The organism is Arthrobacter sp. 01T425, assembly GCF_056398725.1.
In genome coordinates this window covers 1-42034 of record NZ_JBFTPY010000027.1, presented here as the reverse complement: position 1 = coordinate 42034, position 42034 = coordinate 1, and the positions used below count along the sequence as shown (strand labels likewise).

The 42034-nt window shown below is 61.7% G+C and carries 32 protein-coding genes and 3 pseudogenes; 21 read left to right on the top strand and 14 right to left on the bottom strand.

What is annotated here, in order from left to right; translation table 11 throughout:
• Nucleotides 1–486 (top strand): annotated as a pseudogene (locus AC1DNG_RS20540) (hypothetical protein); the annotation flags it as partial.
• 716 nt (nt 487–1202) lie between these two features.
• Here AC1DNG_RS20540 and AC1DNG_RS20535 read toward each other — a convergent pair.
• From AC1DNG_RS20535 to AC1DNG_RS20510, 6 genes and pseudogenes are all read right to left on the bottom strand, one after another.
• Nucleotides 1203–1460, bottom strand: a pseudogene (locus AC1DNG_RS20535) (carboxymuconolactone decarboxylase family protein); the annotation flags it as partial.
• Nucleotides 1461–1536: 76 nt separating this feature from the next.
• Complete coding sequence (locus tag AC1DNG_RS20530) at nt 1537–2313, bottom strand: crotonase/enoyl-CoA hydratase family protein (protein WP_476888154.1); 777 nt, start codon at nt 2311–2313, stop codon at nt 1537–1539.
• A gap of 52 nt (nt 2314–2365) precedes the next feature.
• Nucleotides 2366–2818 (bottom strand): MaoC family dehydratase, encoded by a 453-nt coding sequence (locus AC1DNG_RS20525; RefSeq protein ID WP_476888153.1) that lies wholly within the window; start codon nt 2816–2818, stop codon nt 2366–2368.
• Nucleotides 2815–3870, bottom strand: a complete 1056-nt coding sequence (locus tag AC1DNG_RS20520) for an ABC transporter permease (protein WP_476888152.1) — start codon at nt 3868–3870, stop codon at nt 2815–2817. The genes AC1DNG_RS20525 and AC1DNG_RS20520 overlap by 4 nt, the downstream gene beginning before the upstream one ends.
• Nucleotides 3867–5393 (bottom strand): sugar ABC transporter ATP-binding protein, encoded by a 1527-nt coding sequence (locus AC1DNG_RS20515; RefSeq protein ID WP_476888151.1) that lies wholly within the window; start codon nt 5391–5393, stop codon nt 3867–3869. Before AC1DNG_RS20515 ends, AC1DNG_RS20520 begins: the two co-directional genes overlap by 4 nt.
• Before the next feature lie 167 nt (nt 5394–5560).
• On the bottom strand, nt 5561–6694 hold the full coding sequence (locus AC1DNG_RS20510) for a sugar ABC transporter substrate-binding protein (protein WP_476888150.1): 1134 nt from the start codon (nt 6692–6694) through the stop codon (nt 5561–5563).
• Nucleotides 6695–6855: 161 nt separating this feature from the next.
• Between AC1DNG_RS20510 and AC1DNG_RS20505 the strand changes: the two genes are divergently transcribed.
• The 15 genes and pseudogenes from AC1DNG_RS20505 to AC1DNG_RS20435 all read left to right on the top strand — a co-directional run bounded on the left by AC1DNG_RS20505 (nt 6856) and on the right by AC1DNG_RS20435 (nt 23187).
• Nucleotides 6856–7620 (top strand): nitroreductase family protein, encoded by a 765-nt coding sequence (locus tag AC1DNG_RS20505; RefSeq protein ID WP_476888149.1) that lies wholly within the window; start codon nt 6856–6858, stop codon nt 7618–7620.
• A 48-nt stretch (nt 7621–7668) separates the two neighbouring features.
• Nucleotides 7669–8374 (top strand): annotated as a pseudogene (locus tag AC1DNG_RS20500) (transposase); the annotation flags it as partial.
• Nucleotides 8375–8420: 46 nt separating this feature from the next.
• A complete protein-coding gene (locus tag AC1DNG_RS20495) occupies nt 8421–9647 on the top strand; it encodes a flavin reductase (RefSeq protein ID WP_476888148.1) in 1227 nt (408 codons plus the stop codon).
• A 1935-nt stretch (nt 9648–11582) separates the two neighbouring features.
• On the top strand, nt 11583–12809 hold the full coding sequence (locus AC1DNG_RS20490) for an LLM class flavin-dependent oxidoreductase (RefSeq protein WP_476888147.1): 1227 nt from the start codon (nt 11583–11585) through the stop codon (nt 12807–12809).
• A 21-nt stretch (nt 12810–12830) separates the two neighbouring features.
• Nucleotides 12831–13223 carry a RidA family protein gene (locus tag AC1DNG_RS20485; RefSeq protein ID WP_476888146.1) on the top strand — a complete coding sequence of 131 codons (393 nt, stop codon included), beginning with the start codon at nt 12831–12833 and terminating at the stop codon, nt 13221–13223.
• Nucleotides 13224–13228: 5 nt separating this feature from the next.
• Nucleotides 13229–14077 carry an amidohydrolase family protein gene (locus AC1DNG_RS20480; protein ID WP_476888157.1) on the top strand — a complete coding sequence of 283 codons (849 nt, stop codon included), beginning with the start codon at nt 13229–13231 and terminating at the stop codon, nt 14075–14077.
• Between the two features lie 45 nt (nt 14078–14122).
• On the top strand, nt 14123–14506 hold the full coding sequence (locus AC1DNG_RS20475) for a RidA family protein (RefSeq protein WP_476888145.1): 384 nt from the start codon (nt 14123–14125) through the stop codon (nt 14504–14506).
• A gap of 138 nt (nt 14507–14644) precedes the next feature.
• Nucleotides 14645–15748, top strand: coding sequence for an LLM class flavin-dependent oxidoreductase (locus AC1DNG_RS20470; protein WP_476888144.1), 1104 nt, complete (start codon nt 14645–14647; stop codon nt 15746–15748).
• Between the two features lie 46 nt (nt 15749–15794).
• Nucleotides 15795–17297, top strand: coding sequence for an aldehyde dehydrogenase family protein (locus AC1DNG_RS20465; protein ID WP_476888143.1), 1503 nt, complete (start codon nt 15795–15797; stop codon nt 17295–17297).
• Nucleotides 17298–17386: 89 nt separating this feature from the next.
• Complete coding sequence (locus tag AC1DNG_RS20460; protein ID WP_476888142.1) at nt 17387–17833, top strand: hypothetical protein; 447 nt, start codon at nt 17387–17389, stop codon at nt 17831–17833.
• Nucleotides 17830–18531 (top strand): SDR family oxidoreductase, encoded by a 702-nt coding sequence (locus AC1DNG_RS20455; protein ID WP_476888141.1) that lies wholly within the window; start codon nt 17830–17832, stop codon nt 18529–18531. Before AC1DNG_RS20460 ends, AC1DNG_RS20455 begins: the two co-directional genes overlap by 4 nt.
• Before the next feature lie 43 nt (nt 18532–18574).
• A complete protein-coding gene (locus AC1DNG_RS20450; RefSeq protein ID WP_476888140.1) occupies nt 18575–19726 on the top strand; it encodes a thiolase family protein in 1152 nt (383 codons plus the stop codon).
• A 45-nt stretch (nt 19727–19771) separates the two neighbouring features.
• Nucleotides 19772–21946, top strand: coding sequence for an acyl-CoA dehydrogenase family protein (locus tag AC1DNG_RS20445; protein ID WP_476888139.1), 2175 nt, complete (start codon nt 19772–19774; stop codon nt 21944–21946).
• 5 nt (nt 21947–21951) lie between these two features.
• The gene (locus AC1DNG_RS20440; RefSeq protein ID WP_476888156.1) at nt 21952–22422 is read left to right on the top strand and encodes a MaoC/PaaZ C-terminal domain-containing protein; all 471 of its coding nucleotides are present in this window, start codon (nt 21952–21954) and stop codon (nt 22420–22422) included.
• Nucleotides 22423–22575: 153 nt separating this feature from the next.
• The gene (locus AC1DNG_RS20435; protein ID WP_476888138.1) at nt 22576–23187 is read left to right on the top strand and encodes a TetR/AcrR family transcriptional regulator; all 612 of its coding nucleotides are present in this window, start codon (nt 22576–22578) and stop codon (nt 23185–23187) included.
• Nucleotides 23188–23294: 107 nt separating this feature from the next.
• On the opposite strand, the gene AC1DNG_RS20430 is transcribed toward AC1DNG_RS20435, so the two are convergent.
• The 4 genes from AC1DNG_RS20430 to AC1DNG_RS20415 all read right to left on the bottom strand — a co-directional run bounded on the left by AC1DNG_RS20430 (nt 23295) and on the right by AC1DNG_RS20415 (nt 29009).
• Nucleotides 23295–24026 (bottom strand): DDE-type integrase/transposase/recombinase, encoded by a 732-nt coding sequence (locus tag AC1DNG_RS20430; RefSeq protein WP_476888137.1) that lies wholly within the window; start codon nt 24024–24026, stop codon nt 23295–23297.
• A gap of 443 nt (nt 24027–24469) precedes the next feature.
• Nucleotides 24470–24610: a transposase gene (locus AC1DNG_RS20425; protein WP_476888136.1), complete on the bottom strand. Its 141-nt coding sequence runs from the start codon at nt 24608–24610 to the stop codon at nt 24470–24472.
• A 52-nt stretch (nt 24611–24662) separates the two neighbouring features.
• Nucleotides 24663–27014 (bottom strand): ATP-binding protein, encoded by a 2352-nt coding sequence (locus AC1DNG_RS20420; RefSeq protein ID WP_476888135.1) that lies wholly within the window; start codon nt 27012–27014, stop codon nt 24663–24665.
• Nucleotides 27015–27176: 162 nt separating this feature from the next.
• On the bottom strand, nt 27177–29009 hold the full coding sequence (locus AC1DNG_RS20415) for a glycoside hydrolase family 15 protein (RefSeq protein ID WP_476888134.1): 1833 nt from the start codon (nt 29007–29009) through the stop codon (nt 27177–27179).
• A 1274-nt stretch (nt 29010–30283) separates the two neighbouring features.
• Here AC1DNG_RS20415 and aceA point away from each other — a divergent pair.
• The 5 genes from aceA (at nt 30284) to AC1DNG_RS20390 (ending at nt 37493) form a co-directional block, all read left to right on the top strand.
• A complete protein-coding gene (aceA, locus tag AC1DNG_RS20410; protein WP_476888133.1) occupies nt 30284–31615 on the top strand; it encodes an isocitrate lyase in 1332 nt (443 codons plus the stop codon).
• Between the two features lie 94 nt (nt 31616–31709).
• Entirely contained in the window at nt 31710–33362 is a 1653-nt protein-coding gene (aceB, locus tag AC1DNG_RS20405; protein ID WP_476888132.1) for a malate synthase A, read from the top strand.
• A gap of 184 nt (nt 33363–33546) precedes the next feature.
• A complete protein-coding gene (locus AC1DNG_RS20400; RefSeq protein ID WP_476888131.1) occupies nt 33547–35103 on the top strand; it encodes a Re/Si-specific NAD(P)(+) transhydrogenase subunit alpha in 1557 nt (518 codons plus the stop codon).
• A 17-nt stretch (nt 35104–35120) separates the two neighbouring features.
• Entirely contained in the window at nt 35121–36572 is a 1452-nt protein-coding gene (gene pntB / locus AC1DNG_RS20395; RefSeq protein ID WP_476888155.1) for a Re/Si-specific NAD(P)(+) transhydrogenase subunit beta, read from the top strand.
• A 549-nt stretch (nt 36573–37121) separates the two neighbouring features.
• On the top strand, nt 37122–37493 hold the full coding sequence (locus tag AC1DNG_RS20390; RefSeq protein WP_476888130.1) for a hypothetical protein: 372 nt from the start codon (nt 37122–37124) through the stop codon (nt 37491–37493).
• Nucleotides 37494–38599: 1106 nt separating this feature from the next.
• Here the strand turns inward: AC1DNG_RS20390 and panB are convergent.
• The 4 genes from panB to AC1DNG_RS20370 all read right to left on the bottom strand — a co-directional run.
• Nucleotides 38600–39505: a 3-methyl-2-oxobutanoate hydroxymethyltransferase gene (gene panB, locus AC1DNG_RS20385; protein WP_476888129.1), complete on the bottom strand. Its 906-nt coding sequence runs from the start codon at nt 39503–39505 to the stop codon at nt 38600–38602.
• 3 nt (nt 39506–39508) lie between these two features.
• Nucleotides 39509–39937, bottom strand: a complete 429-nt coding sequence (panD, locus tag AC1DNG_RS20380) for an aspartate 1-decarboxylase (RefSeq protein ID WP_476888128.1) — start codon at nt 39935–39937, stop codon at nt 39509–39511.
• Nucleotides 39938–40227: 290 nt separating this feature from the next.
• Entirely contained in the window at nt 40228–41364 is a 1137-nt protein-coding gene (locus tag AC1DNG_RS20375) for a bifunctional 2-methylcitrate synthase/citrate synthase (protein ID WP_476888127.1), read from the bottom strand.
• 28 nt (nt 41365–41392) lie between these two features.
• The coding region (locus AC1DNG_RS20370; protein WP_476888126.1) for an isocitrate lyase/PEP mutase family protein at nt 41393–42034 on the bottom strand (642 nt) is incomplete at its 5' end.

The window sequence follows — 42034 nt, the reverse complement described above, 5'->3', positions numbered from 1 at the left end:
GATCTGGATTTGATTGAAATTAACGAGGCCTTCGCCTCAGTGGTTATCCAATCGGCCAGGGACCTGGGGATCGACACGGACCGGATCAACGCCGACGGCGGCGCCATCGCCCTCGGCCATCCGGTCGGCGCATCGGGGGCCCGGCTTGTTCTGCACCAGGCACTCGCACTTCACCGCGCGGTGAACGTGGTGGGCGGGCCATTGGGGGTGATCGAGGTTTGGTTTGATGGCCTTGGCCTCGTACATGCGGCAAGCCGTTCTACAGGCCCAGGAGCTCCCAGCGGCCGTAGTGGGCGGGCATCTTGTCCAGACCCGCCTTTCATGCCTGGGACTCGCCCCGGGCAGCTGACCGCCCCGATTCGGGAGGTAACGCAAGTGCCAGTGGTGAGTGGCCATGCTCCCAGCCAGGCTTCGTTGGACTTCAACGCAATCCCGGTCAGCATGAACTTCTGCACCTTGCCGGTAGGCGTCTTGGGAGGTCTCTGACATCGATGAAAAAGAATATGTCGGGGGCGCCGAATCCGGCGAGGTTCTGCCGGCAGAAGTCCATCAGTTCGGCAGCCGTGACGGTGCCCTGGGTTCCAGGACGATCCACGTGCAACCGACCTCGCCCCATTTCACGTCCGGCAGCCCGATCAGGAATGCCTGGCTTGACGCCCGGGTAGCTGGTGAGCAGATCCTCGACCTCCTTGGACGCGAAGTTCTCGCCCCCGCTGCGGATCAGCTCGTCCTTGCAACCCGTCAGCTGGATCGATCCGACACGAAGAACCCCGGCCGAGCTCGCCGCTGAAAACCCAGCCATCGCGGAACGTCTCGGCAGTCGCCTCGGGCTGCTCCCAATAGCCGATTGCGTTGGTTGGCCCCCGCTACACCATCTCTCCCTCTGGCCCTTCGGGCAGTGGTATTCCGGTAGTGGGATCCACGGTGCCGAGCCCGGCAAGAAGACCTCCCATGCACGGCTGTGCGGCCACGCTTCCAAGTTTGGCCCGGTCGACGGTGGTCGACGCCGTCTTCGGGCTATGACAGTACCTGACCAGCACCGGTTTCTGTCATGCCATAGCCGGTCGTCACCTCGCGGACGCCACGCAACGAGATCGCGCGCTGCCAGAGCCATGAGGGAGCGGGTGCGCCAGCAGCCATGAGCGCCACCAGGGAACCCGTTGCCGGCGGCCCGGGTCGCCGGCGACTCGACGAACCGCTGTCTAGTCGGTGGCCATCGATTCGAGCCGAGCGAGCGTACTCATAGCGCTTGGCCAACCCTCGTGGAAGGCGATGTGGGTGAGTGCTTCCGAAAGCTCCTCCGTGCTCAGCCCGTTCTCGAGGGCCGATCCCGGGTGACAGTCGAGCTGTTCGTTGCGCTGCGTCACCACCAACACCGAGACGGTGATGAAGCTGCGATCCTGTGGTGGCAATTCGGCACGTTGCCAGACGTCGCGGAACAGCACATCGTCGGTTAAGGTGGTGAGCTTCGGGCGATGTTACCGATCAATCGCGCAGTCGCGCTGCGTTCATCCATGTCGTCGTTCGCGTCCTGAGTCATTTGCTGCGCCACTTCTCCACCCGTTGGCTGTGCTCAGGGTCGAGGTGTGCGAGCGGCTGCATGGCCGCTGCCATCGAGAGCACGGATTCTAGTGAGGCAGTGCGTGACTCGTGGAGCAGTCGCTTGGCCATGCGTAGCGCGTGCGGGGGGTTCTTCGCGATGCGGTCCGCAAGGGAGTGCGCAGACGACATCAGCGAGTCGTGCTCGACGACCGAGCCGACCAAGCCCCACGACAGTGCCGTGGCAGCGTCGATGCGATCGCCCGTGAACGACATCTCGGCGGCGCGCTCGTGGCCGATCGCCCGTGGCAGGAACCACGAGCCACCATCACCCGGAACGATGCCGACCTGTACGAAGCTCTCGGCGAATGATGCACGATCAGAAGCGATACGCATGTCGCACATCATCGCGAGATCCATACCGGCGCCGATGGCCGCACCGTTCACCGCGCCGATCAAGGGGACCTCAAGTCGTACCGTCGCCTTAGGCAGTCGTTGAATGCCGCTGGCGTATGCCTGTCGCATCGCGCGCTCGTCGACGCCGAACATCCCTTCCCTGTTCGCCATCTCCTTGACGTTGCCGCCCGACGAGAAGATTTTTCCGTGACCAGTGAGGATGATCGCCTTCACGTCGAGGTTTGCGTTCGCGTCGTCGACCGCGGCGTCGAAGCGCTCGATGAAGGCGCGGTCGGTAATCGCGTTCCCGCTGTCGGGCTGATGGATCGTCCAAACCTGGATCGGCCCCTGGTCGGTAATATCAAGTGGTGTCTCCACGTCGTGTACTGCCTTTCTTTTGCGCTCCGAAGAGCAGTTTCTGCGGTCGGATTCAGTGTGCAATCAGGGTGAGTCGTTCGGCGACGCAGGCTGGTTTTTCGCCGCCGCTTTCGACGACGATCTTCTGCGTGAGCATGAGCCCGGCCTGCACCTCACTGACGTCGGTGAAGGTGAGGGTTGCACGCAGTTCTGAGTCGACGAAGACCGGCGACGGGAAGCGCACCTTGTTGAATCCGTAGTTCACCTTTGCTGAGCCGAACGAAATACAGTAGAGCCCTTCAGCAAAGCGCGACAGGAGCCCGATGGTGTAATAGCCGTGCGCGATCGTGCCTCCATACGGGCCGCCTTCGGCACGCACCGGATCCACGTGAATCCATTGATGATCGCCCATGACGTCGGCGTAGTTGTTGATCGCGCGCTGGTCGACCAACAGCGGGGCCGACGGTCCAATCGGTTGCCCGAGCGCCTCACGAATCTCGTCGATGGTCGCGAAGTTGCGAGTCATGCTTTCGTTCCGACCTTTTCTGCCGACCTCTTCGTGCGGAGCGGCTTCCAGTCGGCGACCGTGATGGCGACTGCCGCGATCAGGATCAGGCCAGAGAACACGTCCGGCGCCCAGCGGGGCACACCTGCCAGGATGAGGCCGAGGGAACCGGTTCCGATCACGAGGACGGCGACAAGGGTTCCCCAGGTGTTGAAGCGCCCGCTGCGGAACTGTGTGGCGCCAAGGAACACGGCCGAGAACACCGGGATCAGATAGTGCGTGCCGCCATCCGGGGAAGCTGCTGTGATCCGAGCGGCAAGAATCACACCACCGAAGGCGGCGCAACCGCCAGTGATCACGAGCGCGCCCGTGCGAACTCCGCCCACAGAGATGCCCATCAGTCGAGCCGCTTCTGCGTTGTATCCGGTCGCATAGACCTTCCGACCCTTCACGGTGTGTTCGAGGAAAATCGCGAGAATGATCGTCAGAATAATCGCGTAGAAGACAGCGATCTCGATTCCGAAGATCCGCGTCGAGGCGACGGCATTCAACTCCCCGGCCATGCGATCGGTCAGGATTCGGTCGCCCGACACGCCGATTGCGGCTGCTGCGACGATCGCCCCCGTGCCAAGTGTTGCGAGCAGCGAATCGAGTTTCAGCTTGATGATTGCGAAGGCATTCACGAGCCCGACGAGCATACCGGACGCAACCGCCGCCACGAGGCAGACTATGGCCGGCAGGTCAGTTGCCGAGAGGAGCGCGCCCGCGACGACGCCGCCGAGACTGATCGTCGATGCAAACGAAAGGTCGATGACACCAGCCGCGAGTGACACCACCAGGCCCATCGCGACAATTGCAGTGACTGCATAGTCATTCAGGATGGACGTGGCGGTAACAGGCCGCAGCCACAGGCCAGGAATCCAGAGCGAAAAGACGACGATCAAGCCGATCCATACATATATGGCGCCAATGTTGCGGAAACCGAGGTATCGCGAGAAACGTCGCGGCTTTCGGCCCCCCGGCGCGCCCTTGTCGCTGGTGTTTGCCGGAACGGCGGCTGTCATGACGGTCATGTTGTGATCCTGTCTATCTCGAGTTCGTTCAATGTGTCGGTGGAACGTCCGGCAAGCACCCCGAGCATGTTGCTCTCGGTAATTTCGATGCCAACGAGTTCGCGTATCACTCGTCCATCGACGAGAACGAAGACGCGGTCGGCCAGTCCGACAAGGTCTTCGATGTCGGCAGAGCTGAGGATTGTCGCCATGCCCTCGTCGGAGAGCTTGTTGACGACGTCGTAGAGCGTGCGGCGGGCGCCGATGTCGACCCCGCTGGTCGGGTTATCGAGCACGAGGACTTTCGGTTTGCCGATGAGCCCCCTGGCCATGCAGACTTTCTGGCGGTTGCCACCGCTCAATTTGCCGTAGAGCTGCTCGGTGTCGACGGGTGCAATCTGGAGCTTCTTAATCCAACTCTGTGCGATCTTCACGTCTTTGGACTGATTGACCATGCCGGGCTTGGAAGCGATCAGTCCCATGTCGGCCAGCGTGATGTTTTCTCGCACTGTCATCTCGCGCACCGCAGCGGCAGTATGACTGTTCGGCAACACGAGCGCGAGGCCCAGCTGGCGTGCCTGTTCGTAGCTCAGCGTGCGATGCTGATTGCCGCCCTCCACCGTGAGCCGCATGGTCGCCGGAGACATTCCGGTCAGGGCTGTCGCGAGCGACTCCCGGCCCGAGCCATCGATACCCGCAAAGCCAACAATTTCGCCGCGCCGGAGCTGGAAAGCGACACCGCAGAGGGTGTCGCTGCTGAGCTCGGCGACATCGAGTACAACGGGTTGCGGCTCGTCGGCCGAATGGGTGTGGGACCCTGCATGCAATTCCTCGATCGGTCTGCCCACGATCAGCTCGGCCAAGGAGGCTGTGTCGAGCGTCTTGGTATCGTAGGTGCCGAGGTATTTGCCGTCACGAAGCGCCGACACTCGGTCGGCGAGGCCAAGGACCTCGCCAAGCCGATGTGACACGTAGAGGATGCTGATCCCCTGCGCTTTGATCTCGCGCAGCGCCATGAAGAGACGCTCGACATCGCTCGGAGGCAGGGCGGCCGTCGGCTCGTCGAGCACAAGCATGCGCAGTTCGCCGTCGGTGTCATCGAGGGCTCGAGCGATGGCAACCACGCTGCGTTCGACGGCGGAGAGCTCGCTCATGCGCACATCCACGTCGATGTCGATGCCTAGCCGCCCAATCAGGGCCTCGGCGCGCGCGCGCTGGCGTCGCCAGTTGATTCGTCCTCCGCGCGTTGCATAACCAGAAGCGAGACCGACGTTCTCGGCGGCGCTCAGTGCATCCACGAGTGCAAGATCCTGGTGGACGAACCGAAGGCCAGCCTTGATCGACGCGGGCGGATTTCCATGGGGCAGCTGCTCCCCCGCCACGAGAATTTCCGACCCCGGGTCAGGATTATGGAACCCCGACAATGCCTTGATCAACGTGGATTTTCCAGAACCGTTCTCGCCCACGAGCGCGTGGATCTCACCGGGCTGGATGTCGAAGGACACGTCGTTGATTGCGCGTTGGCCACTGAAGGTCTTGCTCACTCGGCGGAGTGAGACTTGTGCTTGTACTGTCATGGTTGACCTATCTGCCACGACGACGATGGTCGTCGTCAGATTCGTTCACGTGATTCACTCGGCTGTCGGACCGATGCCGTGCTGCCCGATCACGATTCGAGCGGCAGCACAGCATCGGACGCACCACGTCGTCTCTACGAGATTCCCCACAGTGCGCGGAATTGCGCGTCGAAGTCCTTAACGGTCGGGAACATCTTGGCTGACGGGACGGTCTTGGGAGTGACGATCCAGGTCGGAACCTTTTCCGCGTTGACCGTGTCACTGTAGTCTTGGCCGTTGAAGGCGCGGGCGAAGAAATCGATCGCTCGCCAGGAGGTATCTTGGCTCGCCGACGTCACCATCGCGGTCAAGTAGTTGGCGTCCATCAAATACTGGTTCGCGGCCTCGTTACTGGCGCCGAGCGACATGAATTGGACGGCATCCTTGCTGATGCCTGCCGACTCGAGCGCCGCCGGAACACCGATCATCAAGTCCGAAACACCGATCTCAACGAAGTTGATGTCGGGCTTCGAGCGAAGATGCGATGAAAGGCGCTGCGAGAGGTCGCCGCCGACAGCACTCGACGGCATCTCGAGTGTCTCGACCACGCACGACGCGCACTTTTCCTTGATGGTGGTCGTGTATGACTTGGCGATGAGCTGCAAGCTCGGGATCGTCGCCCCCGCGGTCACAGCGAGCGTGTTGAGCTTTTCACCATGCTGTGCCAGAGCGTAGTCCGCCATAATCTGACCGGCCCGAATATACGTTTTTGAATCGAGCAGATTTGCCGTGACGCCCGCACCCGGCTCGTCGACGACATTCATTCGCAAGACGGGGATGCCCTGTTTCTGGATGTCAAGCAATTCGTGGTTAAAGTAGCTACGTTCGTGCGTGACCGCGATGATCCCGTCGGGGCTCTGCTGCGCAGCCTGTGCCCAGGCCGCCTTGATTTCTTCTGGAGTTGACCCGGTGTTGATCCGGCGAACCGTCCAACCGACCTCAGTCGCGGCCTGCTCCGTTGCGTCGGCTAGTACCTTGCACGCGGGGAAGGCGCACTGCATGAAGATCAGCTCTTTGTGCGCCGGCATGCCGTGCAGCGGGGTCGAAATTCCGAGGTGGGTCGGGCGTTCGAGCAGGGGGGCGATTTCGGCCCGCATCTGCTCGGCAAGGGCGCTGGTCGAACCATCGGCGTTTGCGGCTGGCGGACCCTGGGCGCCGCTGGCACATCCTGTGAGTGCCACGATGGCAGCGATAAGTCCCGTCACCGCGATCATTCTCTTCGTTCCCATGTGAGAGTTCCTCTCTAAGCTTAGTGATCTCGATCATACCGACTGGTCGGCTTGAGATAGGATGCTAGCACCCCTCGGCCCCGGTGTCTTGCCTTTTTTGACCGTTCGACATCACATCGCGTTTCGGTCGAGGATTTTCACGCGCCTAGGAAGGGCGGCCATTGCACATCATCAACTCACCAGTGATCGACCTGCAGCATCGACACCGCTCGGTACGCCGGTATCTCGAGCTAGAGGTGACCGAATCGCAGGTCGCGACCATCGTCGCTGCTGCGCAGCGCGCATCCAGTTGGTCCAACCTGCAGGCTTGGTCTGTCATCGAAGTTCGCGATGTAGGACGCAAGCACCGCATCGCTGCTGCCATCGGTAGCGCCCCGTACGTCAAAGAAGCCCCTGTCTTCCTGGTGTGGGTCGCCGACCTCGCCCGCAACGACGCGGTCATGCGCGAGCAAGGCGTTGAGGCCGAGACGCTGCACCTCATGGACAACACGCTGGTCTGCGCGCTCGACGTTGGCATCGTCGCGCAGAGCGCACTGCTCGCGGCTGAATCGCTTGGCCTCGGCGGCGTCTTCGTTGGTGGCATTCGTAACGCGCCCGAAACGGTCATCAGCGAGCTGAATCTCCCCCACCTGACATTCCCGATGGTCGGCATGGCAATTGGCGTGCCACACTCCGAAGAAGCAACAGGCGCGAAACCGCGACTGCCCCTCGCCGGCGTACTGCACAGCGAGCAGTACGACGGCGATGCGTGGCGTGACGCGACTGCTGCCTACGACGCCGAGTATCGCGAGTACTTCGAAGGGCAGGGCGCGACGAATCGTAGTTGGGCATCAACCGTCGCTGCGCGGCTCGGCAAACCCGAGGCAATGCTCGGTCGGCATACCATGCGCGCGTCGCTGCGCGAGCAGGGATTCGACAGTGACTGAGCTGGTGGTGCGTATGCACCAGCGTGCCGCATCCACCTCGTCGCCACCGATGAGCAGGCGGCGGAGCTGTCGATGCTGTGCGGCTTCGATGACGACCTGGCCAAGCAGGCCACGGCCGCCTCAAACCGGATCCGGGGGGCTGCTCACCCAGGTCCATTTGGCCCTGGAACGGGTCATCAGCAAGCACCTCGACCATCCCTCGATGCCCCGAACTCCTGACCAAATCCCCACACCGGAGAAGCTGCGCAAAGCCGGCCAAACCAGAGTCGCGGCATGCTCAGGACGGAAGCCCGCATCTTCACTGAAGTTCCGGGCAATGAATTCAAGACCACCGGGCACCTTGCTTCATACGCCCGTCTTGCACCAGTGACGTGGCGATCGGGGACCTAAATCCGCGGCGACCACCCGTCCAAGAAGGGCAACAAGTGCCTCAAAGGGGCCTTCTTCCTCTCAGCGTTCGCAGCATTGAAGGATCCACTCTCACAGGCAAACTACGACCGGAACGCGCGGAGGGAAACACGACAACCAGACCTGATCGCTCGCCCGGTGTCGCTGCGAGGTCCTTTTCGCCATGCTCCGCGACGGCGCGCTCTACGACGTGCCCAAATCCACCCGCCTGATCAAGGCTCGGCACCGCAGCCGGCGGCCCCTGCCTTCGGCCAATGTCCCCTGCCCGGAAACCGGCGACCACCATTTGAAAAATTGTCGTTACCCCTTGACGAATAACATACGGACCCCCGCTCGCGACGTGTGACGTCCCCAGTGGCTGCACGGGGATATAGCTGAGGCATTGAAGGTGAATGAGATTTCGCGTAACATACCGACTCGTTGGTATGTTACTAATTTTGGAGTTGATTCATATGCCCTCACCCTTAGATACATCGTGGTATCGCCAAGTTCTAGGCCAGTACCCCACCGGGGTTTGCGTAGTAACGGCTACTCAGGCCGATGGCAGCCATGCAGGCTTCGTGGTTGGATCGTTCACTTCGGTCTCCCTGGATCCGCCGCTCGTCGCTTTCTTCCCAGACAAGAAGTCGTCCAGCTGGCCGAAGATCGAGGGCGCGAAGCACTTCTGCGTCAACATTTTGAGCGCTGATCAGGAACACTTGTGTCGGCAGTTTTCATCTAAGACGGGAGACAAGTTTGCCGGCGTGAAGACTCGTCCTGCTGCGACAGGTGCACCAATCATCCAAGACGTGGTGGCTTGGATCGATTGCGATATTGAATCGGTCTTAGACGCTGGTGACCATTACATTGTTGTTGGGCGGGTTCGCGAGCTTTCGGTCGAGAATCCCAGCTTGCCTCTACTCTTTTTCCAGGGCGGCTACGGTCGGTTTGCTCCTCTCTCCTTGGCGGCGGCCGATGAACGAGGGAGGTTCGCAGAGGGTCTGCGGGAGGCGGACTTGTTGCGACCTGTAATGGAAGACCTTGCTTCTGATCTGGGCGCACGCGTCGTAGCTACCGTCGTCGACGACGAGGATCTCTTGGTTCTTGCGAGTGCTGGAAGTCCTAATGCCGGTGCGCGAGCTACTTTGGTCGGGCTCAGGATCCCTTTTGCGCCGCACAATGGGTCAGCCTTCAACGCTTGGCTGGATCAGGAGGGGAGGGACAGGGTTCTGAGCAGCGTCCAGGAAGGGCCTGAGCGTGAGGAGATCCGACGGCGAATCAATGCCGTTCGGGACCGCGGCTTCTCGCTCGGCCTGATAAACGATGCGCAGCGTAAGTTCGCCTTGGCGCTGGATCAACTCGCAGAAGACCCCTCGGCCTTGAACTCCGATGACCTGCGAAGTCTCGTCACCCAACTCGAGTACGAGCCGGCTGAGTTGACGGCTCCCGCGCTTGATGCTGTCCGTGTCATAGCGGCTCCTGTGCGTCGCGCCAGCGGCGAGGCTGCCTTGGTTCTCACTGTCTACGGATTCTCGAAGCCGCGACGGGACGATGACGTAGTGGTCCACATCGACAGGTTGCTCCAGAGTGCGGAACGCGGTGCCCGCCTGCTATCCACTCAGCCATCTCCTGTGAATTGAAGGCCGGGGGCTTGCGACTCTGACTGTTCCGCGTCGCAGTGGAATGGGCGTGGGTAGTCGCGTAGCCTGACGACGGGGCTTTTCTTCCGGGTTTCATAGGTGCGTGAGTCAGTAGTCGTTTTGCCGGACGGACGCATGACTCCGGGCAATCGGGCGAAGTATGGCCTGCGTAGGACACCTGCCGGGCCCCGATTGTTGGGAATGCCCGGGTCGTGACCGGGTGGGGGTCCTGCGCGCAGCGCACACCCCCACCCGCATTCCCGCTATGTTGCCGGCTCGGCGCGTTAAGTGTGCAGCTTCATCAGGTTATGGCAGGCTGCGAGCAGGTTCCACTCATGGGCGGCTTTTCCCAGCCCGCGCCGCACGACGTGCTTTCCCTGCTGGGTGTGGTCTGTCCGAAGACGGGCTCTACGATGGCCTTGCGCCTGGCATAGACCACCTTGGCCCTATTTGGTTTTCAGTTTCTGGGCCATCCGTTGCCCCGAGGTGGCGTTCGCCGGGATCCCGCCCCGCGGTGCGTCGAACCGGCATGCGCGCTCGAGGTTCGCCTTCGAGCAGTACCTGTGACGGCGAGCCACTTCCCGGGCATTCCCCAGGTTTGCAGGGTTGCTCGAGCATGGGAACCCGCCGGTCGTAGTTGTTGGCCACCTGGTTCATGTCTGCGGCAACGAATGACCTTTCGGTAGGAGTCAACGTCGGACTGGCCTCCACAACAATAGGAAAATGCAGCATCGGCCCTCTTGGAAGTGCTTGCTTTTGAGGCGCAGGAAGATCGGTTAGATTTTGTCCGTTGAGTTCGGCCATTGCCGACGTTTCCTGACGGTGCAGGTCAGGGCACGTTTCACCCGAAATAGCTCGGCATAATCCTGGCCTGAGGCGGACACTTCTTCCATTTTCTCTGGAAGGACGTGGGTAATAAGTGATCCTTCAAGGTGGTTGTCGCCGGGCCATTGGCGCCGTTCGCATCCGATTTGCATGTATTCCTGACTGGCTTGGGATACTCTCCGGACTCGGCCTCGCGGAAACTGCGGCTGGTCGCCCACCTGTCGCGGTGGATGGACCTTGCGGTGCAGACGTTGTCGCCTGGTGTCTTAGAAGATTTCGTCGCCGTGCGTCGATGGGTATACAGGAATTGCCGCAGGCCTCGTTCTCTGACTCCGTTCTTGTACTTCTTGGAGTTTGCCAGTATTGATCGGGTGGCGGATCCACCACCGGTGGTGTCGCTGCTGGATGAGCTGTTGGGTGGTTTCGAACAGTATTTGTTGCGTGAACGTGGACTGCGCCCCGTGACAGTCGTGAACTGCTTGAATCAGGCCGGCTGTTCTTTGGCTGGAGGGCCGGGCGCTCAGGGCCGGACTGGGCGTCTTTGTCGATCGCTGAGGTCACGGATTTCCGGTTGTGGCGCGGACGCAAGGAAACGGTCGGTTCCATTCCGGTGGCCTCTGCGGCATTGCGAGCATTGTTGCGGTGGCTGTTTCGGGCCGGGCTCATCCCGCAATCGTTGGCGAAAGGCATCCCAGAGGTGGCTATTCCCCTTACGCTGGCCTGCCGAAGTTCCTCACACAGGTCCAGGTCCAGGCATCGACATCTTTGAGCACGCCTTGGTAGGGGTGCTGGCACCGGCGAGGATGACGATCTTCGGTCGATTCATAGTTGCCACCAAGCTGACTGGATTTGGATGGAATTCGGGCGTGCTCTGGATCTGTGTCCTGCGGCTGCGTCGTGTCTTCTGCATCTATTGCCATCAGCGACCCGTAACTAAGATCTTAGAGGACTTGCAAACCGACGGGTCGGTATCTATGATTTGAGCTACCAATAGGGTGATGGAAATCACGAAAGGGTGGCCGCGGCAACGCGGTTGATTCGGTCGAGGTCTCTCACGCAAATCCGATCCTTCCGCCGTTCACGGCGAGTAGCTATGGGAGAAGAAGTTCAATGAAGATCGACATGCTGTATGCGTTAATTAACCGGCAGGGAACGATGACGTGGAACGAGGTGCTTCAGGCATCGCGACACCACGCACAGTTGGCCGACAATCTTGGTTTCGATCGTATGTGGCTGGGTGAGCATCACTTCGACCACGACGGAACGGACGCGAGCCCCAACCCGCTCATGCTCGCTGTCGACCTGGCCGCGCGCACTAAGAACATCCGATTCGGAATGGCCGCGCTGTCCATTACCCTCTGGCACCCGATCCGCGTCGCGGAGGATGTTGCCCTGGCCGACCACATGTCCGACGGGCGGCTCGATGTCGCGTTTGGTCGAGGCATCCTGCCCATCGAGGTGCTCAACCTCAACCCGCAGGCTGGCCGCTGGGAGGGAAGTGAGGACACGAGCCTCGCAATCTTCGACGAGAACTACGAGATCGTCACGAAGATGTGGACGGAGCAGCCGTTCAGCCACAAGGGCAAACGCTACGAGCTGCCGACGCCCGGCACCAGGTTCATTCATGCGCCCGGTGCTCCAGAACCCCAGGGGTGGGTGGACGAGCAAGGTGATCTGGTTGCCTTCGACATGTATCCCAAGCCGCTCCAGGATGCGCACCCGCCCCTGTTTGCGGTCACGGAGTCTGAGCGTGGGTTCCGCGACGCCGCTCGCAAGGGCATCGGTGCGATCACGTGGTACCCCACCGGCAAGGTGCTTGACAACCTGAATGCAGCGTATCAAGAAGAGTATGAGAAAACCCACGGCAGAAAGCTGCCGCTCGGCGCCAACACGTCGTTGCTTCGCATGGCATATGTGGCGCAGACCGACGAAGAGGCTCGTCGCGTCATGGAGCCAGCAATTGTCGACTTCTTCAAGTTCATTGTCGCCGTGCGCGGTGTGTACGTGTTCCTCGACGCTCACGAAGACCCGAACGACCCGCGCTGGAAGGACCTTGACGGGTCGGCCGCATACGACTTCCTGCTCGAGCGCGACCACCTGCTTATCGGCTCGGTCGAATCGGTCAAGGAGCGCATGCTTCGCATGACCGAGGCGCACCAAGTTCAGAACTGGCTGCTGCAAATGGGTATCCCTGGTATCCCAAACAACGACATCGTTGACGAGTCCATGACCCTGTTCGCCGAGGAGATCATGCCTGCGGTCCGTGAGGCGGGAAGGAATCTCCCGAACAGTGACATTCACGGCCGTAACGATGCTGAAATAATCGCGCCCCGGTAGGGCGAGAAACTGAGGAATCTTATGATTGAGTATCTCAATCCGTGGAACCACGACTACCCGTCGGTCGGCATGAACCCGGGCACCGCGACGAAGGATTGGGTCTTCGCGGGCGGGATGGCCTTCGACTTCGACACAATGAAGCGGAGTGAGAATGCAATGACGATCGCTGACGAAACGAGGATGTGTCTCGAAGAAGTCAAGGCGATTCTTGAGGCGGCCGGCAGCACGATGAAGGACCTCGTCAAGGTCACGTGCTATGTGAGTGACGATGCCTTTCGACAAGAGGTTTGGGCTGCTTACGCTGAGTTCCTCGGCGAGGGACCGTATCCGTCGCGGGTAACGTACTCCGTCGGTATCGCAGGTGGGTGTCGCGTCGAACTGGACGCGATCGCGACCCGTCCGAAGCGGGCTTGATCGCAATGTCGGAGCGCGGGATTATCGACTGGCACACACACATCTTTAGGCCTGAGCATTGCGGGCCGGTATGGACGGAACGGGGAACTGAACTCCTCGGTATCCCGGCCTTCGGCGAAGCCGACCTTGCCGAACACTCACGGGTCATGGCGGAGTCGGGAGTAGATCGTTTCGCGCTGATCGGGCTGCAGATCGCCAAGATGGGGATGTTTGTACCGAACGACTACCTCGGCGCCTACCTGGAGCAGAATCGGGGGCGTGCGATCGGGGTCGGCAGCGTCGATCCGACACAGCCTGGCGCGGCGGATGCGCTGCGCGAGGCTGTTCGCGAATTCGGTCTGCACGGGGTAAAGCTGGCACCGCCGTACCAAGGGTTCCACCCGCACTCCGACGAAGCGTTCGAGGTGTACCGCGCGGCGGCAGACTGCGGCATCTTTATGATGTTCCATCAGGCGAGCGTGTTCGCTCCGGACGGTATGCTGGAATATGCCTATCCCTCGATGATCGACAAGATCGCCAGGGAGTTTCGCGACACCAATATACTCTTGGCGCACTTCGGAAAGCCGTGGGCGAACGAGACGGTCGAAGTCATCATGAAGAACTCGAACGTCTTCGCTGATGTGTCGACGCTGACATGTAAACCATGGCAACTCTACAACGCATTGCGCCTCGCCATGGAGACACACGGAGTTATCGACCGGATCGTGTTCGGATCGGATTTCCCGTCGTTCAACCCTGGCGAGGCAGCACGGGACTTCCTGGCCCTCGCTGATCTCGAGATGCCGCTCCCGATACCAAAGGCCATCCTGGAGAACATTCTCTATGACAGGCCGTTCGACATTATTGTCAAATAACTCGGAACGCCTCCGCATTCCGATTCTCAAGATTCGAGGAAACTTGTGGTTGATTATCTGAACCCTTCGTCCATTCAATATGACCCGAAGATGGGACTGTCTTCGGGAGCCGCAACGGAGTCGCTCGTGTTCGCTGCCGCGCTGGCGCTCGACCTGACCACGATGAAGCGGCATGTCGATGCCGTGACCATCGCCGATGAAGTGCGCATCGTTTTCCAGAACCTTGACGACATACTGGGCGAGGCCGGGCTGAGCCGGCGCGATATCGTCAAAACGACGTGTTACCTGCGAAACGACGAGGACCGCTTCGACTTCATCGCGGCCTACAAGGAGCAGATCGGCGACGGTCCATTCCCCGCTCGCTGCACGTTCACTGTCGGGCTGGCTTCGGACGTTCGCGTCCAGATCGAAGCGATCGCCGTCCGTTAGTAGGGACCGGCCACGGTTTTACCTTGCTCTCTGAGCAAACCCCACGTATTATTAATAACTACTACATACCAACTGGTCGGAATGAAACGACTGCCCAGGACGTGACAACCATCTCTGGAGGCACTAATGCACACCGGTATGACCCTTACCTTTCAAAACCTCGATCGTGAACGCTCCGATCGTGCCGTGATCGAGGCTGAGCTTCGACTGGCCAAGCGCGCTGAAGCCGCGGGTTTCGACTCCCTATGGGTCCCCGAGCACCACTTCACTGACTACGAGCTGACCCCAAATGTGCCACAGTTCCTCGCTTGGCTTGCGGCACAAACCACGACCCTCCGCTTGGGTACGATGGTTACGGTTTTGCCGTGGCAGGACCCGATTCGGTCGGCCGAGGCGTTCTTGATGCTCGATCACCTCTCCGGCGGTCGTTCGATCATGGGTCTAGGTCGGGGTCTGGGACGCATCGAGTTTGAGGGTTTCCGCGTGCCGATGGGAGAGTCGCGCGGACGCTTCGTCGAATATGCCGAGGCTATCCTCACGGCGCTCGAGACCGGAACCATCGAATACGACGGTGAATACTACAAGCAGTCCGCGATGACGCTTCGACCTGACCCGTACGCGACCTTCAAGGGTCGCACCTTCGCGTCGGCGGTCTCGCCGGAGTCGATCGACATCATGGCGCGCATGGGCGTCGGCCTCATGGTCATCGCCCAGAAACCGTGGGACAAGGTGGAGGCGGACCTCGAGGCCTATCGCAAGCGCTACCGCGAACTCAATGGCACCGAGGCGCCGAAGCCCATCGTCTGCGTCTTCACGGCTGTCGCCGAAACCGAGGAGGGTGCACGCACGATGCGGGAGACCTACCTGAAGAGGTACGCGCTTTCGACGGTCGACCACTACGAGTTCGATAACATCGGCTTCGCGTCGATTCCCGGCTACGAGTACTACGCCGGGCTGGCTCGCAACATCGAGAAGCACGGCATAGACGGGTTCTCCGACTTTCTTGCGGACCTCCAGGTGTGGGGCACGCCCGACCAGGTCAACGAGAAGATTCTGTCGTACGTCGAGCGACTCGATGCGGGCGGTGTGCTGATCGCGCCGGTGTTCGGCGGCATGCCCGAAGAGGTCGCGAACAAGAACTTCGAACTCATCAGCAGGGAGGTGCTTCCCGTCATCAAGGCCCACGACGTAGGAGGTGACCTCGGAGTCCTGCACGGGACTGATGTCACCGTGCGCGCGTAAATTCAGACCATCGTCGATCACTTCTTTCGGAAGGGAAACAAGAGACATGAGCACAGTGCAGGATAGCCTTCAGGCCCCGGAAACCAACAAGGTCGAGGGGTACGTGAAGCCGCAACACTTCATCGGCGGAGAATTCATCGATGGCGCCGGAAGTGAGGTCGTGCCGGTTTTCGACCCCGCTACGGGGCAGCAGGTTGCCGAGTTCACGCAGGTGACGGCAGACGAGGTCGACGCCGCGGTCGAGGCTGCTGCGGCGGCGTTCGAGACGTGGAGCGAGTTGTCGATTGCACGTCGCGTGCAGGTGGTATTCGATATGCGCGACAACCTGATGCGCAACGCCGACGCGATTGCCAAGACCCTCACCCTCGACCAGGGCAAGACGTTCGAAGAAGCAAAGGGCGAAGTGCTTCGCGCGGCGCAGTACATCGAGACGGCACTCGCCGCACCGATGCTTGCCCACTCGAAGTCCAGCAACATCTCCGGCGACATCGACGGCCGAAATGTGCGCAATCCCATCGGCGTTACCGTCGCGATCACGCCCCTGAACTTCCCGGTCATGAACCCCAGCATGTTCATATCGTGGGCGCTCGTCACCGGGAATACGGTCATCATCAAGCCGTCAGAGCAAGACCCGATGGCTACGACGGCACTGTTCAAGGCCTTCCAGGTCGCGGGCCTGCCGAAGGGTGTCATCAACCTCGTGCACGGCAACGCCGACGCCGTGCGACGACTCATCTCCCATGAGAAGGTTGTTGCCGTTTCATGTATCACCTCGACCCCGGTAGCCAAGGCTATCTACGAGCAGGCTTCGGCCCTCGGCAAGCGTGTCCAGGCTAACGGTGGAGCCAAGAACCCCATCGTCGTCGCCGACGATGCAGACCTCGATCTTGCTGCCGCCGGCATCGTCTCGTCGGCGTTCGGCATGGCTGGCCAGCGATGCCTCGCAGGCACGCGAATCGTCGCGTTCGAGGGAATCTACGACGAGCTCATCGAAAAGGTTGCCAAACTGAGCGATGAGCTCGTCGTGGGTGCTGGTCGCGACGAGGGTACGACGATGGGGCCCGTCATCAGCGCGGCCAGCCGTGATCGCCTGTTCCAGGTGATCGGTGAGGCCGAGGCCGCAGGTGGCGTACTCGTGCGCGACGGCCGCAAGGTGGAGCCGCAGGGAGCCACTGCGACGCAAGACGGCTACTTCGTCGGGCCGACCATCATCACGGACCTCGACGCGGCGAATCAGGTTTCATGCCAGGAGACCTTTGGTCCCTTGATCGTAATCCACCGCGTCGCATCCTTGGCTGAGGCGATCACGCTGGCAAACGACACCGAATTCGGCAACGCGGCGAGCATCTTCACTCGCTCGGGCAGCACTGCGCGCCAGTTCGAGAAGTACTCGCGCTCGGGGAACATCGGCGTCAACACGTTCCCGGCGCCGGCGCCGAACTTCGTCATGGGCGGTCAGGGCGCGTCGTTCTATGGGCTGTCACACGTCGGTGGCGACGAGCCTCTGCGGTTCTATACCGAAGAGAAGTTCGTCATCACCCGCTGGTAGCACCACCGATTCCGGTCCGCACGCGAGTGCGTGCAGACCGGAATCGCCCCAAATTCATCCCCAACACAATAGAGTGGAGGCTTTCAAAGATGCGTGTATGCATTGCTGATGAGCAACTAGCCACCTCGCTGCAATCACTCGGCAACGCAGACGGCCGCATCGACGAGGGCGTGCTGTTCAGCCCTGCGACGGTGACCAACTGGCAGCAGGCCGAAGATCAGCTGACCGACGCATTCAAGCTGACGCGCGAGGCCGCGCTGGTCGACGCGCCCGTAATTTTTCTGCTAGACGCCGACGCTGCGCTGGGTCGTACTTCGGCACTGGATTCCGCGGTCGCCATCGGCCTCGTTTCGGGCGGGCGGTGTCTCGCGTTCGAAGGTCAGCGACGCAACCTGTATGCGACCGTTCTCGCCGCTGACGGCACCGTGTCGAGCGACACAATCGAGGAGACGGTGCGCTTCGTGCTCCGCACACGAGCTGCGCTCGGGCAGACCATCATGCTCGGCGCTCAACAGTTGGGAAGGTTGCTGCCATGACTCTCGCCATTGTCACCGGTGGGGCTCGCGGCATAGGCCGCGCCATCGCCGAGAAACTCACGACGACCGGCCATCGTGTGCTCCTCGTCGACATAAGTGAGGCCGTCGAGCAGACTGCGGGCGAGCTCGACGCACTCGCCGTTCGCGCCGACATCACCGACCCGGCAGGCATCGAACGCGTCGTCGATGCGATTGAAGCGTCAGGCGAGACGCCGTTGGTGCTCGTGAACAACGCCGGCATCACGCGCGACGCGCTGGTGCGCAAGATGACCGAAGACGAGTTTCGACTCGTGCTCAAGGTGAACCTCGGCGCAACGCTCGCGATGACCGAACGCATCGCGCCGTTGTTGGCCGATGGCGGTTCGATCGTGAACCTCAGTTCGCGCGGACAGCTGGGCAACGTCGGGCAATTCAACTACGCCGTCTCGAAGGGTGGCGTGATCGGCCTCGCTCGTGCCCACGCGTTGACATTCGCACCACGTCTGAGAGTGAACGCCGTCGGACCTGGATTTATCGAGTCCGACATGACGCACGCGATGCCTGAAGCGGCGCAACAGAAGATTCTCGCCACGATTCCGATGGCACGCCCAGGTACCCCCAAAGAGATCGCAGATGTTATCGCGTGGCTCGTGTCACCCGATGCGAGCTACGTCACGGGCGAGGTCATCTACATCGCCGGTGGCCGCAGCTTCAGCTGAATCTTTCCAATCCCCATCCATACAATCGTTCATAAGGAGCCAAATGCGCGAGGCCGTGATCATTGATGCGGTTCGAACCCCAATGGGCAAGCGTGGTGGAGCACTATCGTCACTGCATCCCGTCGATCTCGGCGCCCAAGTTCTGCGGGCGTTGACGGAACGAACTGGGCTCGACCCCGCCACCGTCGACGACGTGATCTGGGGCTGTGTCACGACCATCGGCGAACAGTCGTCGAATATCGGCCGATGGACGGTGCTGGGGGCCGGCTGGCCCGAAACGGTTCCGGCGACCACGGTCGACCGTGCCTGCGGCTCGTCACAGCAGGCGTTCGCGTTCGGTGCCGCCGGCGTCATCGCCGGCCACTACGACCTCGTCGTCGTCGGCGGGGTGGAGTCGATGTCGCGAGTGCCGATGGGGGCCACGCGCACGAGCGGCCACGGCGAGGCTCGCGGGTTGCTCGTGGCCGACCGATACCCTGGTGTGGAATTCTCACAGGGGCTCGCGGCCGAGGCGATTGCCAAGCAGTGGCAGCTGTCGCGCGACGACGTCGACAGCTTCAGTCTCCAGTCGCATTCCCGCGCTGCGTCCGCACGTGACGAAGGCCGTTTCGACTCGCAGATCGTGCCGATCACCCGTGCAGACGGCACTCGGGTCAGCCGAGACGAGGGCATCCGGGAGGGCGGCACGCTCGAACGCATGGCAGGTCTCAAGACCGCTTTCGACCCCGACGGTGTTGTGACTGCAGGTAACGCGTCGCAGATCTCAGACGGAGCATCCGCAGCGATCATCACGACGCCCGAACGTGCCGCAGAGCTGGGTCTCACGCCCAAGGCACGAGTCGTCGGCTCGACGGTCGTGGGTGTCAACCCGGAGATCATGCTGACCGGCCCGATTCCTGCGACCGAGCGCATCCTGCAACGCACCGGAATGAAGCTCGCGGAGATCGGGACATTCGAGGTCAACGAAGCATTCGCATCCGTCGCCCTCGCGTGGCTCGCCGAGACCGGCGTAAACCCGACGTTACTGAACCCCGACGGGGGAGCCATCGCGCTCGGGCATCCGCTCGGCTGTTCTGGCGTGAGACTGACCGCAACCATGCTGCATCGCATGGCATCGCAAGACATCAGGTTCGGGCTGCAAACTGTCTGCGAGGCCGGGGGCATGGCGAACGCGATGATCCTCGAACTCCTCTAGGTCGCGAACGACCAGACACCCGCGCTAACCGAAAGGGTAACAACAATGTCCAGTACCGAACTCGTCAAGCTCCGCGCCGAGGTGCGCCAGTTCATCGATGAGCAGCGCGCGATCAGCACCTTCACACCCGTGGTTGACTGCTGGGTGTCGGCCTGGAACGAACCGTTCACCCGCGCCCTTGCCGAGCGGGGGTGGCTCGGCATGACCATTCCCGTCAAGTACGGCGGACACGGACGCACGTACCTGGAGCGCTACGTCGTGACGGAGGAGCTGCTGAGCGCCGGTGCGCCAGTCGCCGCGCACTGGGTGGCAGACCGCCAGATCGGTCCCTCGCTGCTGCGCTACGGCACGGAAGAGCAGCGGGCCGAGTTCTTGCCCCGCATTGCCCGGGGCGAGGCGTTCTTCGCGATCGGTATGAGCGAGCCCGAGTCGGGAAGTGACCTCGCATCTGTGAAGAGCAAGGCCGTGCGCGTCGACGGCGGATGGCTGCTGAACGGGACCAAGACTTGGACGGGCGGCGCGCATCGTGCACATACGTTCATCGCCCTGGTGCGCACGTCCGACCTCGACGAAGGCGCAAGCAAGCACGATGGACTCAGCCAGTTCATCATTCCACTGGAGGCCCCTGGGGTGTCGAAAGAACCGATTCATTGGATCGATGGGACACACCACTTCAATCGCGTGACCTTCACCGATGTGCTTGTTCCTGACCGCGACGTCGTCGGCGAGATAGGTCAGGGTTGGCCGCAGGTCACCTCAGAGTTGAAATTCGAGCGCAGCGGCCCCGAGCGGTTCCTATCGACGATGCCGGCGCTCGAGGCGCTGCTCGCCGTCGGCGACCCTGACGGACGCGTACCCGACCGTCGGCTCGGGCGGCACATTGCTCGGCTCACGGGTCTGCACAGCCTCTCGTTCGAGGTGGCGCGTCGTCTGCAGCTCGGCGACTCGCCCGAGCTGCAGGCGTCGATGGTGAAGGTGCTGGGCACGGTCACCGAGGGCGAGCTTGCCGACGACATCGCCGACTGGGCGAGCGGGGCGGCTCGACTTGACGAGCGGCTGTCGGCGGCCAGCGACAAGGCCCTTCTGCGCCGCGCTGGATTTACGCTCCGTGGCGGAACGAACGAGATTCTGCGAGGAATCATCGCCAAAGGTCTGGGCAAGCCTCAGCCGTTGGAGAGTGAGCTCGACGAGGAGCTCAACAGCCAGTTCGACGCAGCGTTCGCCCCTGACCGCGAGGCACGCACCATGCCTGCCCCGCTCGGCGCGTTCTCGCGCCAGGTGTGGGCGCAGGCGCGCAGGCTCGGCACGGGCCGGTCGGTCAACGGTCGGCAGGGCGTCGGCGAGAATTGGTCGGCGACATTCTCCCTGCTCCATTCAGCTGCCGCTTCGGGCTTCGCGCTGCCGCTCGTCGAACACAACGTGCTCGCCGCGTGGCTCGCCGACCGCACGGGCGTGAGCTTGGGCGAAGGGGCCGCCACCGTCGGCTGGGTTGTGAACGGCATCACCCAAGTCCCGTGGGGGCGGCACGCCGAGACCACACTTGTGGTCGACGAGCAACGCAACACCGTGACCGCGCATACGCGTGGGGACCTCGAGCTCGAAGAGCGCAACGACATCGCCGGTGTTGCCCGTGACCGCGTGACGGCGGTCCTGGCGGGGGGCTCAGCAGTCAGAGTTGCCCCAGAGATCATCGCCGAGCTGCGCCTTCGCGGCGCGCTGGCCCGCTCGATCCAGATCGTAGGCACGTTGATGCGGAGCGTCGAAATCGCACATGCACACGCCGCAACGCGTCAGCAATTCGGGCGCCCGTTGGCCGCGTTCCAGGCCGTGCAGGCGCTGCTGGCTGATGCAGCCGCCGAGCAGGCCGTTGCCCGATCCGCAGTCCTCCGCGCTGTCCGCATCGTCAGCGATGATGCGGCCACGGCAGGCGATGTCCGCTCGGCCATCGCCATCGCGAAATCGTGCGCTTCCGAAGCGGTCGGCGTCGTCGTGCGCAACACGCATCAGGTCATCGGAGCGATCGGTACGACGCAGGACCACGAGCTGCACCACTATACGCTTCCCGCGTTGGCATGGCGCGAAGACTTCGGCACCGTTAGCGATTGGAACGCCGAAATCGGTGCCGCGGTCTGTGAATCCGGTCTCAGTGACGCGTGGCGGGCCATCACCTCGGCGGGCCATCTTGGTGCCCGAGTCCTGGCCGAACGGGTCGGCGCGTGACCGACATGTGGTTCGATGACCTCGTCGAGGGCATGTCGTTCGACAGCCCGGGGCGCACGGTCACCGAAGCCGCAGTCGAGTTGTTCAGCGGGGTCTCCGGCGACTTTCACCCGCTCCACATCGACGCACAGTACGCCTTGCAGACGCCGTTCGGCCAGCGCATTGCGCACGGTGCGCTGGTGCTGTCGATGGCGGTCGGGCTTCGCAGTCAGCTGCCGTTCACGGGTGAAGCCCTAGTGGCCTTCGCTGAGATTCGAAGTTGGCGGTTCGTGCTGCCGGTGTTCATCGGCGACACTATCCGAGTACGCACGGAGATCGCTGAGCTGCGACTCACGTCGCGGCCCGAACGCGGCGTCGCAGTTCAGAAGGTGCAAGTCCGGAACCATCGAGACGAAGTCGTGCAGGAAGGTGAGATGGTCAACCTGCTCCTCGTCCGACGGGCGGATGTCGAGTCCTCGTCAACCGGTCATCGGTGACCTCGTGCACCAAGGAGCGCATCGGAGAGTGCGTGCCGCAGGTAAACTCCGCACTGCGGGGGAGTACGTTGTTCCTAGTCATCGTTGAACAGGCGGGTCCGAGCAACCGCTTTCGCCGTTACTATAGTGAACGAAGAACTAAGGGAGAACTACGTGAGTAATGCGGATAAACGTACTCGTGACCCCGTGGGAGCACGAAAAGCGTTGTTGATGGCAGGGCTCGAGCTGTTCGAAAAGCAGGGCTACGCCAGCACGTCCGTGCAGAGTGTTGCTGATGCGGCTGGTCTGACGAAGGGTGGTTTTTATCACCACTTCGACAGCAAAGGCGAGATGTTGCGTGCGATCCACGACGACTTCATCGGTGACCAGCTGAATCGTGCCCGCGCGGTGATGGCGAAGGCTGACATCACCACCGAGACTCGGCTGCGAATGTTGATCGAAGACGTCCTACTTGCAACGATGTCGCAGTACAAGGCAGAGATCGCCGTCTATCTGCAGGAACGACGATTCCTCCCCGAGGACCTCTTCAAAGACATTCAGAAAAAGCGTGATGAGTTCGAGCGCTATTTCGTGCAGGTCATCGAAGATGGCGTTGCGGAAGGGGTGTTCCGTGATCTCGGTCCGGCGCGCGTTATCGCCTTCGGCATCATTGGCATGAGCTCGTGGACCTACACGTGGTTCGACCTCTCTGGAAAGTTGACCGCAAAGCAGATCGGCGCGATGTACTCAGAGATGATCAGTGGCGGGCTGATCCAAAACCGTTAAACCTGGGACCAATCCCCAATCACCGCCCGGCGCGATAGATGCCCACGAAGCGGCCGCCCTTCCGCGCGAACAGCACCACAGTGAGGCCAGTCACGAGTTCGGGGTCCTTACCCGGCAGAGGTACATCGACCATCGGCGCCGCACGCGTAAACTCTTCGCCCGACCACGCCGAACATTCCGCCTGGGTGGCCGAAATAACCGGCTCCTATGGGTCTTTTGACCTGCCTTCCTGGAAACCTCTGCCGTGAACCGGTCGCTGACTGACCCGTTCTGACCCCGGAGTTTTGGGTGAAAAAGCCCAGGCTTGACGCTGTCGCCGACAGGGTGGACATGACTGTCGTGGGGACGCTGTCGAAATGCTGGCTCCTGGCTCCTGACTTGTTCACGCCCGGTCCGGCGGCAGTGCTTGTTGCTGCCCGGCCGCGGGGCTGACAGATCAACGCAAAGACACCCAAGGTGTCTATCCCAACATGGGTCAAGCCGTCACGGCCAGGACTTCCGAATCTACGGCTGATGATTCGACAAAGCGTCTGACAGTCCCAGCACACGCCGACCTTGCTTATGGACTGGGTCACCTTGTTAGTGCCGCACCATTTCGGGAATTCCTCAGACGTGTATTGGGTGCCCTGGTCGGAGTGGAAGATGACGGGGTGCTCGTCGAAGTAACCGTGGTTCCGGGCCATCCGCAGGGCTGCGGTGCACAGGCTGTCGCGCATGTGTTCGGCCATGGACCAGCCGATGACCATGCCGCCAAAGGGGTCGATGACAGTGGCCAGGTAGAGCCGCCCTCGCCGGTGCGCAGGTAGGTGATGCCTCCGATCAACCGGGTTCCTGGCCACGGTGGAGGTGAAGTCGCGTTTGCCCTAGTCATCGAGCATGTGGCTTTCGATGCGGGCGGTCTTGGCCTGGGGGTCCTGGAGCGTGGTTCGTTTCCATGGCCGTGCCGCCATCGAGCGCCGGAACTACGACTGATTCCCACGATCCGGCAGGCCTCAGAATTGTCCATCCCCTGTTTCATCAGCTGATCATAGTGAGCCCGTGCAGCGTTCTTCGGCGGGGGGCCCGGGATTTCCTCGGTCTTTTCAACTCTGCCAATTGCAACTCCTAATTCGCTCGGGTGTTGCAACGACCGCTAGACGCCAAGCCCACGAAACGGCTCAGTTTTCGACCATCACTGACACTCGACCTCGGCCTTTAGCGTGGCCTTCTCGGCCGGCGCCTACTGGTGCTCGTCCCACTGCACAGGGCCCCGGTCCTCAACTGGAACAGCGGTCACCTGTTCCTAGTCCCGATACCTGTGGATCCAGGTTCCCAGCGTGCTTTCCTTCACGCCGATCTCCTTCACCGGCCGGTCCGAGGACAAAACCAGCCGAACCGATTCCCCACGGAAAGAGGCATCGTATTTCTTCCTGCGCGTGGTCATCTGAAGGCGAAGCTCCCATCAAACTGTCTCACCAAACCATACGGCCGCAGTACTAGCTATCTGGAATGGACCGTTGGTTCACCCATGAGGCAATTTGCGTACGGGAAGTCATGCCGAGCCTTGCGAGAATGCCCTCAACATGTCCTTCGACAGTCCTGTTTGACAGTACAAGGCTGTCCGCGATTTCGCGATTGCTCCTACCTTCAGCGATAAGTGCTGCGATTTGGCTCTGCCTTCTTGTCAAGGCACCAGCATTTCTGTCGGAATTTCCCTCAAGCTCGGGAGCTTTGATGCCCATTACCTGAGCTCTTACTTCATCTGGGTTCATTCGATAGCCGCGCGCAACGGCTTCCCGATAGCGACGAGGGCCTAGCGCCTTAGCGGCGCGCGTGGCTGCTCTTCCATGTGCGCCGGCGAGGTCCGGACCGAAAAACGCAATACCACTTTCCACACTCTCCCAAATGCGAACCGCGATGCCTCTGATGACCGCTGCGTCCTCATATTTTCTTTGCTCAGTGAGTGAACTGGAGACGACTTCAAGGTTTAAGGCTGTGACGAGTTTGTCGTCGAATATCAGAGCACGACCCAAGCTCTCACGTGCATATCGGAGGGCACGTTCCGGATCCCCCTGTGCCCAGGCACTGTATCCCTTAGACCAAAGCGTCACAGACTTAACGTAAGTTTCTCCCACCATGTCGCTTAGCTCTATTGATTCGGCGGAAATCGCATCGGCCTTTTCAAAGTTGGGCATCAGCGCATACGTGATGCCCATCTGAAAGAGCACCAACATGATTCCCTCAATGCGGTTCGCGGCCCGATTGCGCGCCAAAGCTTCCTCGAACATCGAGGCCGCTCCGGACGGATCTCCTTCAAAAAGAAGGATCGTGCCGGACCAGGTGTGAATTTGGCTCTCAAGGTCATCGGCCTCTGCGTCGGAGATCTCCCCCTTGCTCTTCAGTTCTTCGGTGAGAGTTTCGCATTCTCTTAGACGTTCGCGTCCCCCTGCCAAGTCACCTTGGACCGAAGCTACCCAGGCTGCGATGCAAAGGGCGCGGGCCTTCGCGATCCCATGGAAAGTCGATGCCGCGAGAGTAAGGTCCAGCCATCGCCGGCCCTCGCTGACGAAGCCACCAACCATCCAGTGAAATCGAAGCGCTGTTACGAGCTCCAATGCTGAGACTTCTGCTGAGTCCGCGTGGGCTGTGAAATAGATGAGTGCCGCCCTGATGTTTTCGTGCTCCAAACGCAGTCGGCCAATCCATGCATTCTGTTTGTGAGACCAAAATTGTTCAGCACTGGATTCGGAAAGTGCCAAGAAGTACTGGGCATGACGTAGTCGAAGAGTTAATTCTTCACCGGCTTCTTGTGCGCGTTCAAGAGCATATTGTCGGATGGTTTCCAGGACCTGGTACCTGACGCTATTGGGCGTCACGATAGCGATCAGGATTGACTTGGAGACCAGGGAATCGACCACCCCTAGAATGGAGCTTCGGGGTAAGTCCTGATCGGAGCATATGTGCTCAATGGCATCGAGGTCGGTGCTTCCGGCGAACACGGCCATCCGGCGCCAGAGAAGCTTCTCCTCGGAAGTGCAGCGATCGTGGCTCCAGTCAATGAGCGCACGTAAGGTCCGTTGACGGGGCGGCGCAGTAGGGCTCCCGGAAGTCAATATCGCGAAACGGCTCTTAATTCGCTCCAGAAGTTGCCCGACACTCAATGACCGCAGGCGTACTGCAGCAAGTTCAAGTGCAAGAGGAATGCCGTCGAGTTGGATACAGAGTTCGGCTGCCGCGGCCACATTCTCGTTAGTGATCCGAAAATCAGGGGAGCTCGCTTTGGCCCGGTCGTAGAGAAATGCTATCGAGTCGAACCGACGAACAGCTGTTTCGTCCAATACCGCATCGGGTTGAGGGAGTTGTAACGGCAGAACCGGGACGACCCGTTCGCCTTTGATACCAAACGCTTCCCGGCTCGTGGCAAGAACGCTTAGACGGGGGCTGGTCTCAAGGAGTCCCTCGATCAGTGCCCGGCAACCTGACAGAACGTGCTCGCAGTTATCCAGTAGCACGAGCAAGTGCCGTTCCGAAAGATACGCAGTCAGTTGACCTGAAGCGCTCGACGTGGACGTCGCGCGAATCTCGAGGGCGGATACCAGGGCTTCTGGGACCAGCGTAGGGTCGCTCAAGGGGGCAAGTTCCACGAGCCAGACGCCATCGTCGAATGCCTGTCTGACCGTCGCGCCTACATGAAGGGCGAGCCGTGTTTTTCCGACTCCACCGGGTCCTACGAGGGTCACAAGCCGTGACTCCGCCATGGCCTGGCGCACGTTTGCAATTTCGCTCCGCCGGCCAACGAAGCTGGTCAACTGCAGCCTCAGGTTCCCTATTCCCTTAGCTGACGTCATTGTCTAAGTAGGTTTCTCATCGTCCACCCATCTGCAGTCCTCGGCTCATGCACGGCCGCGGTGCCCGGAACTAGGACCCGGTAAACGTGGGAAGCCAGGTGGCCTAGGCCGGGCCGGTCCAACGCTCACGGCCCTGGTCCCATAGTTAAGACTGTCCTCGATTCAAGCGTCCTCTGGCTTTGACCCTTTCGGATCCGTAATTGCAAGGCTCAGCCGGTCAACTCCGTGCATCGCGTCAGCAGCCCGTACGAGGGCCAGATGTGAAAAGGCTTGCGGGAAATTGCCAGCCATCCGGTTCTGGACGGCATCAAATTCCTCACTGAGGAGACCCAATTCATTGGCTAATCCCATCAGCTGATCCATGAGGTTTCTAGCGTCCATTCGGCGGCTAGTACGGGCATACTGCTCCACCAGCCAGAACGAACAGGCGAGAAAAGGGTGCTCGCCGGGTTCAAGTCCGTCCACCCCGGTCTCCGTCAGATATCGCAACAAGAGGCCTCTGCTGGTCACCAGTTCACTTTCGATCCGTGCGACGGTACCAAGCATGCGTTCGTCGTCGTAGGCAAGGAACCCCACCTGTGGAAGCACCAGCAGCGCTGCATCGGTTTGAGTGCCGCCGTAGCTTTGCGTGAATGTATTGAGGCTGCGATTGAAGCCCCGATCCATGACTTCTGCCCGCAAGTGGTTCCGAATCTCCTCCCAATGATCAGCCGGCCCAGTAAGGCCATGGTTGCGCACCCCCCGAACGCCGCAGTCGAACGCAGCCCACATCATGACGCGCGAGTGAGTGAAGTATCGGGCGGAACCGCGCACCTCCCACAAGCCAAAGTCCTCATCATCGAAGTGCTTCTCGACAAAGGACAGGAGCCCGCGCTGAAGCGCCCAGGAAAAGGAATCTTCTCTGGCTCCTGCGAGCCGAAGTCTTTCCAGCGCCACCATCACTTCCCCGACCACGTCCGCTTGGTACTGCGAGGACGCGGCATTCCCTATACGAACGGGGGCGGCGCCGTTATATCCCGGAAGGTGTTCCAGGACCCTCTCGGGCAGGTCACGCTCGCCAGCTACGCCATACATGATCTGCATGTCTTTTGGTTCTCCGGCCAAGGCTCGCAGCAACCAGTCGCGCCACTTCAGGGCCTCAGACTCGTAGCCGTGCGTCAGCATGGATTCGAGGGTAAGTGCGGCGTCCCGAAGCCAGCAGTAGCGGTAGTCCCAGTTCCGTGATCCGCCGAACTCTTCCGGCAGCGAAGTCGTGGGGGCTGCGACGATGCCGCCGGTTTCGAAGTGAGTCAAAGCCCGCAACACGAGGAGGGAGCGTTTGACCATGGGGCTATAGGGCCCATCCTGACGACAATTGCCTCCCCAGGTTTTCCAATAGCTCAGCGCTTCGTTAAGCGCCCCGTCAAAATCGGTCGGCTCAGGAAGCGGCCGGTAGGACGAAAACCATGCCAGCTCGAAGTCAAGAAGCTCGCCTGCGGAGATGGCGAATGTATTGCTGTGACCGTGAGGGTGGGGGGCCGGCAAGAAGTCGCAATGCAGCGCCCAAGCGTCTGGCCCAGCCATGGCAAGCAAGGTGTGCTGTCGACCGGAGCGAACACGACTGATCCACGGTTTGAGTGCGCCGTACTCGGGCCGGATTGTCAGTTCCTGACAGACCGAAACGACACCCTCGAGTCCAATAACGCGCCGCAAGAGCGATGATCCTTGCCCCCCGACCGGCATGAAATCGACGACTTGGACGCGCCCTTGTATCGTTTGCCAGGTTGTCTCCAAGACGAAGGTAGATTCAACATAGTGTCGGTCGATCACTCGTGCAGAGCCGTGGTCAGGTGCAATACTCCACCGGCCGTGCTCCTCATGTCCCAGGAGTGCCGCAAAGACCGATGGCGAATCGAAGCGCGGAAAGCAGAGCCAGTCGACGCTCCCCTGTTTGGACACGAGAACCCCGGTAGCGAGATCCGACAACAGCGCGTAGTCCTCGATTGGTGCCGCCATATGCCAACTAAAGCACAAAAGCTGTGCTCTTCGGCATAGCGTGACCTCTGCTTTCTGGCAGACAGCGGGACTGGGCAGGGGACTTTTGAGCTTCGAAGCAGGGCGTCCGCGGGCCGTGATCCCATGGGAATCGAAGATCGACCAAGGGGGCACATTCCCCTCGTGCGCTTTGCAATCAGGTAGCCAGTCACGTAGTTTCCCCCATCCTCAGAACTTCAGTTCACGACAGGCTGAAGGTGCAAAGAACTCTGGAACCACTCTTATTGCAGGAAAGGGAGCGCTTAGGCGATGACACGAGAACAAGCATATTTACGGTGCCCAGCCGACTCATACGTGGAGTACTACGGTGAGGAATGGCTGATTGTCCCCTACGCGCCGGTTGAACAGCCTCGGTTCTTCGTGTGCCATCCTGGTGGCCAGGAACGCAGAACGAATGTCATCTCTCACGCCACGGTTTAGGAAGCCCTTGGGGCAAGATCCCAAATCGCCTAAAAGGGTGGCCCACTGGCGTGACCACTGATAGCACATCGATAATTTGAGATCATCAAGGCAACGGTGCAAGACCTAATCCTTTGAGGTCGGCCACAGGGATGGGCGCATTACAAAGGCGTATGAGACAAGCCACTCCCTACCTGCCAAGAAATCTCAGCCGGGGCTGCAGTTTACGCGGCGACTACATGCCTCACACTCAACAAGACAAGGCCGGCGGCCGCGGAGCCGACCATGAACGGTCGTAACGACCAATGAAGAACTAAGAATGCAACTGATCATTGCTGATTTGCCGACAAGGAGACTCAGCTGAGGTCAGCGCTGGGATCTGCTATTCATGCAGCCAAAGTTGACAAGGCCTGCGGCGTGCTCCTCACTCGTCACAATTGCGCAATATACACCGTCGCCCTATGTCCGACGGTTCCGTGCCGGCAGATATATAACTAGACCTGTTCCCCAGCCCCAGCGGGTTGACCGAGAGAGCCGGGCATCTATGTGGGGGTACAAACCCCTGATTTATGACAGCGCGGACACGGTCGAAGCCAGTCATGATCGCCTGGTCGGAGCTTGGACCGTGTGGGCGCCTCCGAAAGAAGGAACGGGCGGTTGTTCCGAACGGAGATTTCTTTAGCAAACGAGAATAAACGCACTTCTTTCCACAAATTTTCTTAGTCAAGTGGATGAAGGTGCTGAATAGTGGTGATTTGGGAAAGAAGCACCACACAGAAGATCCGTGTAGAGCCGCAAAGGCGGCCTTCCCTCCAGACTCAATCAAGGAGACAAAGATGACTGCAGCATTTGAGCCCACCCCGCAGACGCCCGGGCAGCAGGCCGCGGCACTGGAGCTCGAGTGGGCCGCCAACCCGCGCTGGGAAGGTGTGACCCGTGATTACAAGGCAACGGACGTCGTCCGCCTCCGCGGCCGCGTCTCCGAAGAGCACACGCTGGCCCGCCGCGGTTCCGAAAAGCTGTGGAAGCAGCTCACCGAGGAGCACAAGGAAGGCAAGTACACCAACGCCCTGGGCGCGCTGACCGGCAACCAGGCGGTGCAGCAGGTCAAGGCCGGGCTGCGCGCCATCTACCTCTCCGGCTGGCAGGTCGCCGCGGACGCCAACAACTCCGGCCACACGTACCCGGACCAGTCGCTCTACCCCGCGAACTCGGTCCCCACGGTTGTCCGGCGCATCAACAACGCCCTGCTCCGCGCGGACCAGATCGAGTTCTCCGAGGGCATCCAGACGGTCGAGGACTGGATGGTCCCGATCGTGGCCGACGCCGAGGCCGGCTTCGGCGGCCCGCTGAACGCCTATGAGCTGATGAAGTCGATGATCCAGGCCGGCGCCGCGGGCGTGCACTGGGAAGACCAGCTCGCCTCGGAAAAGAAGTGCGGCCACCTCGGCGGCAAGGTCCTGATCCCCACCCAGCAGCATGTCCGGACGCTGAACGCGGCCCGCCTTGCCGCCGACGTCGCCGGCACGCCGTCGGTCATCATCGCCCGCACCGACGCGGAGGCGGCCACCCTGATCACCTCCGACGTCGACGAGCGTGACCAGGAATTCATCCTCCGCGAAGGCGGCCAGCCGGTCCGGACCCCGGAGGGCTTCTACAAGGTCCGCAACGGGATCGAACCGTGCATCGCCCGCGCCAAGGCCTACGCCCCGTACTCCGACCTCATCTGGATGGAGACCGGCACCCCGGACCTGGAGCTGGCCCGCAAGTTCGCCGAAGCGGTCAAGGCCGAGTTCCCGGACCAGATGCTCTCCTACAACTGCTCGCCGTCGTTCAACTGGCGCAAGCACCTGGACGACGCCACGATCGCGAAGTTCCAGCGCGAACTTGGCGCCATGGGCTTCACGTTCCAGTTCATTACCCTGGCCGGCTTCCATGCCCTGAACTACTCGATGTTCGACCTCGCCCACGGCTACGCCCGGGAAGGCATGAGCGCGTACGTCGAGCTGCAGGAGAAGGAATTCGCCTCCGAGTCCCGCGGCTATACCGCAACCAAGCACCAGCGCGAAGTCGGCACCGGCTACTTCGACGACATCGCGACCGCGCTCAACCCGAACGCATCCACTTTGGCCCTGGTGGGATCCACCGAAGAAGGCCAGTTCCACTAAACACTTCCCCAACTAGATAGCAGCAGGGGCCGTTTGGGAGGCTCAAAACAGTCCCTGCTGCGAGTCAGTTGGGCACTGCATCAGGAGAACTCCGATGAACAGCTTCACTGACAACTTCACTCTTAATGGCATTACGCTGACGGCTCCTGCAGTTCGACGGCAGGACGAGATCCTGACCCCAGAGGCACTGGAATTTATCTCGACCTTGCACTGGTCGACCGAAGAACGTCGGCAGGAGTTGCTGAAAGCCCGGCAGGCTCGGCGGGCGGCAATTCGGGGGGGCCAGGATCCGCGGTTCCTGCGCGAGACCGAGTCCGTCCGCAACGACCCGAACTGGCGCGTCGCTCCCCCGGCCCCGGGTCTGGAGGACCGCCGCGTGGAGATCACCGGGCCGGTCGATAAGAAGATGACCATCAACGCGCTGAACTCCGGCGCCAAGGTGTGGCTCGCGGACATGGAGGACTCCTCCACCCCCACGTGGCGGAACGTCATTAAGGGCCAGCTGAACCTCACGGACGCGCTGGAACGCCGGATCGACTTCACCTCACCCGAGGGCAAGGAGTACAAGCTCCGCGCCGCCGAAGACCTTCCGACGATCGTGGTCCGTCCCCGCGGCTGGCACCTGCCGGAAAAGCACATGCTCATCGACGGCACGCCCGTTGCCGGCGGAATCGTGGACTTCGGCCTGTACTTCTTCCACAACGCCCGCCGCCTGATCGCCCAGGGCAAGGGCCCATACTTCTACCTGCCCAAGATCGAGAACCACCTCGAAGCCCGGCTGTGGAACGACATCTTCATCCTGGCCCAGGACCTGCTGGGCATCCCGCAGGGCACCATCCGCGCCACCGTGCTGATCGAGACCATCACCGCCGCGTTCGAGATGGAGGAGATCCTCTACGAACTCCGCGACCACGCCGCGGGCCTGAACGCCGGCCGCTGGGACTACATCTTCTCCCTGATCAAGAACTTCCGCACCCGCGGGCCCCGCTTCGTGCTGCCGGACCGCAGCCAGGTCACCATGACCCAGCCGTTCATGCGGGCCTACACCGAACAGCTCGTCCGGGCCTGCCACAAGCGCGGCGCCATGGCGATCGGCGGCATGGCCGCGGCTGTCCCCAACCGCAAAGACCAGGAGGCCAACACGATCGCCTTCGAGAAGGTCCGCGCGGACAAGACCCGCGAGGCCGGCGACGGCTTCGACGGCTCCTGGGTGGCCCACCCGGACCTCGTGCCGGTCTGCCGCGAGGTGTTCGACGGCGTCCTGGACGAGCGTCCGAACCAGCTCGAGCGCCTCCGCGAGGACGTCACCCCGGACGACCGCGCCCTCATCGACCTCTCCGCGACCACCGGAACCATCACCGAACAGGGCATCCGGAACAACATCGAAGTCGGGATCCGCTACATCGAGTCCTGGCTGCGCGGCAACGGCGCTGTGGCCATCCACAACCTGATGGAGGACGCCGCCACCGCGGAGATCTCCCGCTCGCAGCTCTGGCAATGGATCTTCTCCCGGGCCATCACCGACCACGGCGACGTCATCACCCGGGAATGGGTCGAGGACATGCTGGACGAGGAATTCGCCAAGCTGGAACGCTTCGACGGGGACCGCTTCGAAGACGCCCGTGACATCTTCGAGGAAGTCACCCTCAGCCCGGACTTCCCCTCCTTCCTAACCCTCCCCGCCTACGCCAATTACCTGACGGAGCCCCGCGAAAGGGACATCGTGGAGGAACTCGCCACGGCGTGAGCCCCTTAGAAACTCCGCTCGCCGGGCCGGCACGCCCTTCGCAACAGGAAACCCCGAAATCCGGGGAGCCGGCCCGGCGACGGAACCCATAGTGGGCGCTGCTCTTCCTCGAAAGAAAGAACAGACCCCGGTTGTCTCCCTGCGGCTGAATGCCCTGGGCCCAACATTTTAGAGAGAGAAAATAGTGACACGGATTGGCATCGTGGCCGAGTTAGGTTATGAGACCCGGGTGGCAGCGACACCCATCACCGTCGGGCAGCTGGCGGAGTTAGGCTACGACGTCGTGGTCGAAAAGGGCGCGGGAGAGTCAGCCTCCTTCCCAGACGACGCATATGTCGCGGCTGGTGCACTCATTGTGGGCGCCGATGAGGCGTGGGGCAGTGAGGTGGTGTTGAGGATCAATCCGCCCACGGAGGACGAGATCGGCCGGCTGGCCGACGGCGCAACCCTGATTGGAATGCTGAGCCCGGCGCTGCGGCCGGAGCTGGTGGAGGCGCTGGCGGCCCGTCCGATCACGGCACTGGCGTTGGATGCCGTGCCGCGGATCTCGCGGGCGCAGTCGATGGACGTCCTGAGCTCCATGGCGAACATTGCCGGGTACCGGGCTGTGATTGAGGCAGCCCACGAGTTCGGGCGGTTTTTCACGGGACAGGTGACCGCGGCGGGCAAAGTTCCCCCGGCGAAAGTCCTGGTCGCGGGTGCCGGCGTTGCCGGTCTGGCAGCGATCGGGGCGGCGAGCAGTCTCGGTGCGATCGTGCGTGCGACGGACCCCCGGCCCGAGGTGGCTGACCAGGTGAAGTCCATCGGCGGGGTCTACCTCAAGGTCGAGGTCGAGGAAGAGATGAAGTCCGCCGACGGGTACGCCAAGGCCACGTCCGAGGCATACAACGCCCGGGCAGCCGAGATCTACACCGAGCAGGCGGCCGATGTTGACATCATCATCACTACGGCCCTAATCCCCGGGCGTCCGGCACCGAAGCTGCTCACCGCCGAAGATGTGGCCGGCATGAAGTCCGGCAGCGTCATCGTTGACATGGCTGCCGGGCAGGGAGGCAACGTGGAAGGCTCGGTCGCCGGAGAACGGGTGGTGTCCGACAACGGCGTGGTCATCCTGGGCTACACCGACCTTCCCGCACGGCTCCCGGCCCAGGCCTCCCAGCTGTACGGCACGAACATGCTGAACCTGCTCAAACTCCTCACCAAAGACAAAGACGGACAACTCAGGATCGATTTCGACGACGTCGTGCAGCGCTCCGTCACGGTGGTGCGCAACGGCGAGAAAACCTGGCCGCCGCCACCGGTCCAGGTCTCCGCCGCACCCCAAGTGAAGACGGAAGCCGGGACGGCTGCCAACAATACTGAGCCGAAGAAGAAGCAAGGCCTCAGCCCTGCCGGTAAGGCCGGGCTCTTCGCTGCCGGTATCGCGGTGCTGTTCGCGATCAACGCCGTGGCCCCGGCACCGCTGCCACAGCACTTCACCGTGCTGATGCTTTCGATCGTGGTCGGCTTCTACGTCATCGGCAAAGTCCACCACGCCCTGCACACCCCGCTGATGTCCGTCACCAACGCCATCTCAGGAATCATCGTCGTCGGGGCCCTGCTGCAGATCACCTCGGACAACCCTGTCATGCAGATTCTCGCCGCCGTCGCGGTCCTGCTGGCCAGCATCAACATCTTCGGCGGCTTCGCCGTCACCCGGCGCATGCTCGCGATGTTCTCCGCCGGGAAGGCACGTTCATGAGCGCCGGACCCGAAGCAATGCGAATTTTAACGAGGAGCCTTACCGTGTCTGACACCGTCTCCGGTCCGTTGACCGCCGACTCCATCGCCGGCGCGGCCTACATCGTCGCGGCCCTGCTGTTTATCCTCAGCCTCGCAGGGCTGAGCAAACACGAAAAAGCCCGCGCAGGAGTCATCTACGGCATCACCGGGATGATCATCGCCCTCGCCGCGACCATCTGGCTGACCCTGCAGGGCGCCTGGGGTACCGGCGCCGGCCGCACCGGCCTGGTCCTGCTCGTCGCCGCGGTCCTGGTCGGCGGCGCCATCGGATTGTGGCGCGCCCGCGTCGTTCAGATGACCGGCATGCCCGAACTCATCGCCCTGCTCCACAGCTTCGTTGGCCTCGCCGCCGTCCTGGTCGGCTGGAACGGGCACCTGGAGGCCCCCGATCTGCCCGAGGACCTCATGGCGGTCCATCATGCCGAGGTCTTCATCGGCGTCTTCATCGGAGCGGTCACCTTCACCGGCTCCGTCGTGGCGTTCCTGAAACTCTCGGCCCGGATGAAATCCTCCCCGCTCATGTTGCCCGGAAAGAACGCGATCAACCTCGGCGCCCTCGTCGCGTTTGCGGCGCTCACGGTCTGGTACGTCAACGACTCCCAGCTCGGGCTGCTGGTTGTTGTTACCGTGCTTGCCCTGGGGCTGGGCTGGCATCTCGTGGCCTCCATCGGCGGCGGTGACATGCCCGTCGTCGTCTCCATGCTCAACAGCTACTCCGGCTGGGCCGCCGCAGCCGCAGGCTTCCTGCTCAACAACGACCTGCTGATCATCACAGGTGCCCTGGTCGGCTCCTCGGGTGCGTACCTGTCCTACATCATGTGCAATGCCATGAACCGGTCCTTCATCTCCGTGATCGCCGGCGGGTTCGGGATCGCCGCCCCGGCGGCGGCGGATGCGGAGTACGGCGAGCACCGCGAAATCACCGCCCAGGCCACCGCGGAGATGCTGACCAACGCCTCGTCCGTCGTCATCACCCCCGGCTACGGCATGGCAGTGGCCCAGGCCCAGTACCCCGTGGCCGAACTCGCAAACCAGCTCCGCGAACGAGGCGTGAACGTCCGGTTCGGCATCCACCCGGTCGCCGGGCGTCTGCCCGGACACATGAACGTGCTCCTCGCCGAAGCGAAAGTCCCCTACGACATCGTCCTGGAAATGGACGAAATCAACGAAGACCTCGGGGATACCTCCGTGGTCCTGGTAATCGGGGCCAACGACACCGTCAACCCCTCCGCGGCCGAGGACCCCTCCAGCCCCATCGCCGGAATGCCCGTGCTCCGCGTCTGGGAGGCAGACAACGTCATCGTCTTCAAACGATCCATGGCCGCCGGCTACGCAGGCGTCCAAAACCCCCTCTTCTACCGCGACAACTCCCAAATGCTCTTCGGCGACGCCAAACAACGCGTCGAAGACATCCTCCGCGCCTTCTAAAGGGAAGAACCCCATGCTCAGACGCCGAGTTCCATATATCCCCGCTCGGAAGATATTCCAATCCGGCGTGCGCGAGCATGAGTTTCTCCTCCACCACAAGGACGCGTTGTTGGAGCAGGACCAACACCAAAGTTGGCCTTCATAAACCTTGAAGTGAATATACAACATCCAATGACGATCCGAGCGCCAAGTCGATGTTCCGCCCCTTCTTCTGCTGAAAACACTTCTTGGAAAGCGAACCAGGGCGACCATACCGGCGCTTCCCCGTTCGCGCCAGGGGCATCTGCCGTCTGTAAAACACCGATCTCCTGTCATTTGAGTAAGGATTCACGACCATGCAAATAGCGCCCGATCATCTCGTGGTAGCCGTACAAACCCGAAAGGAGTTAGATGCCGCGATTGACCGGGCGCTGGAGCTCTCGAAGCCCGTGGCCATGACCGAACGAGCCGGCATCCTGGTAACGCGGCTCACCCCAGGCCGCTACGAGGTTCGGCTCAAAGCTGAGGTGCCACCGGGCACGACAAGGGAAAGCTGGGGCGAGTCCTCCGATGAACCAAGATAACGGCGGCATCGCCGGCGAGACGACCGCGAGCTTGATGCTGTGCGCAAGCCCCACGGACGGCCAAGCTACCTGCTCGCTGTGGAAGGCGGCTGTCAACCTCGAGGCGGGACGAAACGGACCAAAAGAGTGCCCCACCAGATGTGAAATCGAAGCTTTCCTGTTACTTGCGCCCGGGCACCGAATCGTTTTTATGGATCACGAAACCGGTATAGTCCAGCGCGGGGTGGTTGACTCGCCCTTTCCAGAACGCGCGTTTGTCTGGGTGGTCACGGATTTAGGCGAGCGAAAGCTGCTCGACATTGCTCTCCACACCGTCTGGCGACCGAACGTACGTCAAGTCTGCGGCAGTCAGGGATAAGAATCCGGCAACACCTGATTTCGGATCAGTCGACCACGGATCTTGGCGAGAATACAACTTGGCGTGATGCCCGCGGTGCGCCACACCTTCACGCGAGTAGGAAAGACAGCAGCCATGCTAGAAACCCATTAACAGATATCTTCCCCGGCGAAGCTTGGAACGCCTCCCCAAGAAAGACGTTCTCTGCAGCCTTGGTGGCCGCGGCAGGTCCGCGGCCGCCAAGGGAACCACGATCGAAGTTCGCCCTTTTCGTGGCGCAGTTCCAGTTTGTCGATCCAGGATCGTCGGGTCTAGTGGAGATGAACTCGTCCGGAACCGACGGTGCCACGTTGACCAACGGTGGGGAAGGATCCCTCCGTCGGGGTCCCAGCACCGCAAGGTAGCGCACCTCTGGTTGATCCGCGGTCCGGACGGGCATGCGTCACCCGAGACGTTCCTGGTTGATGTTGATACGGCAATCATTCGAGCAGCGGTCTCCCTTACGCATCCAAGGCAGCTGCGGCCGATATTCGCTGCCGTTCTCCGGGACTTCTCCGCCAGGGACGGCTTACCGATATCGGACCTTGGGAATTGCTATGCAGGGCCGGTCGGCCTGACCTAACTGATCGCTCTCTGGATCGATCAGTTGGGCCTCCTTGAAGCGCCGTGAAAACCGTCTCGATCAGGTCTAGGCTGATCGGCTGATCCTCTAGATTTTGCCGATGTTTTCGTGCCGCTGAGGGCCCGGATCTGTTCAACGCCTTCGGCTCCCTCCGACTCCATCTCAGAAGCGGGAGTTGTGTGGTCCCGCCTCGAGCGCGGATAAAGACTAGTCCAAACCTCAAACCCGGAAGCGGCATCTATGAATTCCCGCTGACATGCGGCGTCCGGGACAATCCATAAGCCGGAGGCGTCGGGCATGGCGTCATCAACTAACCCCTTGCGATACAACCCTCCGTCGAGCCAGACCTCGACGATCTCGCCCACTGCCATTGGTCGGTGCGGTGCATGCTGGCATGACTTCCACTCTGGGACTTCATACGGAAATGTCTTCCTTCTCTGGTGTCGGCCATCTTTGTGTATGGATCACTTCTGCCCAGTCTTGAGCCAGGATGGCCCGAGGCCGTTTAGAAGGTGTGCTCGACGCCGGGAAACTGCCCCGAGCGGACCTCCGCGCCGTACGCCTTGGCTGCGTCGCTGAGTATGGTCCGGATGTCCGCATACTGCTTGACGAATTTAGCCATCTTTCCACCGCGCAGGCCGGCCATGTCGGGCCACACGAGGACCTGCCCGGTGGTCCCGTTCCCGGCACCGATGCCGATCGTCGGAACGGAAACGCCGGCATCAACGGCCGTTGCGGTTTCGGCCGGCACCATTTCCATGAGCACGCAAAAGGCGCCAGCCTCGGTAAGGGCCACCGCGTCCTGGATCAGCCGCTGGGCGTCATCCCCCCGGCCCTGGACCCGGTAGCCGCCAAGGGCGTGTTCGCTTTGCGGGGTGAAGCCGATGTGCGCCATCACCGGGATGCCGGCCTGGACCATGGCCCGGACGGTCTCCGCGTAAAAGCTGCCCGCTTCGATTTTCACCGCGTGGGCGAGGCCCTCCTTGAGGAACCGGACACCCGTGGCCACCGCCTGTTGCGCGGACACCTCGTAACTGCCAAACGGCAGGTCGGCGACCACGAGGGCGCGCTTTGCCGAACGCGCGACTGCCCGGCACAGCGGCAGCAGTTCATCCACTGTGACTGGCAGGCTGGTTTCATTTCCGAAGACGTTGTTGGACGCCGAATCGCCCACCAGCAGGACCTCAATGCCCGCCTGGTCGAATATCTCCGCGGTGTACTGGTCATAGGCCGTGAGCATGGCGAAATGCTCGCCCTTGGCCTTGGCCTGCTGCAGATGATGGATCCGGATCCTGCCCGCGGGGAACCTTGCGGCATCCGAAGCCGGAACACCGGTCCCGGAAGGACCGGTTCCGTAAGGTGCCGGAACCTCCGCGGAGGTGCCTTCTTCAGGGCTGTTGCTGATGGTCATGAATTAGTTCACCGAGGTGTTGTTCAATGCGAAGGGCGGGCGGATCAGCCCAGGGGTGATGCCTTCGGCGGGGTCGTTGCCGAGGTGAAGGATCCTGTTGTGCTGGTCTACGTGCACAACTTTGGGGTCGTAGGCCTTGGCTTCGTCCGTGGTCATGTTCGCGTAGGTGATGAGAATGACTGTGTCGTTTTCATGGATCAGGTGTGCGGCAGGGCCGTTGATGCCGATGACACCGGAGCCACGTTCGCCGGCGATGGTGTAGGTTTCCAGGCGGGATCCGTTGGTGACGTCGACGATCGCGACGAGCTCGCCCGGCAGGATGTCAGCCGCCTCCAACAGGTCCAGGTCTACGGTGACGGAGCCGACGTAGTGCAGGTCCGCGTGCGTGACGGTGGCGCGGTGGATTTTGGACTTGAACATCGTACGAGTCATCAAATGCATGGGAGATTACATTTCTAAAGGTTCGTTGACGCAGGCGGCGTGGTGGGTGGGTAAGTGCGGGTGGTCGTGTCAAGGGTCGAAATGGCTTGGAAGAGGCGGTCTGTGACTGTGACGGTTGCCCCGACGCCATCAATTTCTCGTGCAGGCGGCCTCTGACCGTTCGAGGCGAGGAAGGGCTTGGTGGACCGGCGGTGAGGTGCCGTAAAACGTTGCGAATAGTTGATGATCCGGGTGATCATCCGACACCTCACCGCTGGAATTGGGGCAGCGAAGGCTGCCAGCTAGATGGAACGCTGCTCGTGCCCGTTGTATTCGCTCAGCGGGCGGATGAGGGAGTTGGCCGCGGCCTGTTCCATGATGTGTGCTGTCCAGCCGGTGATGCGGCTGGCGACGAACAACGGGGTGAAGGTTTGAGTGTCGAAGCCCATGAGGTGGTACGTGGGTCCGGCCGGGTAGTCGAGGTTGGGCTTGATGGCCTTGGCCTCGCCCATCGCCTGCTCAAGCCCGTTGTAGAGGCCCAGGAGTTCAGGCCGGCCGTAGTGGGCGATCATCTTGTCCAGGGCGGCCTTCATGGTGGGCACGCGGGAGTCGCCGTGTTTGTAGACTCGGTGGCCGAAGCCCATGACCTTCTTCTTCTGGGACAAGGCGTCCTCCATCCAGGCCTTGGCCCGGACGGCGGCATCCCCCACGGATTCCTCGGGCCGGATGCCGATCTCGTCGAAGGTGTGCATCACTGCTTCATTGGCGCCGCCGTGCAGCGGACCCTTGAGGGCCCCGATGGCGCCGGTCACTGCCGAGTGAAGATCCGAAAGAGTGGAGGTGACCACGCGAGCGGTGAAGGTCGAGGCGTTGAAGGAATGCTCCGCGTACAGGATCATCGAGACGTTAAAGGCCTCGACGACCTCGTCCACGGGGTCTTCGCCGAAGGTCATCCAGAGGAAGTTGGCTGAATAGCCCAGATCGTCCCGGGGTTCGACGATCTTCTGGCCGCGCCGGCGGCGCTGGTCGTACGCCACGATTGCCGGCATCGCAGCCCACAGGTCGATGGCTTTTTTCATGTTGACTCCGGGCGAAGAGTGCTCCGCCAGCGGGTGCCGTGCCCCCAGCACCGAGGCTGCCGTGCGGCAAACGTCCATGGGGTGAGCGTCAGTGGGCAAGGCGTCGATAATCGCCATGAGTGCAGGGTCGAGTGCCCGGCCCGCCCTCTCGCGCGCGGTGAACCCGGCAAGCTGCTCCGCGTTGGGCAGTTCGCCGTTCCAGAGCAGGTAGGCAACCTCTTCGAAGCTGCACTTGGCGGCGAGCTCCTGGACCGGGTACCCGCGGTACAGCAGAGAGTTGGTCTCTGCGTTGACCTTTGAGACGGCGGTGTAGTCCACCACGACGCCGGCGAGGCCTTTCTTGATCTCAATTTCAGCCATGCTGAACTCCTTCGTTGCAGTCTTTGTACTAGCGAATGTCCGGGATCTGGAAGTTGAAGACGTCGGAATCGAATTTGTTGTATGCCTCGTAGTCCACGAGGTCGTAGAGCCGTGCACGGGTGAGCATTTCAGGTACGCGTACCTGTTGGCTTCCCAGGCTCTTGAGCGTGTCCAGGACCCGTTCGGTAGCGCCCATGGCACTACGGAGCAGCGTCACCGGATAAATGACCATATTGACGCCGACGCCGGCCAGCTCCTCCACGGTGAACAAGGCACTCTGGCCGAATTCGGTCATGTTGGCCAGGATCGGGACATCAACGGCATCGCGGATGGCCTGGAATTCGGCCAGGTCCTTCATCGCCTCCGGGAAAATTGCGTCCGCACCGGCCTCCACGAGCGCTTTGGCGCGCTCCTGGGCGGCCTCGAGCCCGTCCGTGGCGCGGATGTCGGTCCGGGCCATGATCAGGAAGTTCGGGTCACGGCGGGCATCGGCCGCGGCCCGGATCCGCTTGGTGGCGGTCTCCAGGTCCACGACGTTCTTCCCGTCGAGGTGGCCGCAGCGCTTGGGGTTGAACTGGTCCTCGATGTGGCAGCCGGCCAGGCCGGCGTTCTCGAGTTCCTGGACCGACCGGGCCACGTTCATGGGCTCACCGAAGCCGGTGTCGGCGTC

Bases quoted from the DNA above. Each gene is read 5' to 3' on its own strand.
- AC1DNG_RS20495 (WP_476888148.1), top strand. From the start codon at position 8,421: ATGAGATTTCGCGTAACATACCGACTCGTTGGTATGTTACTAATTTTG.
- AC1DNG_RS20510 (WP_476888150.1), bottom strand. From the start codon at position 6,694: ATGGGAACGAAGAGAATGATCGCGGTGACGGGACTTATCGCTGCCATC.
- pntB (WP_476888155.1), top strand. From the start codon at position 35,121: ATGCGAATTTTAACGAGGAGCCTTACCGTGTCTGACACCGTCTCCGGT.
- AC1DNG_RS20420 (WP_476888135.1), bottom strand. From the start codon at position 27,014: ATGACGTCAGCTAAGGGAATAGGGAACCTGAGGCTGCAGTTGACCAGC.
- AC1DNG_RS20375 (WP_476888127.1), bottom strand. From the start codon at position 41,364: ATGGCTGAAATTGAGATCAAGAAAGGCCTCGCCGGCGTCGTGGTGGAC.
- AC1DNG_RS20455 (WP_476888141.1), top strand. From the start codon at position 17,830: ATGACTCTCGCCATTGTCACCGGTGGGGCTCGCGGCATAGGCCGCGCC.
- AC1DNG_RS20390 (WP_476888130.1), top strand. From the start codon at position 37,122: ATGAACCAAGATAACGGCGGCATCGCCGGCGAGACGACCGCGAGCTTG.
- AC1DNG_RS20445 (WP_476888139.1), top strand. From the start codon at position 19,772: ATGTCCAGTACCGAACTCGTCAAGCTCCGCGCCGAGGTGCGCCAGTTC.
- AC1DNG_RS20480 (WP_476888157.1), top strand. From the start codon at position 13,229: ATGTCGGAGCGCGGGATTATCGACTGGCACACACACATCTTTAGGCCT.
- AC1DNG_RS20440 (WP_476888156.1), top strand. From the start codon at position 21,952: ATGTGGTTCGATGACCTCGTCGAGGGCATGTCGTTCGACAGCCCGGGG.
- panD (WP_476888128.1), bottom strand. From the start codon at position 39,937: ATGACTCGTACGATGTTCAAGTCCAAAATCCACCGCGCCACCGTCACG.
- panB (WP_476888129.1), bottom strand. From the start codon at position 39,505: ATGACCATCAGCAACAGCCCTGAAGAAGGCACCTCCGCGGAGGTTCCG.
- AC1DNG_RS20450 (WP_476888140.1), top strand. From the start codon at position 18,575: ATGCGCGAGGCCGTGATCATTGATGCGGTTCGAACCCCAATGGGCAAG.
- AC1DNG_RS20415 (WP_476888134.1), bottom strand. From the start codon at position 29,009: ATGGCGGCACCAATCGAGGACTACGCGCTGTTGTCGGATCTCGCTACC.
- AC1DNG_RS20520 (WP_476888152.1), bottom strand. From the start codon at position 3,870: ATGACCGTCATGACAGCCGCCGTTCCGGCAAACACCAGCGACAAGGGC.
- AC1DNG_RS20470 (WP_476888144.1), top strand. From the start codon at position 14,645: ATGACCCTTACCTTTCAAAACCTCGATCGTGAACGCTCCGATCGTGCC.
- AC1DNG_RS20425 (WP_476888136.1), bottom strand. From the start codon at position 24,610: ATGACCACGCGCAGGAAGAAATACGATGCCTCTTTCCGTGGGGAATCG.
- aceA (WP_476888133.1), top strand. From the start codon at position 30,284: ATGACTGCAGCATTTGAGCCCACCCCGCAGACGCCCGGGCAGCAGGCC.
- AC1DNG_RS20460 (WP_476888142.1), top strand. From the start codon at position 17,387: ATGCGTGTATGCATTGCTGATGAGCAACTAGCCACCTCGCTGCAATCA.
- AC1DNG_RS20465 (WP_476888143.1), top strand. From the start codon at position 15,795: ATGAGCACAGTGCAGGATAGCCTTCAGGCCCCGGAAACCAACAAGGTC.
- aceB (WP_476888132.1), top strand. From the start codon at position 31,710: ATGAACAGCTTCACTGACAACTTCACTCTTAATGGCATTACGCTGACG.
- AC1DNG_RS20485 (WP_476888146.1), top strand. From the start codon at position 12,831: ATGATTGAGTATCTCAATCCGTGGAACCACGACTACCCGTCGGTCGGC.
- AC1DNG_RS20525 (WP_476888153.1), bottom strand. From the start codon at position 2,818: ATGACTCGCAACTTCGCGACCATCGACGAGATTCGTGAGGCGCTCGGG.
- AC1DNG_RS20490 (WP_476888147.1), top strand. From the start codon at position 11,583: ATGAAGATCGACATGCTGTATGCGTTAATTAACCGGCAGGGAACGATG.